The sequence below is a fragment of the Clostridium saccharoperbutylacetonicum N1-4(HMT) genome, from assembly GCF_000340885.1.
GTDB lineage: Bacteria > Bacillota > Clostridia > Clostridiales > Clostridiaceae > Clostridium > Clostridium saccharoperbutylacetonicum.
The window spans coordinates 4,438,304-4,495,974 of the sequence record NC_020291.1; the positions used below are offsets into that span (position 1 = coordinate 4,438,304).

Genomic DNA, 57,671 nt, shown 5'->3' on the forward strand with positions numbered 1-57,671 from the left:
TTTACTATTAATTTAAACTAGTTTTGGAAGCGTAGTTGCTCCATGAGGCATAATACTTATTGTAAGATTTTCAGCTTTATCCTTATAAGCAGTTTCAAGCGCCTCTTCCAAGGTTTTAGTTACAATAACTTTTGTATTTTTTAGCAAAACAGGATCAATTTCTGAAACCAAAATTAGTTTATACTTTTCACCAGTCTCACAGAAAAAGTATCCAACAAATTTTGAAATAGTATAATGTTCTCTAAGGTCTTTTTCCCTATCTAACATATTATCAAAATTCAATATCATATCCTTAATATCTTTAACTTCCCCAATGCCTTCGCTACACTCACTAAGTACTATAATAGTTCCACCATCTACTACTGCTTCTTTTGCATTTATTAAGGTTTTTATGGATTGATAAAGATTTATATCCTTTGGATATCCTCCTGCACTAGCAATAACAATATCCGCTTTCTTTTTTATATTAACTCCATCAATACTATCTACTAATTTTCTTCCGGCTTCATGAGCGGCTATATAATTTCCTGCAACTGCACCAGCTATATCTCCATCTGGTCCCATTACTACATTAAACATAAAGGACGGCTTCAGCATAGCAGCTGCTTGCATCATATCTTCATGTACAGGATTTTCTATAATATTACCTGAGCATACACGATCCCTTGTCCCACTTCCAAGACCTTCATTCAAAGAAAGAGAGTGATTTGCTGATATGGTCTTAAAAGAGGATATGCCAGGAAGTATTGATTTCTTTCCTCCTGACCAGCCCACAAGGAAATGATAAACTATTGCTCCTGTGATAACTACATGATCAGCCTCAACAGCTATTTTATTTACTTTTACAGGCGTTCCATAGCTTGTATCACCTAGATATACAAGATTTTCTTCATCAAAACAATCGTGGTCATATACTTCAAACCTTTTTGACAATTCTTCCCCAAGAAGTATTTCATGCTCTTCCTTTGTTTGCTTTCTGTGAGTACCTTGAGCACATAGAAATATAATATTTTCATCTTTAACTCCACCTAAATTTAGTTCTTCTATAATTTTATATAGAAACTCATGTGGCTTTTGCCAGCTTCTTGTAATATCAGAAATTACTATACAAACTCTTTCATCTTCATGTACTATATCTTTAAGTCTTTTGCTATCAATTGGATTAAGTAATGCTTCAGAAATAATTTCAGCTTCTGTTCTATCTTGCCTTAATACATTGCTTTCAATTACTTCTAGTAGATTTTTTTCTTCGATTAAAGCTTTCATCTCACCTTGACCGTATTTCATATTAATTTCTTTCATTTTATAGCCCCCAATAATTGAATTATTAATCTTTTCAAACATTTATTAATAATTTGGTAATATTTTTGTATATTTTATATATAATACAATATTTAATCCTTGTCAATATTATCATTTTTTTAATTGTAATAAAATCAACCCTTAATTAATCTTAATTTTCCATTAAATCTCATACAATTTATTGGAAGCATATACTCTAAATGGTATAATAATAGAGATATAATTTAATGCAATACTTTGGATTTGGAGTAAAAAGCATGAAAAAAAGTACAAGCAAATTAACAAAAACAAAAATTATATTATACATTTTTATTGTAATTACTTTTTTTAATCCAGCATCTACTAATTTCAAAGTTGGAGAGAATATCAATGTAAAATATTTACCACATTCACATATGGGAATATCATATTCTTATATAAATGAAAGCGTTCCATTTTCATTATTACCACAAATATAATTAAAATAATACTAATTAATTGAATTATGAATAACACTAACATCTTTAACATACAGCGTTCACTTTCATAAGCGTATACAACGATCTTTTAGTTAATAAAATTTTATTTAAAGAGAGGATTTTAATTATGTTACTAAAAAACACCTTTGCACAAACTCCACCAATGGGTTGGAATAGTTATGACTATTATGATACTACAGTTAATGAAGCTCAAGTTAAAGCTAATGCTGAATACATGGCAAAATACTTAAAACCGCATGGATATGAATATATTATTGTAGATATTCAATGGTCTGACCCTAACGCAGGTACTGACAGGAAAAATTGTCAATACATAAATTTCAGCCATTTTAATATAGATGAATATTCTAGGCAGCTCCCAGCTGAAAACAGATTCCCATCTTCAAAAAATGGTGCTGGCTTTAAGCCTCTTGCAGATTATATTCATGATTTAGGCTTAAAATTTGGTATTCACATTATGAGGGGAATTCCAAGATATGCTGCACATATGCCTTTAAAAATTAAAGGTACCAATGTAACTGCAGATAAAATTGCAGATCCGTATTCAATATCTAAATGGAATCCAGATATGTATGGCGTTGATTATCAAAAGCCTGGTGCTCAAGAATATTATAATTCTATTTTTGAATTATATGCTGAATGTGGTGTTGATTTTGTAAAGGTTGATGATATATGCAATACTAATATGTATAGGGAAAATCCTTATTCTGCTGAAAAAGAAATTGAAATGATTCATAAAGCTATATTAAATTCTGGAAGAAATATTGTCTTAAGCCTTTCACCCGGACCTGCTGTAATTGAAAAAGCTTGGCACTTAGAAAAGTATGCAAATATGTGGCGTATTACTGATGACTTTTGGGATAATTGGATTTTACTTAAAAATATGTTTGAACGTTGTGAAGTTTGGCAAAATCATGTATCAACTGGCTGCTATCCTGACTGTGACATGATTCCAATTGGATGGTTAGGTAAAGGTTTTGGTTTAGAACGCTATACTAGCTTTACTATAAATGAACAAATTACATTAATGACTCTATGGTGTATTTTTCGTTCTCCTTTAATGGTTGGAGCTGAATTAACAAAATTAGATTCAGAAACCTTAGAGCTATTAACAAATGATGAAGTACTTTATTTAATAGCAAATTCACATGGTGCAATTCAAATAGAACGTGATGATACACATGCTATATGGTTTAGTAAGGATAATAATGATGACAGTTGTTATATTGCTCTATTTAACTTATCAGAAATAAGTAAAACTATAACAGTTTCTTTAAAAGATATTGGAATTAATTCTCATGCTTTCATACGTGATTTATGGAAACATGAGAATTTGGATTCAGTTGAAAATATAGTTACTGCTAATGTTCCTTCACATGGTGCAGCACTATATAAGCTTAAATTTTGCCAATAAGATATTCCTGCTTTCCATCTCGTAAGAAAACTGGAATAATATCTATTGGTGCATCTACTTCAATGGTTTGACCACCATTATAAAGCTTTCCAGTGTGTGCATCTGTCCAATCAGAACCTTTAGGAAGATAAACCTTCCTAGAGGTTGCTCCTTCATATATTATTGGAGCAACTAATATATCAGCTCCATATAAATACTCATCCTTAATGTCCCAAACAATTTCATCGTTTTGGAATTCAAAGAAAAGTGGTCTCATAATTGGAGCCCCATTTTCATGGGCTTCTTTCATTAATTCTCTAGTATAATCTCTTAAAGTTTCTCTTAAGCTCATATATTTAACTGAAATATCATATACTTCATCTCCAAAGCTCCATACCTCATTATTTCCACCAGTAGACAATGCCTTACTGCCGTCTTTTTTAATTACCTCAGTGCTTGATGCTCGATCCCCATGTAATCTCATTACTGGACAAAAGGCTCCCCATTGAAACCATCTGATTAATAATTCTCTGAATTTAGGATCATCAGGATTTCCTCCAACAAAACCACCAATGTCTGTTGTCCACCAAGGAATTCCTGCAATCCCCATATGCAAGCCTGCAACAATTTGCTTTCTGAAATCTTCATAAGAAGAATGAACATCTCCTGACCATACTAATGCTCCATATCTTTGACTTCCTGACCATGCACAACGAACTAAATTAACAATATTCTCTTGTCCTTCTGCCTGCATTCCTTCATAAAAGGTTTTAGAATAATGTTGCGGATAAATATTACCTATTTGAACATTTGGTCCTAAGGAATATCTATAGTTATCAAAATCATATACATCATATTCTGGTTCTGCTTCATCTAACCAAAATATCTTAATTCCATAATCATAATAGTTCTTTTTACATTTTGACCATACATAATTTCGTGCTTTTGGATTTGTCGCATCAAAAAAAATACTTGCTGGGAACCAATTCATCATAGCAACATTAGCTCCCTTTTCAGCTTTAATTAAGTATCCCTTTTGCTGCATTTCTTCATAATTTTCACTATGTCGATCAATTTGCGGCCATACAGATACCATTAATTCTATACCTAATTCTTTTAATTCCTCTACCATTGCTTTTGGATCTGGGAAAAATTCTTCCTCAAATCTAAAATCTCCTTGTTTAGGCCAGTGGAAAAAATCAATTACAATAACATCTATTGGAAGCTTTCTTTTCTTATATTCTCTTGCTATATTTAATAGCTGCTCCTGATTATAATACCTCAATTTGCATTGCCAGAAGCCTAGACCATATTCCGGCATCATTGGAACTGTACCTACAGCTTTTCCATAAGCCTTTTCTATTTCAGCTGGTGAGTCTCCTGCTGTAATCCAATAATCTAATTGCTTAGTACTTTCTGCAAACCATTCTGTTCTGTTTTTAGCAAAATTTACTCTTCCAATAGCTGGATTATGCCATAGGAAGCCATATCCTTTACTTGAAAATAAAAATGGTACACTAGCTTGAGAGTTACGATGAGCTAATTCTATAGTTGAACCTTTCAAATCAAAAATTTCTTGTTGATATTGTCCCATTCCATATATTTTTTCCTTGGCATCTCCTTCAAACGAAGCGGTTAACTTATAATCTCCTCCAATGATAGGTTTAAAGGCTCTTGCTTGAAGTTTTAAAGCTCCACCACTACTAATTTCTTTCAATAACAATTCACCTTTTTCATTGAAAAAGGAAATCCTTCCCGAAGTTTCCCATCTTGATTGATTAACGATACTTGCAGTTATTTTACCATTTTTTATGGTAGCAGTTTGTGTTTCTTTGTTAATTTCTATTTTAGCTTTAGTATTACTGCTGCTAGGTAATAATGAAAAATCCGTGTCTAGTATTTCGCCCATCATTCGTGATCTGACACGCAGACTGTTTTCTCCCCAAGCTTCAATTTGTAAGGTTTCCCCATTGTTTTCAAAAATCAACTTTCCATCTTCTATAGAATAAAAATCCATTTTTAATTAACCTCCCACCTAAAATCTATTGTTCTTATATATAATTATAGTGTCTTATAAATTCTCATGTTATAATTATATTTGCAGTAAACTATTAATATAATGTCATACAGTTATTAAATGGGGTGAAAATAAATGTTAGGTAATAAGGATTTAAAATCGCCTAATGACTTAAAAGAAAATATTTCACATGGAGATTTTTTATTTAGTCTTGCAGTGCACTTAACTGAACATAAAATCGCACTCGACATAATGTTATATTCTCATTGGCATGAAGAATTAGAAATTTTATATATAATTGAAGGAAGTATGCTGCTGCAAATTGATTTGCAATCATTTATTGTGAATAAAGGCGATATTATTATAATTCCACCAAACTTAATTCACGGAGCCTCACGTTGCAATAACTCTCCTTGTAAATTTTATGCAATAGTCTTTCATCCAAACTTAATTTCCAGCATTATTAATGATACTATTCAGCAAAATTACTTAGATCCTTATTTTATAAAATCAAACAAGAAATTTCTCTATATTAATAAGAGTTCTTGGGAATACGATAAAACATTTCACTACATAACAGCTATAATAGAAGCCTATTATTCAAAAGCTTTTGGCTTTGAACTTCTTATTAAAGCCTATATTCTACAGATGTTTTATAACATAATTCAATTTCATTCAATTGAAAACAATGAATTGAAAAAGGAAGATCTTTTAACAACGGTTCGAATAAAAAAAATTCTTGCTTTTCTAGAAGATAATTATCAAAGTCCCTTTTCTTTATCAGATTGGGCATTAAGTATCTCTCTAAGCAAAGAACAGTTTTGTAGAATTTTCAAGAAACATTTTAATAATACTCCTATTGAATATTTAATTAATTATAGAATCTCAAAAGCAGCTGATTTGCTTATACAATCTGAACTTCCAATTATAGATATTGCCTTTGAAACTGGATTTGAAAGTGCCAATTATTTTACTATAACCTTTAAGAATAAGATGCATACTACCCCTAAAGAATATAGACGTAATAACAAGAAGTTTTTATAATTAGGCATAAAAAAATATTTTATCACAACTATTTCGTGATAAAATATTTTTTATTATATATGTTCTATAAAATATATGCCTAATATCCCTTATTTTTGAGTTCCGATACTATTTCTACATATTTTTCAATTACATCAAAGCCTTTATAATCATCTCTTCTTAGGTCTATAATATCTCCATGAGAAATTCCACGTCTTCCTTTGTTTCTCAAAACTCCTTTAAATTCACCCCATTTTGCAGAATCAATTGCCACTAAGCCATCATTTTCCCCTTCAGTAAGCTTTACAAAAATATAAGGTATTGCAATTACATAATCACTGAAAATATTCTTTACTACTGATGTGTAACTTTGATAATATACTTGTTCAACATCTCTAACCTCTTCATTGAATTTTTTACTATGGTAGGTTGAGAATTGCCTGCTTGCAGTGTAAAAATCAGGATTCTTATCACCTAAGATTTTGTAGTGTTTATCAAAAAACCTTGCAATAGCCTTATAGATCTTATCAGGAATTTTGCAGGCAATATCAACAAACTTACAACCTCTATGTGGTGATGATATCATAGTTAGAGATGCTACATAGTCACCCATATCTAATTTGCTAATCATATAACGAGAATCCAAGCCGCCTTTAGAATGTGCAATAATATTTACCTTTTCACTGCCTGTCTCTTTTATTATATCCATAATTTTATTTTTAATATCTTTTGCATTATACTCGACGGTACCCCAAGCTTCTTGATTTCCATAATAAACTGTTGCTCCATTTCGAATTAATTCTTTAGGTATCCTTCCCCAGTAATTAATGTATTTTAAATCTCTAAAGCCAACACCATGCACTAATACAAGAGGATATTTTGTTTTACATACCACTGAATCAACACGTGCTTCATGATTAATCACTTTATAGCATTCATGGTCATATTCCATTCCTGCAATACGACAAGCATATAACATCACAAAAACATTAATAATAGGAATTAAACTCCAAAAACCTACTATGAGCCTTTTCACAATATTTAATCTTCTTGAAGTACATAAAATTCTTAGCATTCCATTTACAAACAAAGTAAGAATTGCTACTGTAACTACAATACTATCTGCAATCAAAACATATTCAGGCATTCCAAAGCTTTGTATTTTAGTGAATCCAGTTAAATATATTATGGTTTGAATAAACGCTGTATATAAGCCATACAAAACAATACGCCTTCCACCTAACATCACTCTTAATCTTAGGTTAACAATTTGCTTTTTTGTATGTGGCGCTATGTTTACTTTCATCCAAAGATATAAAATGAAAATAATCATCTCCGTTAAAATAATCCATTTGCATATAGAATTATCTTGTCCAAATTGAGTACGCTCACTAAAAAAATACCCTAACAAAACAATATGTGGTGCAAAAATAAAATATAAAAACATGAACCCTTTATGTAATAAATTTAACTTTTTACTTATATCTAACCCTATGACGCTAATTACTATTAGCGTTAATGCAAAAGTTATTGTAGTGACCATCATACTTATCCCTCTCTTTAGTTGCTATTCTTAATAAACACATTTTCAATCAATTAAATAACAAAATACTTAATTATTTTTTATAATCTTCTCTATTTTACCATATTTTATATTACTACCACATAGTTTGCAAAGAAAAAAGTGCCTACTCCCAAACGATAAGCACTTTTTCTAAGATTTAGACCTTCCAATTAAATCTAAACATAATTTTATTTATAAACTTCAACAACATTAAATCCATTGTCTCTTATTTCCTTATTTGTTATATGTTTGTCAAGATGCATACAGTAAATCTTATTTCTATATTCAGGCTGTAATATGCTACAAAGTTTTTTTAATGATAAGTGATTATTTCCTTGATAATCTAACCCACAGATATCTTGATAGATCCTGTCAATTTCTCCACTCATAATTCTATTAACAACACTGACACTTATATTATTCGCATCACCACTGTAGTAAAATGATTTATCATTCAATCCCATTATGAATCCATATGCTGGAATTGTATCAACATGAGAAACTGGTAAAAATTCTATGCTGAACTTCCCGAGCTTCATGTCATCAACATCTATTATTTCAAATATTTCAACTCCATTAAGTTTATACATTTCAGAACTTACACCTATGCTAGTTAAAAAGCTTTCAATCAATTCCTTATTAGGGAAGAAAATAGTTGGTATTTGTTTCAAAATATAATATGAATAGAATATTACTTCTCCAAGGCTTCCAACATGGTCAGGATGTGTATGAGTTATAATAATATATAAATTTTCAACCCCATCTAATAAATTTAGTTCTTGCAATCTATGAAAAACAGTTCCTCCACAATCAATAAGAAGCAAGCTACTACTTTGCTTTACAAAAGCACTTGTATTTCCCATCTCTGTATTAAAGGCACTGCCACTACCAATAAAGTTAAGCATTTCTTCCTCCTATACGCATACAATTTATCTATTAACTATAAAATTAAAGAATTTCTATATCATAATTTTTAATATTTCTTTTATTCTCAAGTTGCATAGCTTCCCATAATCCTTCTACTAAATTTTCTCCTTCATACTCTTTACGATTTTTCAGTTTATCTTCATATTTAAGAGCACTTTTCCTTAATTCCATAATTATATATTTTTTATTTATATTAAATGGGGATTCTTTTGATTTCTCCATTTTCAACTGATAACTTAATACTAAAAATACTGCATATACACCTATCCCTGATTTCCATGTTAACCAATCCAATAATGTTTTTTCTAACAATAAATCTATTCTTTCATTTGGTTCATCTATATAATATTTATATATTTCTGCCATTGCATTATCTAAGTCCAACATAGAATCTCCTGGCCTATATGGATTAAATCCAAAAGAATATACCCCTCTTCCTACTAAGAAATCATCTAGTTCATTTCTTTTTATTGCAAGTAATAAACTTTTCCTATTAATATCATATTCCATTTTTATCTCCCATATTGTTTTAGTAATGCTTTTGTAATCAAATATAAATAACTAAAAACTTCATTTTCTGTTCCTGTTTTAGTAATAACTAAATCTTGCCTTTCATTTACATCATAGAAATACCAAATATCATTTTCTTGATAGCATCATTTAGAATATGGTATATTTGTCTTTCTTCCAATCACAATATTTAATCTTTCTAAATTTATACCGCCATCTTTAATTTTACTTAAATATTCTGCATATGTCATCTTACCATTCTCAAATATTTTCTATTAAAACAATATCCTCTAAAGTCTTTATTGGAACTGGCTCTTTGATTTGTCTTGCACTACATCTGTCATTAATTCTCAATCTTTCATCAATTTTTCTGCTTCTCCTATAACACAATAGGTTTAAATTCTTCTATTTATAATCATAAATTGCCCAGTACTTCTCACCTTCACTTACTGGCATCCATTTTTGAAAAGTATCATTAAGGACACGTTCAAAGCCTAAGCTAATTAAATCATAGGATCTCGGTCCTGTTTCTAGCAAAACCCTATTTTTATCTTCTTCACGAATAAGAAAACTATCATTATTATACTTGAAACATAACGTTTTTTTATATACCCTTGAGCATTCTTCTCTTAAAACATCTCTTGAATAAGTTCCCATAAATTCAATAAACCCTTCCACAGGAATTTCACTTAATAATCCAATTTTACCATTACTTCTAAAACAACATTTATACTCTATTCCTTTATATATTGCATATTGTCCATTTTCACTCATTTATTTCACCTTCCACCATCTCTTATTATATCTAATAGCAATAAGTCTTTCATTATTACTTTCTCTTGCTACTTCATAAATTGCTGATCCATCGTCTACAGTGCAGTATTGAGCATTTCCCAAATTATCTTTGATTGTCATTAACTCCATCTTTCCAATCCCACCTTCAACGTCTTTAGTTACTCCAGTTCCTAAATATGGGTCACTATTCAGAAATGTATTATTTTCATTAAGTCCTAAAACATTTTGGGCCGCTTTTACATCCTTTAATGTTGTTCCTCCATAACTTCTTGTAACTAATGCTTCTGTATCTTGTGACGTATATCTCATTACATACATTTTGTCAGCTGTATCAAATGGATTATCTCCATAATTTAATCCTAGCTTATTATAATAGTCATCAAAAGTATAGCAATCCTGCATATCTTGTGCTCTTGTAACACAATTTCCTACTGTATCACTAAATTTACCATTTTCAATACAATTTAGATATGTTTTTTCTGGTATTACTTTAGACATTAAAGTTGCATTCGTCGGATTATCAACAGAATTGTTCACTGCATATATTCGTTTAATGTCTGTCTCAGATAATTCACTCATCGGAGTGTGGGTCAATTTGATATATTCATCCATCATCATATTTTCATTCTTCATTGCTTTAGAAAAAGTCTCTTCAAAAAGAATCAAATCTTTATTTTTTCGTATATTTTCTATTGAAGTATCTGATTTTATATCCTCTACAATAGGATGACTTTCTGATATTTCAGAATACTTACTACTCTCAGTGCCATCTTTAACATTCTCTGATTCTATATCTTTCACAACCTCTTTGTCAACTTTAGGCACCTCAGTTTCCCTTGCAGTATCTACAACATTCCCTATTACTGGTGTTTCAACTTCAACATTATTCCCAAGCTTTAAAGTTTCAACCTCGTCTTTTACCGGAGCTTCTACTTCTATTTCTTTATTATTTATATCAATTTCTGATTTATCTATATTTTTTATATGATCTACTTCAATTTCCTTATTAATATCCTTTAATTCTAAATCAGCACTGCTTATTTCTTCATTTTTAATATTTTCTAGATTAGTATCTATTTCCGCTTTTATTTTACCTGTTTTTGATGCATTAGCTCCTTCTTCTAAACTTGTCTCTAATCCCACTTCTGAGCCAACCTTAGTAATTCCAGAAATTTTTCCTTTGACAAATCCAAGGCCCGCCCTAACTCCATCTACTGTCATTGCAGTGTTTATTGCACTTTGACTCCACTTTTGTGCATCTTCCAATTTCATATCTGGATTTGTGAAAAAGTCCCATGCATTCTTTGGGTCTAGAGTATTTTTTACATCATTTATTATTCCCGGCACTATTCCCTTTGCTATATCCCAAGACATATTCATGGCATTTTCCATATCTTTTTGGTTTGCTTCTAGTGCTTTCTTATATGTAGCTTCATTATCCATTCCATTGATGCCTAAAGCTTTTTCTACTTGAATTTCCATGAAGTCTGAATTTACATCGTTATTATATTTAAGCAAATCATGAAGGCTTAAAATTCCTTTTCCCATATTAATTACATCAACTGTTAATGCCTCTTGTCTTACAAGTTTCATTTTTAGCTTGTCATATAGCAGCTTATTATTCTCTTTTAAATATTGCCCAGTTTCACTATTTTCTAAATAATCATTTAGTTTATTCATATCTTTAAGCGGATCATCAATAAAGCCTTCTGCTAAATCAATGCCCGCTACTAGCTTGTTATAATTTTCTTCACCGAGGTTACTTTTTAAATACTCATCTGCGCCTATATCACCATATAAACTTTTTAAATTTTTGATAGTATCCTCTGCTTGTCCTAGTATATCTAATTTAAGCCCATCCTTAATATTATCCTTTAATAAATTTAATATATCCTTATTTATATTTGCCTGCTTCTGCTTTTCTTTTTCATCTGCTTCTATTTCTTTTATTAGATCATTAAATTTATCTTTACCTAAAACTCTGCATAAATATATCAATGTCTCCTTAGTTTCATCTGATAATTCTCCAGAATTTTCTTTAAGCATTTTTTCTAAATTATTTTTATCTATTTCCCCATTTGCAGTAATAACTGAACTTTTCTCGAAGGTTTTATAGTCAGTTATTCCCGATAATTTAGAAAACTCACCACAAACTTTATTTTCAAGTTCGTTCACTCCATTATAATATTTATTAAAGGCTTCTTCAAATTCTGTAAGACTTGTAGTCTGATCACTTATTGATTTTTCTATGCCTGATATATCTCCACCTATATCAAAGGATGTAAATTCCAAGTTACTTATAATATCAGAAATAGTATCCATATTCTTGAGAATATCTTTATAATCTTTATCCACACAATTAGATATATTTCTGTTTATCTGAGCAGTGTCACCATAAAAGGATATCAGTCCTGTATCTGGCCCTGTAACACCATTACCAATTCCACATCTATCTATATAGTTAATAAAATTTTCACAGTCTTTTTTCAAACTTACTGCCGTTGCTTTTTCAACATAAGTTAAAACTTCCTTCATAAATTTCACTTCTGTTTCAAGCAATGTATACTTTTCTTCCCTCGTTTTATGCGCTGCTTCAAATTTATCTCTAGCTGCTCCTGACCATCCTCCTTGATATAATTCATTTAGTGCACCCTTAACTATGGCTTTTTGTTCAGCCAATATACTCATTACATGATCATGTCCACTAATTGTACCCGTTAGTTTCCCTAAATCTACTTTAAAATCCATAACTTACTCCCATGTGTTTTCCCTATTTTGATTTAAGTCAAAATGTATTTTGAAAAAATCAAATTTCATACTTATTCTCTCTATTACTATTTATTAATCATCATGATGATGGTGGTGTTTCTCTCTCTCTTCTAAATGATATCTTATATCTTCTCTTCTCATGGAAGATAATTCTTCTTGTAATTCTGTTATCTTATTACTACATTTAACTTTTAACTCATCAAGTTCATCTGTTACAGTAATATTTAGCTTTTTTTCCTTTGTCATCAATTCATCTTCATTAGCACAATAAAATGTTGAAAGCCCATTTGAAGCCAAATTAACTAATTCAGATGATACTCTCTCATTTATGTTATCTGTAAATTTTAAAATACACTCTATTTTCTCTATTTGCGATATATCATGAGAGCATTTTCGTATATCTGAGCATCTACACCCCATTTATTTCGTTCCTTTCTTCAAGACATTATTGATCCTTCTAACTGTCCATATTTTCATATACCTTATTTCCCTTAACTATTTATTATTGTTAATTTGAAGCATCATTTATTATTGCTCTAGTTGAATTAATCATTTTATTAACATCTTCAGAGCTATTTATTAAAGCTGCTGCTTCAGACCCCACTTCCCCAAATATCGATCCACCTATAAGTTGTCCAATTAATTTATCCTCTTCAAACATTGTAAACATAGTATTATTTAAATCTTCTATTTCATTTTCCAAATCAGTTATTCTCTCTTTAAACTGTTCTTCAACAATTCTTTCAGTAAGAATAAAGGCATCACCACTAATCCCTATCCAATTTTCCTTCATTTCATTGTTAAGGTTTGTGTAATACTCCAAGGCTTGACTTAATTCAGTTTTACACTGTGTTAATGTCGCTATAACTTTTTCAAATGCCTCTGGATTTACTTTTATTTCTTCTGTCATATTGTTCTCATCCCCATTTTCATTTTTCGTTAAATATAGTAAAACACCGTAAATTAATTAAAATTTACGGCATAACTATTATAGCATACTTTCCCAATTATTCAAATTATCAGCATATTATCTCTTTATATTTGCTTTTTTGACACTTTATTACTTCAAATAATAAAAACAATCTGATAGATTTGAATAAAGAGAAAGCTCCATCAAACAATACAAAAAGGAATGTAGTAGATTTTTTACACAAATCTAACTACATCCCCTTCTATTCTCAATATTTCAAATTATAATATTCCTCATATAAAGAAATCAAGAATTCTTCAACTTGTCCTTCATCAGGCTCATTAGGTAAAGTTGTTTTCACTGATGCTTCTTTAAAATCAAACTCATAAAGTTCTACCAATTTAAACAAATCATCATAACTATATTTACCTTTTCTAATATCCATTAACAAAGCATGTTCTTTCTCCCTATAAGTATTAATTTCATGAGTATTTAATATTTCAGTTCCCATAACCAGAAGTCTTATTAAATGCATAGCATGTTTTAAGAGCTTACCCTCATCTTTTTTTCTATTCCTATGATTAAGCTTATCATAATCATGAACAATATTATTCATTTCTGAGTATATGCTAACAAAATCTCTTAATGGATATTTATCCATTTTAATATCCATTAACATCTCTGTTTCCATTTCTTGCTTATTAGATTTATCAATATATAATTTTATGCTTCCTTCTGGAAACTCTGTATAGTTAGATGAAAAATGCTTCATTTGATTATTTATTGTATTAAGAATATGTTTTTCTTTTTCTTCTCGAGGATACTCATCCCTTGCTAATGCATTTTGAAGTCTTCTTAATTGTGCAGTGGCATAGTTACCAAAAGTGTGTATTACTCTTTTTGATAAAAACATATTTCTATTTTTACGCAATACTTCACCATATTTATTCATATAGATAATATGCTCATCCCGTGTACCTAATAACTCAAGAATATTAGGATTACCTTTTAAGGCTAATGAAACAAATTTCTTAAGTCCATATATAACTGTATCTGTTTCTTTATCTTCAAATTGTTCAAAGCTTTGAAATCCAAACATATTTTCTTTTCTTTCAATTGTAATTCCTCTTAAGTCTATATCGCTACTATCTATATTAGTTCCATATCCTATTGATCCTGAAAGGGTTAAATAAATTAAGTTCTCTCCCAAATTTACACTTGAATTTATGAATTTATATTCTTCTCTATTTAAAATTTCTTTTTTCATTTTATATCACCTCAGCAAACTCTAAGAGTCTTATGAAAAAATTCATTTAAAGCCTCAGAATCCCTTTCCTTTCATTTTTAATGCCTTTTGCATAATTATAACAATCAACAAAGCTTTTCTAACTTTGAAATTCAATACAGTTGAAAGCTGAAGAGCTATCAAATTGGCTATTTGCAACATTTATCCTCTGAAAATATGTATATGCTTCTTCTATATTTAATTTAACTGAATACTTATTTTCTATTATTTCTTTGAGTTTATAAATATGATAATCTGATATTGATATATCAAAGTCACCCCAAAGTTCTTCTCCTTTTTTTAAATCAATCCTATCCAAAATATATACTCTCACATACCACCGACTTCTCGAATCATAATACCCTCTTCTTACTAAATCATCTCCATTCCTACTATTGTAAAATGCTTTATTATTATTTAAAATCTGTTTTAACTTTTTATATGTAAACCTCTCTTTGTAAAATAATAGTCCATCATGCTGCAACCAGTCATCATATCTATAAATTTTACCACACAAATTATTTCTTCCTAAATATAGGAATATCTTCTCTACTATTTCTCTTATAACACTAATAGGAACCTTTTCACCATTCATATTCAGTCTTAAAATATTTCCATCAAAAGGTGCGAACTTTTTTTCAACATTTTTCAAAATATCAATTTTCATTTAGAACCTTCCTAATACATCTAAATAATTATTTTCAGGAGCAAGCTATGCTCCTATTAATTATTTCCAATAATAAAATTTTTTCCACATTCTAAAATAACCATTATTATATTCTTTTTTATAATAATTACTTAAATTATTTATACTACCACGTAATTTAAGACATATCTCTATTTCTCTTTGTAATTCAATTATATGTTCCTTCAAAGTTTTTCTAGAAACATAATCGCGAAACGTCCAAGTTTCATATACTTTTCTATATGACTTTCCACTACGAATATCACTATATCTGCGCACTTTCTTATTTGCAGACCTTTTGCACCACTTTAAATTTTTACTACCATATCCATCCTTACAAATGGGTGTCTTTTTGTAGCTTCTTGACATTAATATCACCTCCACTACAAGGCGTCATCTCTCCAAATCATATTTTCTCACCTCCTAATAATTTATTTTTGTAACTTTCTATATAATCTCAGATTAAATTTGATGTTCAAAACTCAAAATCTATACAATATAAATAATTGTAATTTTATTACCCTTGAGCCTTAAAATTATAAATTGGTTTAATTATTTCAATTATCTCAACAGTTTCAGAAATATTTTGAAGGATTTCTTCTTTAGGCTTGTACACCATTGGAGCTTCATCAAGAGTTGCTTCTGTAACTGAAGTCGTATAAATCCCTTCCATTGAAGCCTTAAATTCCTCTAAATCCACTTTTTCTTTAGCTTTAGTCCTACTCATAATACGTCCTGCCCCATGGGGTGCTGAATAATTCCAATCTGGATTTCCTTTTCCTATGGCAATTATACTTCCATCTCTCATATTAAGTGGAATTAATACTTTTTCCCCTTCATAAGCTGAAATACTTCCTTTTCTAATAATATTGTCCTTGAAATTTATGTAATTATGAGTAGTAGAAAATGACTCATATTCTTCAAAGCCTTTTCCAAAAAGTTTCTTTAAAATTATATCTGCCATAGTGTTTCTATTTAAAACAGCATATTCTTGACAGATATTCATATCATGTAAGTATTCTTTCCTGTAGTCTCCATCTAAAAAACATAAGCCTTTTGGATAACTTGGCATTAAATCATCATATAATGCTTCTAAAGCTTTTAAAGCTTTTTGAATTTCTTTTCTACGCCCATCAGCTTTATACTCACTAATTATTTTTTCTCTTTTAATATAATAATCACCTTTACCACTGCATAAATCTATAGCCAAGTTTTGATAAAGATTAGCCACTTGCAAGCCTAAATTTCTGCTTCCTGAATGAATTACAAGATACTTAGTTCCATCAGCACTTTCATTTATTTCAATAAAATGATTTCCACCACCTAAAGTGCCAATACTTTTTTCAATTCTTTTAGTATCTCTTAAACTTCTATAGCATTTTAAATTTTGCAATTCTGGAAATCTAACAACTCTTCCTTGGTGAACCTTCATTCCTGATGGAACATATTTATGGATAATATCATCCAACTTTTCTAAATCAACATCTATTTTTCCTAAATTAATAGTTAACATCCCACATCCAATATCAACTCCTACAATATTAGGAATTACCTTATCTCCTAAATCAGCTGTAAATCCAATTACACAGCTTGCCCCTTTATGAGTATCTGGCATTATTCTTACCTTACAGCCTTCTACAAATGGCTGATCACATAATTCTTCTAATTGTTCAATTGCTTCGTTTTCTATATTATCTGTAAATACTTTTGCTGTATTATATTTTCCTTTAACTTCTAACATAAACATTACTCCTCTAAAATTAAGGGGAGAAAAACTATTTAAGTATTTAGTGCTCTACCAACTGAGCTACTTATAATTTTTGATAATTATAAGACCGGGCTCGAACCGGTGACATCTATCGTTAACATCGAAGTAACTTAAATATACACTTCCCCCATATTATCTATATGATTGATTTTAATTCTTCTTTAAAATAATAATCCTCTATTATATCTTTTATATTGCTTAGGCCATTTTCTACATTTGGTATAAATTCTAATATCTTTTCATTCCAGCCAGCAATTACATTGACCTTTTCTCCTTTAAACTGTTGAGTCCCATATCCTACAAGATCAATTGCATGAACCCACACATTTGAATTAACTTTAGCTCTATACTCATCAATTAAATCTTGACATAACCGATCATAGCCTCTATTTATTTCATTATCCGATAAAATTATTATTCTATCTACATATACTCTATTATCTAACAAATATCGTATTGGTAATGAAATATCAGTACCTCCCCAAGTTTGTTTTATTGATTTAGCATTAGATATTATTCCATTTCCAGCTGCAAGTGGTGTTATTTTAAATTTTGTATCAAAAGTGCTTGTTATAGATTCGTCACAAATACTATTTGCAATCGCCATTAGTAAAGTTCCTATTTCACCACATGTCATATCACTTTTTTTACTTACGTTATAACTCATAGAACCCGACACATCGGTGGATATAAAGGTTTTCCCCTTTAACTTATCAACATTTCTTGTTGAATGCCTAATTGCATTTTCCAATACATCATAGATCTTTGAGGTTCCTAATCCTTCATTTGATAACACCTTATAAGCTGAATAATATCTAAAAGGTAATTGCTTACTCTTTTTAACTCTATTTTCATTTTCTAAAACTTCATATACCATATTTATATTATCTGGCTCTGCTTTAATAATATTTCTCAAATTACGAAGAATAGCCATATAACCAAGTTTATTGCTTTCAATTAGCTTCCCCCAGGTCTCCTTGTTGTTACCTTCACTTGAAAGCACTGCTTCCCATGTAAATGGTGTTGTTAATTTATCTTCAAGTAGTCTTTTAAACATACTGCTTTGCTCAAGACTATTTGGTTTTGGATGCACCAAATTGACTATATCTTTGAGTTTAATTTGTTTCTCTCTATTATATTTTGCAAATGAAAACTCATCAAATCTTAAGAAACAATCAGAAAGCCCCTTTTTTAAAGAGTTTGGAATTGGCTTACCATATACATTTAAATAGTAACTTAAAATTTCTGCTATATCATCTACTCTTTCAACTATTTCATTTAAAACTCTTCTAACATACTTCTTTCCCTGCACATCATTAGCAAGCTCCCCAGCTATAACCTGAGAGATACTTCTTAAATGAAATTCTTTTCTAGCATATATAGCTAAGTTAGCTATGAACTTTGGATCTATCTTAATAATCTGTCTTAAGTCTTTAACTATCTCTAAAGAATTATCTCCATAAAACTTTCCTTCACTAAAGAAACTTGTTAAAACTTCAGTTATTAGCTTTTCCTTTAATTCCATTTTAAAAGCTACATGGCCTAATTTATTTAATGTTTTATGCTTAACAGTATTAAACTTTGACATTTTAATTTGCTCCTTCCAATAATGAAGTTAGATTTTTTTGATGACTTATGGAGTTGCACCATATAGGCCATATTATCAACAATTTATTAATCAATCTATTTATTGTAATATGCCTAAATACTCTTATCATCACGTTAATTTGTTTTAATTAATAAGTTTTGCAAACTATACCGCTTTGTGGTATTTATATAACAGAGATAAAATCAAAAAGTGTTTAATACTTCTATTTCAGCTTAACTACAAAGTAACACTTTTCTGCACTTCTCTTAAAACTAACCTATATAATGGAGTAAATTTATCTGAGTAGTTTTCGGCACTATATTAAACTATCACATTATCTTCAACCTTCCTTCTGAATTGAATTTACTTTAGAAATTAATTTATGATTACTAAAGTATCTATTATGTATTTTTCATTTGATTTTTGTGTTTAATTTCAAAGCCTAATTATCACTTATAAACATTATTATACTTTGCTATACGAAGTAACTCAGATATGCACTGCCATATTAACTTGTCCTCTTGACTACAATACTTATTATATTATTTCTATAATTTTCTTAAAGACAAAAACTTTGCATCTTTAGAATTATAATCCATTAGTACCAATTAGGTATTTTACATATATTTATTGTAATAAAAAAAATCCATATAAACTTAGGATGATGAATTCAATTCATCCCCTTTGAGTTTACACAGATTATTCTTATAATTATTGTGTAAATAACATAGGATTAGTTATCTTTTAACAATTAGCCTTTATAATATGTTACTTAAATTTTTGTGTTTTAGGTACAAATGTCATTTCAAGTTTTTCCCTTGATACCAAAGTTATCTTTAAATCTCCAATTTCTTTTTCTTGAGTCGTTGTTAAGACTCTACCATCAAAGCATTTATCAAAAAATTCTTCAAATTGTTTTGTTTCAACATTTGGTTCACATACATCAAATATTGCAGATGCATATTTTTTCAAATCATTAATTTCACCTTTAGTATACTTAATTTCAGAAAATGATCCTTTTTTAGTTTCTTCTCCACCACCAAAATCAATGGAAACTTCTAATAGTGGTCCATTTTCCTTTTGAGATTTTGCTGTAATCATATTTTTATCTACATGTTCAATGTATAAGTATCTGTCATCTTCTTCAGTCCTTTTTGCTCCAGCATATTTACTATTGATTTCTAGTTTCTTTCCTTCGAATTTATTAATTTTAGAACCAGAGCCTACTGCCTCATTAAAATAATTTTTAAATTCTTCACCAGTGAAGGTATAATAATTTCCGTTAATTCTACTATCAGTCGGTTGTTTAGCTTTTGCCTTTGCTCCACATCCAGCTAACAAACTTAAAGCCATGCATGCAGCAATAAAAATTTTAAATTTCTTCTTCATTCTAATTCCCCCTAAAATTTAATTCCTAAAATTTACCCCTTATTGTTTTTTACACAACTGTATTATTTTATCATATTTTAGCATATGTTGTAAAATAGAAAAAAGCTAGAAAGTTTAATTTAAACTTCTAACTCTATTTTTTATTATATATATTATTATGATAACTTATTTATATAAGTTCTAATTAGGAGTGTATATTTCATTTCAAGAAATCCTAAAGGGATTTCTCCATTTATTTATAATTAGACTATATAATTAATTTGCCTTATCTATATTTTCTATATTTTCAATTTCTTTAGTTCCTTCAAGCCTAAGTGCTCTTTTAATCTTATCAATAATAATCTCTCTTACGCTATCAGGTGACTTTACTCTAACATATGGCCCTAAAGATATTATTTTTCTTAGAACCTCATCTTCTTCAAAAGTATAATAATATATATCTATTTCATATTTATTTTCTGAAATACTCCTTGAATTTCTTTCAAAGGAAGAAAAACTCATAAAGCACCTTTCCATAGCTCCCCTAATATCTTCAAGTTCAATTGTAATTGGAATTTCACAGTATTTCTTTTCTTTTAGTTTCTTAAGTACCTCTTCCCTTCTTATTTTCGAATTAACCTTTTGTTCTATTTCTACTTTCTCTAAAGTATGTAAATTAACCATTATTGGCCGCTGCTCTTCTAAAGAATAAAGAGAGGCTCTAAATTTATCATCTTTTAATGAATACTCAATTCTAATTGGAAGTGCTAGTTGATTCTTATATTCATTGCCATTTTTATCTACATTAGAATATAAAATAGGCCTTTCCTCAATTATCCCTTCTAAAATAGTATAAAAATTTTTACTTATTTTTTCTAAATCAACTTCAAAATCATTTTTACCCTTGTTTGTAAACTCTATTACTTTATTACTTCCTGTTTTTATTTCTATTAGTGCTTTTTGTAATTTTTCTAAAGTTTCATTTCCAAGTAAAGCTTGTACTACTGGCTCTTCTAGCATTCCATTAAGCCAAGATTTCTCTAGTTTTGAAAACCTAACTTTAAGAGGCATCCTATCTTCATTATTTAAAATACTATAATATTTTCCATCTCTTTCTTCTAAGAAATTGAAATTATCTTTTTTATCATATTGATTTAAAAGCATTCCCTCAAAAGTTTTGAAGTCTTTCCCTATTACTTTTTCATCATATTCTTCTTTTTCAATAATCTTTATAATTTCATCTTTATAAAGTCCATTATTAGCTAAATTTAGAATTCTAAATACTAAATGAAAATATTTATTTTTATATTCATGAAATAACTCCATAATTATTCAACATATCCTCCCAGTCATTCTTGATTTTCTTATGAAGATATTTAGGAGAAATAACCCTTAAATAGCCACCATATTTTCTAATCCACGGAATCATTTCCCAAGGATCATTTACTATCTTTTTAAAGGAATATATTTTATCATTTATTTCCTCAAAAGTACACTCACCAAGTTCACCTTTTATCTTATCGATTATGTAATATTCCTTTGGAGAATTAATCTGAACCTCAAATTCCACTTCTTCATATTGCCCATCAATGTTATGAGGTACACTAGAAAAACTCTTTTCCATAGCAATTTTATACTTTTCTTCATATTTATCATAATTAAATCGTGTTTTTAAAACTTCAACATCGTCTTTTCTATCAAGTCTTGCACTAATACATTTCCCATTACTAGTAAACGAGAAAACATAAAACCTTCCACATTCAATATCATATCTAAGCTTAAAAGGTCTGAGTACTTCATTATTACCATTCTTTACACGTGCGACTTTATCATCAGTCTTAAGTTTTATTTCATTTCTATTTTCAATAGCTTTCATAACTTTTAAAATTAATTCTTCCTCAATTACAGGATGAAAATGCAGGTTTTTATATTGAAAGCAATTATTATCCGTTGGAATTATATTTCGTTCAAACTCCATATAATCTTTTAGTGTGTCATAAAAATAATGTCCACTTACATTAGGAAATATAATATTTTTATATAAATCTACTATATTATAAAGTTTTAAAATTTCATTATTATTGAGTTCTTTTAATATATCCTCTGAAAGATAATATTCTTTAATTCTTCCATTTTTCTTAACTGAAACAATTTCCATAGAATTTACTAATTCATTAAGCTTTCGTTCTATAGTTTTACTACTAATATTTTCATAATCTATTAATTCTTTGCTTATCATTTCATTTTCAATATCTGAAAAGTTCATTGGTTCACTTTTATAGTTTAAAATTAAAAGCAAGTAATAATACAAAGTAATATCAGAACGAGTAAAGCTCTTGCTTAAATATGTATTAACCAAAAAGTTTTTTGTATTTGAAATGTCATCATAACTCAAACTCAAAAGTTTGTTTTTACCATCTTTATCTATCTTAATAAAATCATTTTCAATATATTGTTTAATTCGTCGCATCTCATAGCTGACTTTTCTTGAACTCCCATGTTTCTTATTTTCTAAATCACCTTTTGAAAAACAGCCATATAAAAAAACATCTCTAAGTATTGACCGTATTAAATCATAATGCTTAATAAAATCTGGAAAAATATAAATCCCCACCCTTATTTAAACCCACAAATGGATTTCTTTTCTAAATTCACTATTATTATCATAGCATAGCAATTAATATAATGGGATAAAAACTTGCAAAAAATATCTAATCCATAATTATAATGAATAAGTTGAAATTGTTAATTGAGAACCTTGGCTTCTCCAAAATATTGATATAAAGGCAATTAAATGGTAAAATATATAATACGAAAATAATAGTTCTTACAAAAAACGAAACTTATCTTAATATAAATAAATTATTAATGATGTAATGATAAAAATTCAAGTTAGATAGGAATGTTGGTATGAATAAACAACTGATAATATTAGGAACAATTGGTTTGATTACTATAGTTGGCGCTGGTGCTGGCGGTGCAATATTTGCCGCTAATAACGACTTTAATACTAATACTGTTTCTAAAAGTGTTGAAGCCTCAAAAGAACCTAAACAAGAAAAAGTTAACATAAATGGCTGGAAATCAGAGAGTGGAAGTTGGTATTTTTATAAAGATAACGAAAAGCAAAAAAATTGGATACAAGACAAGAATTCTTGGTATTACTTAGGTGCTGATGGTAAAATGAGAGTTGGATGGATTAAAGATAATGGTGTTTGGTATTACCTAAATACAGATGGAACTATGGCTACTAATACAACAGTAGATAATTGCTATATTAATGAAAAAGGAACTATAGAAGAAACTCCTGCTAATTCTCAAAATTCTGCTAAAACTGATGATTCTTCAAATACAACTAAATCCAAATATGCAGTAACAACCTTTGAACAAGCAAAACAAATTGTATTACGTGAAGATGGTGCATATATAAAGAAACTTGCTGATCATGGCACCCATATACAGCTTACTCCATTTAATGATCAAGATCATATTGCTGACGGCTCTAGTTATGGCTTCCCTACTGAGGAATTTTTCACATTACTTATTGATGAATACTCTAATAGTACTGGAGAAATGGAATTTGAATCAGGGGAATACTTAGTTGGAAAGGAAAGTGGCAATGTATATATACTTCCTCATCAAGGATGCTTTTCAGCTTACCAAATTAAAAATAATAAGGTTGCTAAAGAATTTAGGTGGCCAGGTAAAGATGAGGACCCTCATCACAGTTGGCGTTAATGAGCATAAGTAATATTAGATAAATAAAAGCTTAACCAAATTTTAAATCTGGTTAAGCTTTTATTAATAATGTTGATTTCCTTTGGAAATCTTTAAGTGTTGAACAATTCTTTTTCAATATATATAGGTTCGATATCATAAACTACTAAAGTATCACTTAATATATCATGTAAACCTCTTTTTTTCGAATCTACTCCAATCATAATATAACCAATAAACAATATTAATCCACTTAAATATCTACCAATACTTTCACGATAAATTAAAGTAAATAAAGATGGCTTTTCACCTGTATCTTTACATACCTTAAGTTTAAATAATTTTTTTCCTAAAGTTCCCCCACAATAATATGTCATTAAAACAAAATACGCTAGTCCACATAAATAAATAACAATGTCCAATATAGAAAATTTGAATAAGAATTGTTTTATCAAAAATGCATCTGGATCTGTCATAGATATTATAAATCTAGGTACTGTTATAACAAGTAATGCTATTCCCACAATAATACAGTCAATTATATATGCTGAAAGTCTTACAAAAAAGCCTGCATATTGTAGGTTTTCTTTATTCTGTTTTAGCATAATACATAATTCCTCCATTACCTTCTTTTTCTAAGTAATCAGAAATAACTTGTGCATCTGATTTAGGCTTTAAATTCTCTGCTTTTGCAAACAGAGATGAAAGTATGTTTTCCTTGTTCTCTGGTGTAAATATTTCAACACTTTGACCTACAGTATCTATCACATTTTTTTGCATATTTTCGTAAGTATCGATATTATCAATCAAGCCCAAATCCAAAGCTTGTTTAGCTGAATATATACGACCATCTGCAATAGGTTTAACCTTATTTATGTCCATTTTTCTTCCTTCTGCAACAACCCCTGCAAATTGTTCATAAGCTTCATTAACTAAGCCTTGTAAAATATTACGCTGCTCATCTGTCATTTCCACTCCTGAAGCTCCAATTGCTTTATTAGGTCCGCTTGTTATATCTATTTCTTTAATTCCTAATTTATCATATAAACCTTTTACATTAGTTAATGATGTAATTACTCCAATGGAACCTGTCCAAGTATTTCTGTTAGCATAAATCTTATCAGATGCCATAGCTATATAAAATCCTCCTGAACACGCTTGAGATGCCATATAAGTCCATATAGTTCGTCCTGTTTTTTCTTTATATTCTTTTAACTTTAAATAAAGTTCATCACTTTCATAAACACCCCCACCAGGACTGTTAACATATAAAATAATTCCTTTATTATTTTTCGACTTAATCATATCATCAATATATTTTAATGTACGCTTATGATTATATGACTCTGTATTTTGAAAAATGCTATTAGAATTTGATCCACTCTTAATTGTACCTTCTACTTTAACCACTCCAACAAAATCCTTACTTGGTAATGCAATTTTATTAGAATTTAACATCTCGCCAAAAGTACTTTTTGTATCCTTATTTTTATTATCTATTTTGTTAGAGACTGCATTTGTAATAACACTTGCTGCACCAACAAATACAAAACATAAAGCAGCAGCTATCAAGCCTATAATTTGTTTTTTGTTCATTAACCAATTCCTCCAATTTTTACTTATATTTCTTAATTATACAACAAAAAAATTTATGGCGATATTAAATTTATCTTAATTTTTATCTATTATTTGTATTTACGCTATCTAAATTATCAATGTTAAATGTTCATTGTTCAATTTTCAGTTAATAGCTAAATCTCTTCAGTATTTCTTGAATTTAAATTCATAATCTTAATTAGAATTTGTATATAAAAAGAGTATCTTCAAATTGAAGATACTCTTTACGCTTTAAACCCATTGACAACAATAGAAGCCAATGGTATAATAACAAATTATAACTATATATTTTTATCATAACATATTATAAAACAAAAGTCAACACTTTTTTTTTTGAAGGGAGTCTTAAAATTGAATGAAATTATTAATTTATTTGAAAACACTTCTCTAGAAAAGCAGGTATTTAATGAAATAATTCAATGTAATGAAATCACACGCGATTATAGTTTGAAACTAACTGAAGACGACGTTAAGGAAATTATGAAAACGAGGACTATTGCTCTAGAGAAAAGTGGCCGAATAGAATTTAATGGTCAAATTATAACTAAAATTATTACAGCATTTTCTGATTCACCATATATATCGCAGCATAACTATAGTGATACAATAAATGAACTTGTTGAAATTTTTTATAATTATAAGAATGAAACTTTAGATTATATAGGAGATGACGAACTCATAGAAATCATGAAGGATTATTTTGATGATTATTGCCAAGGCTCTTTAGAACTTTTAGAAGGAAAAGTATTATATAAGATTGCTGACAATATACGAAATGGTGTAAAAGATTATACTAATCTTGATAGTGAAAAGGATTGATGAATTGTGGAAAATTGCAATAGCATTGAAAAATATAGCTTCTTCGTAGAGCATAATTTTAGTGAAGATCATTTTTTTAAGGATGTTTTAGTAACTTGTTATAAGGAAAAACTTCTAGATGATACTACTTTAAACAGGCTTTCTTATGAAAGGCTTGAACTATTAAAGATACAATTAAAATATTACACTAAAGATGAAAGCAGCTCTGTTATGGTAGAAGTGGCAGAAAACTTGCTTGAGGGCATTGATTATACATTAGGCTTTTATTTAAAAACCTTTAATTCCATTGAGCTAATAATAGATGAATTAAAAAATAATAGCTTATCACAAATGTTAGAAACTGGTCGAGACTTAATAAAAGTCACTATGAAAGAAAGTAAAAAACTTTTGGAATACATTATAAATAATAAACTTAAAATAAATAATTATTCTTATAATGACACTATAGATGATGGGCTTCCACCCTTTTTTAAGGAGTATGATTACTTTTTTACCCCACATATAGGCTCATGCTCAGGCTCAATAGATTATCAACTTTACATGGATAATTGGAATTATAAAGGCATTGAGTATATAAGAAATTATTTAAAAATCTTAAATTTAGAAAATGAATTTTGCAATAAATTTGATATTTATGAAATCAATGAATTGCTTTATGGATATGATAAAAGATGTGACTTACTTTTGATAAATGTATTCGAATTAATACTTATTAATTCTCTGGGCTTGATTATATGCAACAAATCTTTAAATAGCTTAAATATAACTAATTCTGACAGAGAAGTTTTAATAAGTAAATTGATGAATTTATCACTTGAAAAGTTACAAGACAAATTATTGGAAGGTGCAGCTAAGTGTTGTGAAACTTTAACTATTGAAAATAATGAATTGATTAATTATATTAAAAAGTCTACAACTAAGTTAACAGAATGGTTATATGAAAGTATTAAATTGGATAAATTAGAAACGGTATTTATATCTTTTAAGGAAAATATAAATGAAGAAATTATAGAATATGAAGACGGAGAAAAGCTAAGTAACACTGCATTTAAAAATATAACTGAAAAAATAAGAGAATGCTCTTCTGTGCAAGATAAGATTACATTGATAAAATATAATATTAAAAGCTTGGAAGATTTAATAGATATGCTAAATGCAGAATGTTTATTCGATGATGAGTTTATGCACTTATTTAAAAACTTATCAAAAACTTACATTATTCTCTTAGCAAAGCATATTTCAGATTTTAGCTTTAATAATGACTACGAAAAAGATTGGTACTATGAATTTAAAAAATATATTTTAAGTTTAAGTGAAGAAGATCAAAAGAACATTGAAATAATTAAAGAAAAAATTAATATTACTTAATAATCAGCTATTAATGTGCAAAATACTAGTGCTAATCACAATTAAAATCAGCACTAGTATTTTTAGCTTATAAATTATTTTTATGCTTGATTCAATGTAAAAACTTCATTAAGTTTCAAATCTAGTAAAGCATTATCTTATTATTAATAATGAATATCAAATATCGGTTTCAATTCAAAAAAACTTTTCTGTTTTATTAAATTAATTCATTCTTTTGCAAAAATTCTATAGCAACATCTTTAGGATCTTTATTTAATTCATCTACTTCATAATTTAATTCACTCATTACATCATCATTAAGTAAGTCTCCTACTTCTTCTACTAATGGTTTTATTTCAGGATATTTTTCTAATGTTTCAGCTTTCACCACAGGAATAGCATAATATGGTGGAAAAAAGTGTTTATCATCTTTTAAAACCTTCAAATCATATTTCTTCAATAATCCATCTGTCGAAAATGCATCTATTACATCACTTTCTTTATTAATTAAAGCAGCATATCTAGGACTGCCGTCTATTCCGACAGTATCTTTGAAATTAAGATTATATTTCTTAGTTAAACCAATTAATCCATCTTCTCTATTAAGGAACTCAAGCGTTGTTGTTGCAGTTAAATCATTTGAAACTTTTGCAAGATCACTTATAGTTTTTAAATTATATTTTTGAGCAGTATCCTTTGCTACTGCTAGTGTATACGTATTATTAAACCCCATTTGCTTTAACACTTCAATATCATATTTATCCTTATAATCTTTTTTTACTGTATTATAAACCTTTTCTACATCTGATATTGGCTTATATTTTAATACATCTCCATAAGCTGTTCCACTGTAACTCACATACATGTCAACATCACCATTTTTTATAGCAGAAAATATAACTTGAGTTCCACCTAACGCAAATTTTCTATTAACAGTAATGTCTGTCTTTCTTTCTATAAGCTCTGATATTATATTTCCTAAAATCTCTTGTTCTGTAAAGTCTTTACTACCTATTGTAATAACTTTTTTACTAGATACCTTTTGAGATACTCCTGTTACAACAAAAATTCCAACAAGGACACATGCAGTAGCAACTAATATAGATTTTTGCATTTTTCTAGCTTTAACTTTTGATGCTTTACTTTTATTATTACCATTTTGCAAACTAATTGGTGTAACAAGTTTTTCTACCACTCCAAATAATCCATCTACTAATAATGCTAATATACACGCTGGAATTGCTCCTGCTAAAATTTGATAATTATTAACAGTTCTTATACCAGAGAAAACCAAATATCCCAAACCACCACCACCAATAAATGCTGCCATAGTCATAAGGCCTACTGCTGTAACTGCTGAAATTCTTATTCCTGACATTATTACTGGAAGTGCTAAAGGTATTTGAACTTTAACTAAAACTTGAAATTTAGTAAGTCCAATTCCCTTTGCAGCTTCAAGCATTTCTGAATTTATACTATCAATTCCTGTAGTAGTATTTTTTATAATTGGTAGTAATGAATATAATACCACCATTACAATTGCTGGTTTTGTACCTATTCCTAAAAACGGTATTGCAAATCCCAGTAATGCCATACTTGGAATTGCTTGAACAACACTAGCTATACCTAAAATCGGCTTATTCAGTCTTTTCACATAACTTGTAATTATTCCCAATGGGATTCCAATTATTATAGCTATACCAACAGCTATTGCCGTAAGTTTAATATGTTCAACTGATAATGTCATTATCTGATCTTTTGCTGTAAATATATAATTTGAGAATTCATTCATTTTATTTCACCTCTTCCGTATCTAAAAATTGACTACTTAGAGTTGTTACTAAACTACTTTTCGTAATTATTCCTTTTAAAACGCCCTTATCATCAAGCACCGGAACTTGTCCTATTTTATGTTTTTTTACAGTTTCAAGGATGCCTATAATCGAATCATCTGGCTTTACATTTATGAATTTAGTATTCATTATTTCTTCTACGAGAATATTTCTATCAGATTTATTTTGTATTTCCTTGGCTGTAGTAATTCCCAAAAGATAGTTTTCTTTATCTATCACCATTAAACTATCAACTTTTGAACTTCTCATTTTTTCAATGCATCTTAACAATGATGTATTTTTAAAACAAGTAACAGGATGATCAATCATTATATCTTTAGCCCTTATAAATTCTGGTGATGACCATATTCTATTCTTTCCAATAAATTCGTTAACAAAATCATTAATAGGATTTTTAAGAATATTTTCTGGAGTATCATATTGTATAATCTCACCTTTATTCATTATACAAATTTTATCTGCGATTTTTATAGCTTCATCCATATCATGTGTTACAAAAACAATAGTTCTTTTTAATTTACTTTGTAAATCAATTAATTCCTCTTGAAGCTGCACCCTAGTAATTGGATCTAAAGCACTAAAAGGCTCATCCATTAAAATTATTTCTGGGTTTATTGCAAAAGCTCTTGCAACTCCAACTCTCTGTTGCTGTCCTCCACTCAATTCAGTTGGATATCTATCTAAAAATTCATCACTACTTAATCCAACCATTTCCATAAGTTCAATTGTTTTTTTCTCTACATTGGCTTTATCTAATTTTTCAACTTTAGGAATTATTTGAATATTTTCTCTAATAGTCAGATGTGGAAACAATCCTGTTTGTTGTATTACATATCCAATGTTTCTTCTAAGCTTTATTACATCTTTTGAAGCAATATCTTCACCATTAATAAAGATTTTTCCTGATGTTGGATTAATCAACCTATTTATCATTTTTAATGTTGTTGTCTTTCCGCATCCACTTGATCCTATTATAGCAACAAGTTCCCCTTTATTTATCTTTAATGAAATGTCTTTAAGAATTGTTTTATTTTTGAAATCTTTACGTATGTTTATAAATTCTATCACAAATTCCACTTCCTTCCTTTTAGCAACTTTATATCATAACTAAGGTTGTTACTTTTTGCATTCCAAGTAACAACCTTATTATATCAACAAGTTGTTACTATTGTCAAATTACACTCTGTTATTTAAGAATTATTATTTACTTAAACTCATTAATAGCCTCATTTATTTCTAATAAATTATTTTTTTTATGAATTTAAAAGTAACAACTTAAATTAAAAATATTACATAATATATATTAGTTTAGAAATATTCACTTAAAATTAAAACAGGTAAAATATCAATCATTTGAGTTATACAAATAATTAATATTTTACCTGTCACAAAATATATTAACAATTTATGGATACAAAAATTTAGTTACTTTTTCATAACAACCTTCATTTCCGATAAAATAAAAAATGTCATTTTCACGTAAAACGGCATATGGTCCCGGGGACATTTCTAAGCATCCATTTCTCTTAATACATATTATTGTAGCTAGGGTATTATGCCAAAAATTAATTTCCGCTACATTTTTATCTATATACGGTGTTTTTTTTGTTATAAGTATTTCGAAAGGTATAAATGGATTTATTGCTTTAAACCTATCTGTTCTCTCTAATAAATCTAAAATTCTATCTCTTAACAAATCATTTTCTTCTTTTTGATGTTCTAATTTGTCAAGTATATCATTCCTTAAATCAGTAACAGTCTTTACGTCATTGTGCTGTCTGATAAATTTTATAGCTTTCTCTGTTGATTTTATTATTACTCCACTGCCTTTATTTGCATCTACTATATCCATATCCGCGAGGATTGCTATAGCTCTTCTCGCTGTTTCTGCAGAGACTCCATATTGACTAGCAAGCACAGATCGTGCATATATTTTTTCACCAACACGATAATATCCAGTTGCTATTTTAGAAGCAATATCTGCAGCAATTTGCTGATAAACAGGACTTACTATTTTTATTCTTTTTTCCATTTTTTCTATCCTCTTATTAAAATTTAATTTAAATATCTTTAAAATTATTTTAAATACTTTCAACTGGTATTCTATCACATTTCTTTTGTTTTTGCTATAAAACTTCATATCATATACACTTCGAATAAAAAACAATAATATCCATATTGCCGAACGTAATAAGATTAATATGTTGTGGCTGTCGCATCAGTGATTATCTAAAGAACTTTATTTTTAACATTAGAAAAGAAGATTCACCTAACTTTTCTGTAAATCTGATTTTCTAACAATCATTATTTTGTATTCTACTTATTCAAAAATCGTTCAACTATGTCTAATTATTTTTATCAATATCTAAAATAGTTTGTAATAGGACATTTGCCCCTTTCCAGCAGTTTTCGAGAGGAGTAAATTCTTTTTCACAATGACTGTGTCCATCTTTACTAGGAACAAAAATCATTGTTGTTGGGATAACATCTGTTATAAATTGAGCATCATGTCCTGGACCACTGTAAATTCTCCTAGATGAATATCCGAATTCCTTTGCATTCTTTTCAACATAATCAATAAATTCTGGATAATAGTGAACTGTCTTACGTGACCATGCTTCTTTATAACTTGCTTCACATTTTTCAACAACCTTTGGAATAGCTTTAATTATTTCAAGCACTTGATTAATTACTTCTGGATCTTGGTGTCTAGCGTCTAAAGTAAATTTCACCATATCAGGAATTACAGTGTGAATATTAGGATGTGCTGAAATCTTTCCTGTTGTATATACTAGCTTACTATCAAGTTTATCCAGCTCATCGTGAAGATATTGAATTGTTTTTACTGCTGCATACAAAGCATCTTTTCTATATTTCATAGGCGTTGTTCCTGCATGATCAGCTTGACCTACAAAAGTAAATTCATAGTTGATCATACCGCAAACCCCTTCAACAACACCGATATCAATTTTTTCATCTTCTAAAACTGGTCCTTGTTCTATATGAAGTTCTAATAATGCCATATATTTTTCAGGCGTCATTCTATTAGAAGCTTCTCCCATATATCCACTTGCTTCTAAAGCTTCTTTAAAGGTAACACCTTCTGTATCTGTAGATGCAAGCATTACATCCTTATCAAATTTACCTGTAATAACTCCTGATGACATCATTGCAGGTTCAAAACGTGCACCTTCTTCATTTGTCCATATAACAACTGTTATTGGATGCTTATGAGGAATTTTTTCTGTGACTATGGTTTCTGCTGCTTCGAGTGCAGTTAGTACACCAAGAATCCCATCATAATTCCCTCCTTGTTTAACAGAATCAGCATGAGATCCCATCATAATAGCTGGTAAACCATCTTCTCCAGGAAGTGTTGCATAAATATTTGCCATATCATCTGTTTTTATTTCCATTCCAAGTGCTTTACATCGTCTGCAAAATTCTTCTCTTGCTTCTAATGCTGCTGGTGACAATGACAATCTTGTTATTCCGCCTCTTCCAGTGTCTCCAAATTTACTAAAAGTTTTAATTTTGTCATCCATTCTATCAATGTTACAAGTAACCATACTAATATCCTCCTTTAAATTCTTATATTCTATATAATTTAATCCTTATAATAAACCTTTATATTATAATCTATCCTGCAGAAATTTCATAAATTCACAGGAATAGCCATCTATACAAGCCATACTTGATGTTTTATATACTAATTTTATTATTTTTTCATTACTCTCTGGGCTGGCGAAATTGCCTTAGCTGGGCAAACAGTGCCACATAACTGACACCCAACACATTTATTTGCTATAAGCATAGGTTTGTTTGTTTTTTCATCCATCTTTATTGCTTGATGTCCACCATCAAAGCAGGATAAATAGCATCTTCCACACCCTAAGCATTTATCTCTATCAAATTTAGGATAACAAATACCATCTCTTTCAAGTTCATCAGCAGCTACAATATTAGGCAAGGCTTTTCCAACCACTTCGCTTACCCTTTTATAACCTTGTGAACTTAAATATAGTTTCATTCCTTCAATTAAATCCTCAATAATCCTATAACCATATTGCATAACTGATGTAGTTATTTGTAAATTTTCACAGCCTAAAGCTAAGAATTCTGCCGCATCTGCCCAAGTTTCAATTCCTCCCATACCACTTATAGGTGCATCCTTTAGTTCCTTACAAACCTTCATATCTCTTATAAAACGTAAGGCTATTGGTTTTACAGCTTTTCCTGAATATCCTCCAACACTTGATTTTCCTTCTACATTTGGTGCAGATTGAAAATTTTCGAGATCTATATTCATAATGCTCTTTATTGTATTTATTGCAGCAATCCCTGTTGCACCCGCTTCCATTGCAGCCTTAGCTGGTATTTCCATATTACCAATATTCGGAGTCATCTTTGCAAGTATAGGTAAGTGTGTTCCTTTTCTTGTTGCTTTAGTATATAAATCAACTAATTCAGGATTTTGTCCGACATCAGAGCCTAAACCTTCCCCTGTCATATGTGGACATGAGAAATTACATTCTATAATATCTGCACCTGCTTCTGTCATAAGCTTAGCAAGTTTTGTCCATTCTTCTTCATTTTGTCCCATAATTGATGCAACAATGATTTTAGTCGGATAATCCGCCTTAAGTTGTTTTAGGAATTTTATATTTTCTTCTAGGGTATGATCTGAAATTTGCTCTATATTTTTAAAACCTACAAAAGGTAAGTTTTCTTTAGTTAAAGCTGTAAATCTTGGAGAAACCTCCTTTGGTACAAACATTCCTATTGTCTTAAAAGCTACTCCTGCCCAGCCCATATCAAATGCCTTAGCCACCATCTCATAATTGCTTCCAACCACAGAGGAAGAAAGGAAAAATGGGTTTTCTGTATGAACTCCGCAAAAATCTATAGATAAATCAACATCATCCTCTTTAATTTTAGGTTCAGCTGCAATTGCTTTCATAATTTTATCAATAGGTACCGGTTCATTAATTTTTCCCTTTAAACATGCCTTTATACATGCCTTATCTGCACAAGTTTCACAAGGAAGTGGATGTGGCAGTTTATTTACTGCCCCAGCCTTATTTTCAAATCTTAAAGAACGAATAATATTATCCGCTTCAAGGGTGTAGGGACAAGCTTTTCTGCAAGGAGCTTCATTACATAGTAAGCATCCTGACACATATTCATTAATAGAAATATCTTTATTAAATAAACTACTCATTTCCATTCATCCTTTCTAGCCCTAGATTTCATCAGTCTTTCAAACTTCAAAAATTCTATGCCTTTCAATCTATCTTATTATTTTTGATAGTTATTTTCGTCCTACTCTCTTTACAAATTGCCCAATACCTGGCTTTCCAACAAAATTCCCATCCTCATATACCAAATTGCCTCTTACAAAAGTCTTTACTGGATATCCGTGAAGTTTTTTCCCTTCCCAAATAGTGTGATCATAATCTGAATGCATGTTTTCTACTGAAATTGTGAACTCTTTATTAGGATCATAAATTACAATATCTGCATCCTTCCCAACTGCTAAAGAACCTTTATCCTCGCATCCAAATATTTTTGCTGGATTAAAGGCACATAATTCAACTGCACGATTAAAGGATATTTTTCCGTCATTAGCAGCTGAAAGCATATAAGGATATAAATTTTCTATACCAGCACAACCATTTGGAATCTTTGTAAAATCATCCTTTCCCCAGTCCTTTTCATAACTTTGGAATGGACAGTGGTCAGTAGCTACAGTATCTATTGCTCCAGACTCTATTGCCTTCCAAAGAGCATCTTGGCTTTCTTGACCTTTCATTGGCGGAGAACATACGAAATTTCTTCCATCCTCTCTCTTATATACCTCACAAGTAAATTCTAAATATTGAGGGCATGTTTCTATATAAATCTCATGACCATCGTTTTTTGCAGTTATTGCCGCCTCTAGGCCTTCCTTATCTGCCATATGAACAATATACAAAGGTGCTTCCATAGATTTAGCCCAGTGAATAGCTCTTTTATCAGCTTCTGCCTCCACAAATTCTGGTCTGCTTAAATAGTGATACCACGCTGAAGTTTTACCTTCTTTTAAGAATTGTTCGATATTTAAATCAATAACATCTGGATTTTCAGCATGAATATTAGTCATGGCACCTGTTTCTTTTGCCTTTAACAATATTTTCACTAAGGTTCCATCATCAACCATCATGCCTTCTTTTTTATATACTAAGAAACATTTAAAGCTTGTAATACCATAATTTACAGCTGCTTCAAATTCATCTAAAATGGCGCCATCATTTAAATCTGTTATACAGCAGTGAAATGCATAATCAACGCAAGCTTCTGGATCACACATTTCTTTTCTGCCTTCAATAGTTTCAATTATGCCTTTTCCTTTTCTTTGCATTGGATAATCAAAAACTGTTGTAACACCACCACAAGCTGCTGCTCTTGTGCCTGCAAGGTAGCTATCTGCTGAAACTGTTCCTCCAAAAGGCATTGCTAAATGTGTATGTGCATCAATAGCACCTGGCAAAACTAACTTTCCAGCTGCATCTACAACTTTTGCACCTTCTTCTGAAAAGCCTGTTCCAATTGCTACGATTTTTCCATTCTTTACAGCAATATCTGCTTTGTAAGATTCCACTGGTGTTACAATAGTTCCATTTTTAATAATCAAATCCATAAGTATTCTCCTCCTTTTATATTTGGTGCTTTGGATGCAACTAACTAGCACCCAAAGCTAAAATTTAATATTATTTTACAGCTTCGTCCCAATATTTTGATGTAAAGGTTGTATCATCAACTACTGGATCTTTAGCTAAATCTTTATTGTATTTCTTTAAGAAATCACCTGTTTGCTTAATTGCCTTCATATCAATTTGTCCAATTTTTGATGTATCAAAGCCTTGTGGTGCTACAAGCTTAGCAACTTCTTTCGCCATATAAACTTGGTGGTCTAAAGATACTGATTTATCAACATCATAAACAGTCTTTCCTGCAGCTTCTGGATCTTTAACTGCGTCCTTCCAGCCTTTAATTGAAGCTTTCAAGAAACGAACCACTAAATCTTTGTTTTTAGCTGCCCAATCAGAATTAACAAATAAACAATCTTCCATCATTGCAACATTTTCATCATTCATATCAATAATATTTAAATCTTCTTTTTTCATACCGCCTTCAAATAATAAACCTAATTCGTTATAAGTCATAGCTGACGCTGCATCAATAGAACCTTCTTTTACTTGATCCATTGTAAAATCTTGTTGTACAAGCTTTAAGTCTTTTTCTTTATCTAAGTTATATTTTGATAATAAAGCAAGTAATTCATACTCATTACCACCAAACCAATTACCGACTTTTTTACCTGCTAAATCCTTTGGTGAATTAATACCTTTTTCTTTTTTAGAAACTAAAAGCATACCTGATTTTTGAAATACTTGTGAAACCTCTTGTAAATTGTATCCTTGCGCTTGATAGGTCATTAAACTAGATACCCAAGTAACTCCTATATCTGCTACCCCGTTATATACATTTTGTTCCGGGATAATATCGCTTCCACCAGGAAGAATTTGAAGATCAATACCTTCATCTTTGTAATATCCCTTTTGTTGTGCCACATAGTAACCCATAAATTGTGATTGAGGCAGCCATTTTAATTGAAGTTTAACTTTTTGAAGTGACCCATCACTCTTTTTTGAAGTATCACTTGAGTCTGCTGCTGGTTTATCCTTGGTATCCGATGTACTTGACGAATTAGCCCCACATCCTATAAACAGTGCCGTCATCGTCATTATAATCACAAATAAAGCTAATAATCTTTTTTTCATAATAAATTCCTCCATGTCTTTAATATTTTATTTTTTTCATGTATTTAGTATTTTTATATTTATACATGTTTCATATTTTTTATATTTTTTATTTTTGTTCATGTTTTATTTTTTTTATATTTATGTAGGTTTTAATTTTTTTATTGTGAAAATTTTAAATTTTTTTATTGTGCATATCTTTAATATCTTTATCTTTGTGAAGCATGCCACTTTATAGCTCTGCGTTCTACCAATATAATAATTGAATAAAGAATGATCCCAACGACAGATGCCATAACAATATAGGTCCATCCCATGGCCATCATACCTTTTCTCAAATTATCTTTCACTCCAAAACCAATCCCTGAAGTAGATGAAGCGAAATATTCACTTATCATAGCCCCCATTATGGCCGCAGCAACATTAATTTTCAGTGCTGTAAATATACTTGGAAGACAATTCGGCAAACGAAGCTTAAAAAATATGACTTTTTTAGAAGCTGCATAAGATTCTAATAAATCTTTTGCAAAAGGTTTTAGATCATTTAAACCGCGATATGCATTAATTGCCATGGCTGCCATGCATACAACTGTTACTACTCCCACCTTTTGAGCAAAGCCACTAGTAAACCAACGATTCATAATTGGAGATAGTGCTACAATTGGAATTGCGTTAAAGGCTGATATTACTGTTAATCCTGTATAACCCCATTTAGGAAATTGAGTAGCTATTAAAGCAACAATAAATCCAATCAAACAACCTAAAGCCATTCCTACTAATGCACCTGCCACTGTAACTGCCGTATCATATATTGCTTTAGAAAAATTATTTTCAAGAGTTTTTACTATTTGTGAAGGTATTGGTAACTGAAAGGGTTTAAAACCTAATAAACTATGAATAAATCCTAATTCCCAAACCACTATTATAAGTATTCCAAAACTCAAGGGCCATAGAATGTTTTTCATTTTTTCTCCCATATCTTAATCTCCTTTCTTTAATATGAATGCTATAAAAAGAATTGTTAAAATCTTAAAGATTTCTAGATGAAATACCCATTTAATGATCATTGACTATTGATCCATGATCATTACAATACACATTTATATGGTTTGTTTTCTCCAAGGTATTAAAATCTTTTCTGCTAAAATAACAATGAAGTAACTAATGATCCCCATAAAAGCACTTGTAAATACCGAAGCCCAAAACACATCTTTTGTACCTGAATATAATGAATAAAGAAGTTTCACGCCAATTCCACCACTTGAACCCAGCATATCTATCAAAATTGATGCTGTAATAGACATAGGCGCTGCTATCTTCAAACCTGCAAATAAATATGGAAGTGAGTATGGAATCATAAGTTTGCAATAAATACTTTTTTTCTGCGCTGCATAAGAATATAAAAGTTCCTTCTTTTCATTATCAACACTATTTAAGCCACTTAACATATTTATAGACACTGGAAAAAATGTAATATATGCTGCTATCACTATTCTTGAAGCATCCATATCTTTAACTAGCGTAAAGATAATTGGAGCTAAGCCCAATACTGGTACCATTTGCGATATTATTAAATAAGGGAGAGATATTTTTTCAGCAATTTTTGATAAACTCATTACAATTGCTAATAATACCCCTATAATTGTTCCAAGCGTAAACCCCATAACTGCCCTTGAAAATGTAAGGCCCGCAGCTCCCATTAATTCCGAAAAATTTTGTGCAATTGACATCACTACAACATGAGGATATGGCAATTTTGCTGAAGCCATAGGATCTTTAGCTACCTTATCTAGAAAGAAAGCAATTAATTCCCAAACTAGAATAATACCAATAGTCCAGACCAAATTAATCTTATATTTTTCTTTCTTAGTAATCATACCTACACCCCCTCAAAGCTGTTTCTTATCTTGGTTATATAGTCATAGAATTTTGTTGTTTGCTTTGATTCCATATTTCTTGGTCTTGGTATATTAATATCAATTACTGCTGAAACACGTCCTGGATGTGGAGAAAGCACTACTACTTTATCTGATAAAAATACTGCTTCAGAAATATTATGAGTTACAAAGATTACAGTCTTTTTTGTCTTTGTCCATATATTTAATAAATCCTCATGAAGCTTTTCCCGCGTAAACTCATCTAAAGCCGAAAACGGCTCATCCATAAGTAGTATTTCTGGATTGATTGCTAGTGCTCTTGCAATTCCTACTCTTTGCTGCATGCCTCCACTAAGTTCATAAGGATAATGCTTTCCAAAGTTTGTGAGTCCAACTAAATCAAGCATTTCAGTAACTTTTTCGGTACGTTTAGATTTTGGCATCCCTAAAAGCTCCATAGGCATACATACATTTCTTCTCACTGTTCTCCAATCATATAAAACTGGATTTTGAAATACTATCCCGTATTTTTTTTGTAGTCTTATATCTCTTGGAGTTTGACCTCTTACTATAATTTTTCCACTTGATGGTTGAAGCAAATCTGCTATAATTCTAAGCAAAGTAGTTTTGCCACATCCTGAAGGTCCAAGCAGTGAAATAAATTCTCCCTCTTTAATTTCTAAATTTACATCTTTAAGTGCTGTTACTGGTTCTCCTCCATTTTTATCTTGATAAATCATACTTAAATCTTCTATTTTGATTTCTATGTTTTCTTCCATTGACTTTGGAAGTTCGACTTCTTTTAATATTGTATTCATTTATTTTAACCTCCTTTTATCCTGGAACATTTCACATCTATGAATAAAAGCAATGGCTTTTTTCATAAAAAAATAGCGCAAAACTTTTTAGGTCTTGCGCCATTGCAATTAATTCCATAACTTACTATATATATTTAACAAATCACCTTTATTAACCTCTTTTATAGTATTCGATGGGCTTCCACTGCTCATTGCATCTTCTGCCATTTTCTCTACTACCTTATCAAATTCCTCTTTATTAATTCCATATTCCTTTAAGGTAGGAATTTCACAAATACTGCATAGCTCAGTAAGTTTTTCTAAAAAAGCTTCTGCAGCTTCTTTGTCATTTTTTTCATCAGCTGCTGCACCAATTGCTCTCCCTATAGCTCCAAAACGTTCATAAGTTCCATCCAAAACATAAGATAAACATTCCTTTATAAGCATAGCATTTGAAATTCCATGAGCTACATGAAATAATGCTCCAATCGGTCTGCTCATTCCATGTACTATTGTTACCGAGGAATTATTTATACACACTCCTGCTTCATAAGCTGCTATTGCCATTTCCTCTCTTGCCTCTTTGTCTTCACCATCCGCATAAGCCAGAGGTAAATATTTAAATATCCTCTTTATTGCAGACAATGCAAAGGTGTCTGTTAGCGGGCTTGCTTTTTTTGAAGTATAAGCTTCCACTGCATGAGTAAGTGCATCCATACCTGTTGCAGCAGTTACAGTCTTTGGCGCTGTACTAGTAAAGCTTGGGTCAATAATAGCTAAATCAGGCAGCAATGCTTCCCCCTTTAGAAGCATTTTTATATTTCTTTTTGAATCTGTAATTACTGTAAATTTTGTAGCTTCAGATCCTGTACCTGCCGTAGTTGGTATTAACACCATTGGTGGGAAATCGCCTTCAATAACTTTTCCCATATAGTCACATATTTCACCTTCTAATTTTGTCATTGCTGCAATTGCTTTACAACTATCTAGTGGACTACCTCCGCCTATAGCTATTAAAAAATCACAATTTGATGCTTTATATGCCTTTACTCCACTTTCAATCATAAGCTCTGTTGGTTCGCCTGTAATATCATTAAATACTTCAAAAGCAATTTCCCATTTAGTTAGATAATCTGTAAGAATTTTAACGGTACCTGCCTTTGTAACATTTTTTCCTGAAATCACAAAAGCTTTTTTACCAAAAGTCTTTATTACATTTTCACTTGCTTCTAATGCATTATCTCCAAAAATTGTTTTCCCTGGTAAACTAAATTCATAAGCCATCTAATTCACCTCATTTAAATATATTCTTTATCAACAATACTTAGTACTTCATCAAGCTTAGTAAGTTCTTCTTCTAATTGTTCTTTTGTAATAATTAATGGTGGTGCTACTAATATCATATTTTCATGAGAATAAGTCATAAACTTTCTTTCTTTTAGTAGTCCTATAATTTTCCCCATTATTCCTTCTGGATCTTTACCATACAGTACTAGTGGTTCTTTAGTTTCCTTATCCTTTACTAGTTCAACTGCTGAAAATAGTCCAATATATCTTACATCACCAACACTTGGGTGAGAAGCTTTCATAGCTTCTAATTTTTCTCCAAGAACTTTTCCAACTTTATTAACATTTTCTAAAATATTAGCTTCTTCATAGTAATTTACTGTAGCAACTCCTGCTGCACAAGCTAAAGGATGCCCACTATAAGTTAACCCACAAGATAATAAATTATCCTCAAAATATTCTGCTATTTCCTTTGATACAACAACCCCTCCAAGTTGAACATAACCACAGGTAACACCTTTTGCAAATGTTACTATATCTGGTTTTACATCAAAATTCTCAAATGCGAACATCTTTCCAGTTCTTCCCCAGCCTGTCATTACTTCATCACAAATCATTAATATATTGAATTCATCACATAAAGCTCTGACTCCTGGAAGATATCCTTTTGGTGGTATAATAACACCATTTGATCCAGTTATTGTTTCAAGGACAATTGCTGCTACACTGTCTGGTCCTTCATAAATAATTTGTTCTCTAAGCTTTGCCAAATAATATTTTGTTGCAGATTCTTCTGATTCAAATTTTATTGGTTCCCTATAAATGTATGGATCAAAGAATTTCACAAAACCAGGAATTCCTGGTTCCAATGCGTATCGTCTAGGTTCCCCTGTTAAGTTTCCTGAACCAAAGGATGATCCATGATAGCTTCTGTAACGACTAAAAACTTTTGATTTTCCTGTAAACATCCTTGCAATTTTTATAGCATTTTCGTTTGATTCTGCTCCTGCATTTGTAAAAAATACTTTTCCCATATTATCTGGCATTAATTCCACTATTTTTTTTGCAAGCTTTGCTCTAGGTTCAGCCCCATAAGATGGCCCTACAAAACAATACTTATCCACCTGCTCTTTAATTGCATCTCCTATTGCTTTATTTCCAAAACCAAGATTCATATTTACAAGCTGAGAAGACATATCTGAATAACAATTTCCTTCATAATCCCAAAAATAAATACCATCAGCTTTTTCTATTGGAATAGGATTTATATTTCTTTGTTTGCTCCAAGATTGTAAACTATATTTTTTTAATGTACTCTTAATTTCCTCACCATTCATTTTTAACACTCCCTTACTTTCTGCATATAAAAAAACAGAACTTATTCAAATGAACAAGCTCCGTTGCTGTTACCTTTATAAATTCGTTTTATTCTTTAACTTGTACTTATTATATAATGGTCTTTACTGTGTTTCAATAACTAAATGACTAATCCTTTTTGTGCAGCTGCACAGTTAATTCAGTTATGAGCTAAGAGTTATAAGTTAAGAGTTATTGATGCAGCTATAAAAGGTCTTTAATATAGAATCCTAAATAAAACCTTAGTTTTTCTTCTAGATCAAGCGGGTTGTATCCAGTAATCTTCTCTATCTTTTTTAATTGATTATTAACTGTATTTCTATGAATATATTGTTTTTCAGCTACAAGACTTTGGCTTCCATTGTTTTTTAAATACATATACAAAAAGTCAGTTAAGTCTGTATTATTTTCTTCATCATACTTTTCCAGTTTTCCTATAGTATCTTCATAATATTCTTTTAATACCTGTTTATCTTTTGAATTAAGAAGTAATTTATAAATATCAAGCTTTTTATAATCTCTTACTTTCTTACCTTTTTTCTTTGCCATCTTCATAGCCGTTAGTGCTTTATTAAAATTCTCATCTTGAACTCTAATATCATTTAAATTTTCGCTAATACCTATGTGTATCTTCCATAAATCATCATCCCAATTTTTCAAAAAAGTATTTACAAAATTATCTATATCATAATCACTATAATCTACTAAAACTAAAATACAACAATCATTATAAGCAAAAGAAATATATAATTGATGAATACTTCTAGCAATTTTTTCTGAGTACATTTTTATTTTTTTCATATTATATTCTTTATCTTTATTTTGACTGTTTTCAAAAGCTATAGCAATAAAGCAAAAACGACTGTCTCTTAGATAACCATATCTCTCCATTTGAGAAATCAAAGTATCTAAATCTCCAACTTTAAAAATTATATTTTTGATTGTACTTGCAATACTGGCTTCTGTCTCTTCACTTTTCATAATACGATAACATATATCCCTTGTTACATCTACCATTCTTGTTTCCCATGGAATAGTATAAAGTGGCATATTCACAGAATCACAATATTCTATTACTTTTTGAGGAATTCCTTTTGTATATGGTCCAATATTAACTACAAATGCACTAGTCCCAACACTACACAGCTTTTTTGCATATTCTAATAACCAATTATCATTATTATTTAAAATACCAGATGTAAATACAACTTCATTTCCGTGAAGAAATTGGCTCACTTCATCATTTTCTATAATATGAACCCATTCAACAAGGTTGTTTAAGCCTTTTTGTCCTGCAAGCAATTTCATTTGATATAAAACAGCCCCATTTCCAAATAATTTCCCTACAGTAACTGACATGCTATTTCGCCCCCTAGTTATGCTTAGGCATAATTTTTAATAATCATTATATCATAAAAATTCTAAATTTATCATTCATCTTTGATAATCTTTCTATAATTTCTTGTATTCTAAAAAGAGCAAATTACCTTGTATATTTCTGGTAATCTGCTCTTAACGTTCCAATTAACATATATTCTTTTTCTAAAAATTACTTAACGATTTTTAATTTATCTTTTATGTCAAAAACTTCTTCTATACTAAAGACCCATCCAACCTGAAAGTACCATCATTTGAACTTCTGATGTTCCTTCATAGATTTCAGTTATTTTTGCATCACGCATCATTCTTTCAATTGGATAATCACTTGTATAACCATAACCACCAAATAATTGTAAGCATCTATTAGTTACATCTGTTGCATTTCTAGCAGAAACTAATTTTGCCATAGCAGCTAAATGTGTGAATTTTTCATGTTCATCTTTTGCACAAGCAGCTTGATATACTAAAAGTTTTGCAGCTTCTGTGTTTGCACGCATTTCAGCAAGTTGAAATTGTGTATTTTGGAATTTTGAAATAGGTTTTCCAAATTGAATACGTTCTTTAACATACTTTACAGTTTCTTCTATTGCACCTTCAGCAATACCAAGAGCTTGTGCAGCAATACCAACACGTCCTCCATCAAGAGTTGCCATAGCAATGTTAAAGCCTCTACCTTCTTCTCCTAAAAGATTTTCCTTTGGAACTATACAGTTGTCAAAGAATAATTCACAAGTAGAAGATGCACGGATTCCCATCTTTAATTCATGGCTTCCAACAGAGAAGCCAGGGAAGTCTTTTTCAACTATGAATGCTGAAATACCTTTTGTTCCTTTGCTCTTATCTGTCATTGCAAGGATAATATAAATATCTGCATAACCTGCATTAGTTATGAAAATTTTGCTTCCATTTAATACATAATGATCGCCTTCTAATACTGCTGTTGTCTTTTGCATTGATGCATCAGTTCCAGCTACAGGTTCTGTTAATCCAAAAGCACCTAATTTTTCACCTGAAGCAAGTGGTTTTAAATATTTTTCTTTTTGCTCCTCTGTACCATATGTGTAAATTGGTGTAGCACAAAGACTTGTATGAGCTGAAACTATAACACCTGTTGTAGCACAACACTTTGATAATTCTTCAACACATTGTACATAGCTTAAGGTATCCATTCCTGCTCCGCCGTATTCTTCAGGAAAAGGTATCCCAAGTAACCCCATTTCAGCCATTTTAGCTACATTTTCTTCTGGGAATCTCATACTTTCATCAATATCTTTTGCAATTGGTTTTACCTCATTTTCTGCAAATTCTCTATACATTTCTAGTAATTGTTCATGATTTTCATCTTGTTTAAAGTTCATTTTAATTTCCTACCTTTCTTTTTTCTATTTCCTTTTTAATATTTATGAGATATCGCTTTATTTTTATTGAAACTTACTGACTTAATTATTCTATTGGACAGCATACTTTACCTGGATTCATAATAGAATTAGGATCGAAGACTTTTTTAATGCCTTTCATTAATTCCATATTTATTTCTCCAACACTATCTGCTAAATAGCTCATTTTTCCACTACCAATTCCATGTTCTCCTGAAACAAGTCCACCGCATTTTATTGCTTCTTCGTAAATGATCTTAAAGAATTTTTCAACTCTAACTTTAAAGTCTTCTTCTTCTAAATCATTGCTGCATTGGTAAATATGAAGATTTCCATCCCCTGCATGTCCAAAACTCTTAATTGTTAGTCCACATTCTTCACCTGTTTTATTTACAAAAGTAAGATATGGAGCAATTTTGTTTACTGGAACTACAACGTCACATTCATCTAATAATTTAGTTTCTGCCATAATTGCTTCTAAGAAACTTGAACGTGCAGCCCAAGCATCCTTAATTTTTGCTGGTGTATCAGCTACAAGCACATCAATTGCCCCTGCTTCTAATACAATCTCACTTGCTTCTTCAATAAGATTATTCAATTCATCTTCATTCCCTGCATCTAAGGTTACAAGTAAATAAGCATTTGCAGTAACTCCATCAATTACTTGTGGGAATACGCTCTTACCAATATATCTTTCACTTGATAAAACAATTTCTCTTTCCATAAATTCGATAGCTTGTGGATTCATGTGTTCCATTTTAAATTTAGGAACAGTTGAAATACAATCTTCCAAATTTTCAAATGGAATAATTAAACTTGCTACTACCTTAGGTGCTGGCATAACCTTCAAAGTAAGTTCTGTAATAATTCCAAGAGTACCTTCTGATCCAATCATCAAATTAAGTAAACTATAACCAGAACTTGTCTTTGATACAGTAGCTCCAAAATCTGTAATTTCTCCTGTTGGAAGAACAACCTTCATTGCACGTACATAATCACGTGTTGCACCATATTTAACAGCTCTCATTCCACCTGCATTTGTCGCAACATTTCCACCTAGGCAAGCAAACTTTTCACCTGGATCTGGAGCATATAATAGGCCTTGTTTGATACAATCCTCTGCAAGATCATTTAAGAGAACACCTGCTTCAACTTTAACAACAAAATTTTCCATATCGTATGAAAGTATTTTATTCATTTTTGTAATATCTATTAATACTCCACCTAGAAGTGGTACTGCGCCTCCTACAAGACCTGTTCCAGCTCCTCTTGGAGTTACAGGTATTTTATTTTCATTACATATTTTCACGACTTTTGAAACTTCCTCTGTAGAATGAGCCATAAAAACAACTTGTGGTGCTACTTTTCCATAAATAGGCATTTCATCATGAGAATAATCTTCATTTATATCCTCACCAGTTAAAATATGCCCTGGAGCTGCTTCCTGTAATTTTGAGATTAACTCTTCTGTCAATTTATTATACTGTTCCAAAATAATCATCCTTTCTCACATACAAATTTAAAACCCTAATTCCTTTAAACTAATACGCAACCCTACGTCAATTCGAGGACTCATCCCCAACTGTAAACTGTCTAAAGTGTTCCTATAAAGCATATGATTCCTGCAATAACTACATATGCAATAAAATACTTTAATACACTTCTTAAGATTTTACTTTCTGAACCAGTCTTATCAATTGCACTTGCACCAATTGCAATACTTTGTGGACAAATCATCTTTCCTATACCTGCTCCAAGAGTATTAGCAGCAGCCATCCATGCCCCAGAAAGTCCTAAGTTTTGAGCTGTTTGTGATTGTAGTCCTCCAAACAACACGCTTGTTGATGTACCTGAACCAGTTACAAATCCTCCTATAGCTCCAATTAATGGAGAGATTAAAGGATATGCACCACCTGTAACAACAACTAAAAGACTTGCAATAGCTGAAATCATTCCACTATAACTCATTACCTTAGCCGTTGACATTACTGCACAAATTGTAACAATAGTTTTCCAATTTGCTTTTAAGGTATTAGCAAGAACTTCAAACATCGTTGATATCTTTGCTCCTTGAACTAAGCCTCCAATAATGGCAGCAATAAATATAATTACCCCTGGTGTATTAACCCAACTGAAAGTTAAAGTATTTCCACCTTTACCAGCATAAACAACAACACTGCTTTTGAAGCCTGCAATCAAGTCATGAATTGGTGCACATAGTGTAGACGTAAACATCAACATTAAAAATATTAAAATAAATGGACACCAAGCTTTTATTGCTTTGTCAAAAGATAACCAATTTTCTTCCTTTTCACCATTAACTTCAATACAATGTTCAGGTTGTGGTTTTTTATTAAAGATTTTTGCAGCAATAACTGTACATATCATACAGCAAATTGATCCAACTATATCTGGTAATTCTGGTCCTAATACCATAGCTGTAATATAAGCAGGTACTAAAAATGATAATGCAGCTACTAGTGTAACAGCAAATGACCCTTTCAAGGCTTTTATTCCTCCGCCTACTATACACACCATAATAAATGGACTTATAAAAATTAAAGCTGCTTCAATTATTGCTGTATTTGCAGCCAATTGGTTAGTTGCAATTCCAGTTACTGAAGAAACTGTTACTAAAGGTATACCTACTGATCCGAAAGCCGTTGGTGTACTATTAGCAACCAAACATGCTAAAACTGCAGAAAATGGATTTAATCCAAGTCCAGCTAGCATAGATGCTGGAATGGCAACTGCTGTACCAAATCCAGCCATACCTTCCATAAAGTTTCCAAATCCCCATCCAATAATTAATGTTAAAACTCTTTTGTCTATTGAAACTCCAGCTAGCATTTTTTTAATGAAATCCATAGCACCAGTTCGTAAAATCAAATTATACGTAAACAATGCTGCAATAATAACCAAGCAAATTGGCCATAATGCATTAAGTATTCCTTCCAATACTCCTGTCATCGTATAAGAAACATCCAATTTAAAGAAAAATATAGCTAAAAGCATTGCTAGAACAAGTGCAATAGAGCAAGCTTTATAACCTGGCATTTTTAATCCACTAAGTGCAATAATGAGCCAAATGATAGGTAATATTGACATTAAGAATTTAAAAAATAACATTCTTCTGTCCTCCTTAAATGTTTTTAATGGCATTATTTTTTTAATTTGTATTCCACTTATTAGTACGATTATATTGCTTAAATTGCTGCTAATGCGTATAAGTTCTAATTAATACTGAACATCTCAATTCAAAAAAATTCTAAAAGACAAGTAAGAATTTAGCTTTTCCCCATAATCTTTCGTCACTAATTACAATTGAGAATTTGCCAGTGATAATACAAACATATATACTACATTTTTATATACATTAAACTTGTTTTTACTTTAGTTATTTACTTTCAACTTATGGCTTTCATGAGAGTTTTGAGGTTAAGAGTGAACTTTATTCTGCTTTTGCCTTTTTCATTTCTTCAATCATGATTGGAAGAATTTCAGTTACATTTCCAACTATGCTTAAATTTGCAATTTCAAAAATTGGTGCTTCTTCATCTTTATTAATTGCTACAATATAATTAGAGCCTGTCATTCCAGATGTATGTTGTGTTGCTCCAGATATACCACATGCAATATAAAGCTTTGGTGCAACTATTTTGCCTGATTGTCCAACTTGATGTGCACGAGAAATCCAACCATTTTCAATTGCTGGTCTTGTTGCACCAACTACACCACCAACCACTTGTGCTAATTCTTCAACAAGTTTGAAATTCTCAGCATTTCCCATTCCGCGTCCACCAGAAACAATAACTTCTGCCTCTTCTAAGTTAACAGATTCAGAAATTTCTTTTATAGTGTCAACTATCTTTGCTTTGATTGTATCTGCTGAAATTTCAACTTTCTTTTCTGTAACAGTTGCATTTGATGTGTTTTCTGGTTTTGCAAAACTACCATTTCTAACAGTAACTATGGCTGTTCCATCTACTTCAATATGTTCTAAAACTGTTCCACCATAAACTGGCCTAGTATATATAACTTTTCCATCAGTTTTATTAATTCCTGTAACATCACTTACACACCCTAAATTTAAACGCCCTGCAACTCTTGGTGCAAGATCTTTAGCAAGTTGAGTATTAGCTAATAAGACAACCTCTGGATTTTCTTCCTTAACAATTTCTGATAATACTTCTGTCAAAGTGTCACAATCTCTAGCTGCATCTATAAAAGTTACTGGAATTCCTAAAGCTGCTACTGTGTCTGCAATTGTTTTATTTCCAACTACTATAGCTGTTCCTTCTGCATCTAATGCTTTTGCTGCAGTAATAAGTTCAAGGCTTCCGCCTATTACTTTTTCTCCATCTGTTTCAATGAATAATAATCCCTTCATACTTTTGTTTACCTCCTTAATTAAATTGCCTTATCCTTTTTCATTTGCTCCATAGCAGCATTTACTGCAAGCAGAGCATCTTTCTCTTGAATTTTAATTCCGCCCTCTTTCTTAGGAGGTTCAACATATTCAATGCAGTGAACTTTTTTAGGATTTATCTCTCCAATTTCGGCTGCAGAATAAGTTGGTATTACCGCCTTACGACTTGCCATCTTACTTTTAATAGTAGGATAACGTGGATCATAATCAGGCTTACTTACTGTTACTACTGCGGGACATTGTAAAGAGACCACATTGTAACCATCATCAGTTTCCTGATGAATTTCCATAGCCTCACCTTTTAAATCGATTACAGTTGCACTACTTATATATCCTAATCCTAATTTTTCAGCAAGCATAGCTCCAACTTGTCCAGTAATTTCATCTGTCGACTCTTTTCCGCATAAAATTAAATCAAATTTTTCTCCCTTATCTTTTTCAATTTTATGAATAGCATCTGCCAAAACATGAGCTGTTCCCATGGCATCTAATTCTGCATATTGGTCATCTTTTACAAAAAATGCTTCTTTAGCTCCAACAGCAAGACAGTTTTTTAATGTGTTTGTTGTATCCTCTGCTCCAACTGTCAACACACTAACGTTTCCTCCATTAGCCTCCATAAAGCGAACTGCTAATTCTAATGCATAGGTATCAAACGCATTAGCTACTAAGCTTACACCTTTCAAATTAGGCTTTTTCACTTCTCTATCCAAATGTATTTCAATAGAATCATCTGGAACTTGTTTTACACATAATAAAATCTGCATAATTTCCCTCTCCTTTATTCTTCAAGCTGTTTTTGTAGGAATATGAAAACAAATAACAAATCTAATAGCATAATTGTGAATTTAAGAGTTCGAAAATACTATTTTATATTATTATTTTGTTGAATTTTCATAAATCCGCTCTTTTATTGGTCTTACCAATTCACAAGTAAATTTTACCACTAGTACCCATATATTTCAACTACTAATAAAATTTTTTTTATTACATATATCTAAAGTTATGATGTTTTTTATTTAATGGTCAATTATCAATACTTAATTATTAAGATAATTGCAATATGTTTTGCCAAAAGAAAAGTACCTGAGGTACTCAATTGCCTTTGCTAATTGATGACATTTATGAATAAGTAATGCTGAATAATCAAGGTTAGAGCTCAAAGAGAAAGTTCGAAGAACAAAATACAAGATTTGGATTATCACTTTTTGTCAGCAATTTTTTTAATTTTCTATATTTTCTGAAACTCCATACTTTCCTACCCGTGCTATAAAAATAAGAGCCTATTTAGACTCTTAAAAATTTTACTTAATATTATTTTAATTCATATTATTAATTAATTTTATATATTTATTTTCATTTTTTGTCCATACTCTAAATAAGCATATTATATAGCCAATTACAATTATAACACGCTTGAAAGAATTTTAAGTACTATTAGTGAAACAGGTATAAATAAGTCTGGCACTAAAGATATAACATTTCCCCAAACAAGATTTCTATTCCTTGTCAAATCAATTATTCTCACATAAGAAGCCCCAGCACATAATATACAACTTACTATTATTGCACTATTTAAATATTCTTTTCCTCCCCATAAACTCATTATTGCAATGATTCCCATGCCAAGTTCACTAAAACCTAACTCCTTTTGGAAGCCATTTGACTCCCAGCCAATATATTTTGCTATCTTTTCTGACATCAATGCATGTCCAACAAATGCTAAGATTCCTAAACCACCTACCCCAACTACAACTTCCCATAAAAGTATTTTACTTAAAAAATCAGCTATAGTAACAGCTTTAGAAATAAGTGATGCATCAATTACTCCTATACTAATACCTAATAGTGTAAAAAAAATAAATGGCATTTTACATCCTCCTCAATTATTAAATAGATTTAATATCTCGAGAAGAATTATAAAGTCTATTGTTACTATAGAGTCAATACACTTTTTATTGGAATTTGAATTTCAGTAATAAAATCTTCAGGATTTCTAGTTATTGAAATATCTATATAATAAACTTCTACAGGATCTCCTATTATAGTAAGTTTATTGTTATTTGCGTACTCAATTAATTGCTCATATGTTTTTGGCTTATTAAAATGTGCTCCTAAATGCATTTTACTTAAATAGTATCCTTCTGGAATCACTTTATAGTTGTACTCTATATCACATGGATCTTTAATTTCCATACAAAGCTGAATATCACAGGGCATTCCCAATATTCTTTCCCCATGATATATAGCCATTGGATTTCCTATGGTAGAATTCTTCTTAATTTCAAGTATCTGTTCAAAATCATTAAATAATTTAGCAAAACCATTTTCATTTAATTCTATTGTCCTTTTCAAATAAATAACATCTCTTTTGGGAATTCTTTTTATTTCAATACAAGAAAAATCAGCATTATCTAACATATTTATATTATTAATATATAATTCAAAGCTTTTATCTGCATATAATAGCTCATTAATTTGTTCCTTAAGCTCATACCTTTTTTGCTCAAATATATTCTTTATTCCTACCATATCATTTTTTTGTAAAAATACCCCTATTTCATTTAAAGACAACCCGAGTGCTGCCATTTTTTGAATTATCATCACAATAACAATTTGCTCGACACCATAGAACCTATAACTACTCTCCTTATCTATAAATTTAGGTTTTAATAAACCTATCTTATCATAATAGCGTAGGGCTTGTATTGAAATAGAGCATATTTTTGAAAACTTACCTATAGAAAATAATTCTTCTTCCAAATAAATCACCTCCTAGCATTTAATATTAAGGTAATTATGATACTTCAAGTTTTTTATTATATATAGTAAATTGATTTTTCCCCTTTTCCTTTGATTCATATAATGCAACGTCAGATTTTTCAATCAAAGCTTCTAAAGTTTTTCCATCACTTGGATAAAAGGCAATCCCTATACTAGCCGAAACTCGAACCTCAATGTTATTACCAATATACTTTGCATTAAGATTTTCGCATAAAAGCTTTATTTTTTCTTTTATTAAAGGAATAGAAAGGCTCGGATTAAACACACAAAATTCATCGCCTCCGAATCTTGAAACAATAGCATCCTGTTCATTAAAAACATCAATTATTTTATTTGCTGTATCTTTTATTACTTCATCACCTGTCATATGTCCCAAATTATCATTTACAGCTTTAAAATTATCCAAATCTATAAAAATTAATGTACATGTACTTTCCTTGTGCTCTTTAATATAATTTTTAACTTTATCATAAAAGGTTGTCTTATTATACAATTCCGTCAATTGATCATATTCTGATTTTAGTTTTAAAAGTGAAAATTCTTTAACAATATGATCAATATCACTAATCTTACCAATTACTCTTACAATTTTACCATTTCTCTGAATATAATTCAGTTTCATTTCACACCATAAATATTCACCATTCTTTTTCATTAATCTAATTTGTTTAATAATAGATTGCTTATTAAAAGCTTTCATATCATCAAAAATTTTATTTAATAGTGTTTTATCTTCTGGATGTATTTTAAATTCATTAAAGAAATTTTTATTATACTTTTGAATATTTAAGTTCCATCCAAATTTCTCTTCAAATTTTGAGGAACTTAACATCTTTTTCTCTGTAAGGTCAAAGTCAAAAATAATGTCATTTAATTGTTCTACAACAATATTATACCTCTCCCTTTCTAAACTTAGATCCTTAAGATATTTTCCCTGCTCCTTGGCTTTTACAACAAAACAATAAAATGCATCTAAAAGAGAAAGTAAAACTATTCCCCCAATGACTAGCAATATTGTGCCATACTTTGCATAAAAATAATTGCAAAAGTTTAAAAATTTATCTAAAGGCGATAATTCACTTGCATTACTTATAACTTCAGCAAAAACATTAATCCTAAGCATAAAATTAAATATTAATGCTAAACTTAAAATATAAATTATCTTTTTTATATTATTAAACATAATTTTCACCTCTTAATTGTTAATTGAATATTATTATCAATTACACTGCATAATACATTTTATATAATATTTTAAATAAAATCAATAAGATTTCTAAACTAAACACTAATGACAATATATTAATTTTGCGCTTAACACAGCTATTTTCTGAAATATAACTAAAATAATATGATATAATTATATTATTGCTATTTCAATTATTAATTTCATTCATCAATTAATCGAAAGGAGGACTGCATATTTTTACTTATGTATTAATATTATTAACTGGTATTTTAACTTCAGCTATAATAAGCAGATTTATCCCATCCTTATCAATACCAATTATTCAAATTGCAATGGGAGCCTTAATTGCAATTTTTCATTCAGAATTTAACCTTCAGCTTGACCCCCATACTTTTTTAGTTATGTTCATTGCACCATTACTTTTTCGTGATGGGAAAAATGCTGATAAAATATCATTGTGGAAACAGCGAAAAAATATCCTTCTAATGTCAGTCGCTTTAGTTGTTATTACAGTTATTTTAGTTGGATTTCTTATAAATAAGTTGATTCCTTCTATATCATTACCATCAGCTTTTGCTCTTGCAGCAGCATTGTCACCTACCGATTATGTTGCAGTTAATGCACTTTCAAAGAAAATTTCTCTTCCAAAGAGAATTCTTGATATCATAGAAGGTGAAGGCCTTATGAATGATGCTTCCGGACTTGTTTCCTTTAAATTTGCCTTGGCTGCTGCTTTAACTGGAACCTTTTCAGTATTTAATGCAACTACAAGTTTTTTATTAATGTCTGTAGGCGGACTAATTGTTGGGTTTGTTTTAGAACATATTTTAATTAGGTTCGAACTTTGGGTTAGAAATCTCGGTATGGAAGATGTTACTGTTGAAATATTACTTCAGATTTTAACGCCATTTGTAATATATCTTATCTCCGAAGAAGTATTTCATGTTTCAGGTATATTAGCTGTTGTTATTGCAGGAATGGTATATTCATTATCCTTAAAAAGATTCAGATTTGAAAATGCTGAGTTCAATGTAGTATCAGAAAATACTTGGTCAGTTTTGGCATATGTTCTTAATGGGCTAATATTTATAATAGTTGGCTTACAATTGCCCGACATAATTAAAACTGCATATTATGAAGTAACAATCGATAATTTTAGAGCTTTAGAAAATGTTTTAATAATAACTTTTGCTTTACTTCTAATCAGATATTTATGGGTACTATTTATGTATATTAGCGATAATGAGTGTAAAAACGAGAAATATAGTAAAATATTTCACGCTGCTCTTTTAACTTCTCTTTCGGGAGTAAGAGGAGCTGTAACCTTAGCTACAGTCCTTTCAATTCCCTTGTTTCTTGAAAATGGTGAACCATTTCCTGAAAGAACACTAATTTTATTTTTATCCGTTGGAGTAATTTTAACAACCCTTCTAGTAACAACTTTTATACTACCTCTTTTTGCAAAGAAAAATGTATCTGAGGAAGCAGATTATTTAGAAACCTTAAATAAAGCTCAAATAAAGGTATGGAATAATACAATAGATAAACTAAAATTAGAAATTGAAAATAATAAATATATTTCTTTAACCATAGTTGAATATAAACGCCGTATCCACCAATTAAAACGTGGAAATTCCTATTATAAAAATTGGAGCATAGGTGATAAAGAAGAAAAAAAGTGGATGCTTGTATGTTTTAAAAAAGAAATTGAAAATACAGAAACTCTATTGCAGCAAGAGAAAATATCTGAAACAACAGCGCATGCTTATGAAGAAGCTATAAGAAATAAAATCAAACTACTCTCTTCTGTTGAAGGTTTTTCATTAAAATTTAAGCACGCTTACACACATTTTGCTCATATGATTTCTAATATAAAGAGATTTAAATTTATTTTGAAGGGATTAGAGCATAATAAGGAAATTGAGAATAATAAGGCTAATATAGAAATGAAAGAGCTTTATTCAACTAATGCAAAATATCTAATTAACTACATCAAGTCAATTATCACTCCTGAGAATGAAGTTACTTTGAAAAAAATAATTTTATATTACCAAGGAATGTGCTGGCTTGGAAGCAAATCTATCTTAGAAAAATATAATAAATATGAGAAAAAGAAAGCTGACATTAAAGCAATGCAATTAGAAAGAATTATTATACAATCTCTATTTGAAAATGGGGATATAAACTGGCATATAGCCTCTGAACTCAGAAAAAATTTAAATTATATTGAAAGCGATATTTTAAGATAATTATAGACTTAAAAGCCTAACTTATCCATTTAAGATAATCTTAGGCTTTTAATGCCTTGATAAAAAATACGTATAAAAAACAGTAATATTTTCATTCATTATTATCGATTTATGGCATTTAACTCTTATTTCTGAACAACTTAGTAATAATTTATATAATGCCTTTTCACAATTCTCCCCTAAATATATAACTTTATTTTTATTCTCTTGATATTCAACTAATATAGTCGAGAATTCCTTGCTAACGACATTACTTGCTTAAAATATCAATATTTTATGTAAAATTTGCGCAATATTTGTATTACGATTTATTTTGCCAAATACTTGGAAATAAATTATAATCTATAAATGTGTGTTAGATAATTTCTGTATAAAAAGAGGTACTATATGAATAAATATACTTTATTACGATTAAGATGTAATATACTTATTAGAAAATTTATTTTAAATTCACTTTTAAGTGTTTTAAGACCTAGTAACAAGTTAGTTATTATAATTTCTCAAAATTTGGACAAGCATATTGTTGCGTATCATAAAAGGATACATAACATTTATGCTTCGAAATTCCATTTGAATCTGGTGAATTAGTGTTAATTTTATTTGTTATATCTATACTATTGGCTTAATTATGTAATTTAATATATAATTTAAAAATCCTAATATCATCTAAAAAGATAATATTAGGACTTGCATAATTACATATAATTCTATAAGGCTATCCAAATCAAACATTGATATCTATCTATTCTAACTAAACAGTTATTTAAAATTGTTTTAGTCTGCATACTTCCTTCCTCTGATTTTTCACTCCTTATATTTATTCACCTTCATATGCGGCTTTTAAGATTTCTAAATCAAATTTTTTCATTTTCAAAAAAGCTTCAGTCACTCTTTTCATTTTTTCCCTATCAGCAGATTTCATCATTTCCTTCATTATTGTTGGAACAACTTGCCAAGATACTCCAAATTTATCTTTTACCCAACCACATTCCTCGGCTTCTGGGATGGCAGAAAGCTTACTCCAGAAATAATCAATTTCCTGCTGATTCTCACAATTTATTATAATTGAAAATGCTTCATTAAAAGTAAAATCTACATCAAAACCATGATCCATAGCACAAAAATTAATATCTTCAAGTTTAAAAGCAGCATAATTTATCTTTGCCTTTGATGACTTTGCTTCTCCTTCTTTATATCTGCTTATAGTTTCAATTTCAGAATTTTCAAATATTTCAGTATAGTATCTCATTGCTTCTTCTGCCTTCCCACATGATTCTTTTGAAAACAAAAAGCAAGGTGTGATCTTTTGAGTAGTTTTTTCATTCTCTTTAAGCATAAGCTGCCAAGATAAACCATACATATCTTGAATCCAACCATACCATTTGCAAAAAGGATATTCTCCAAGTGGC

General features: G+C 30.0%; 49 protein-coding genes (1 of these 49 cut by a window edge). 7 read left to right on the plus strand and 42 right to left on the minus strand.

What is annotated here, in order from left to right; translation table 11 throughout:
* Positions 1–12: 12 nt before the first annotated feature.
* Complete coding sequence (locus tag CSPA_RS19925) at positions 13–1,302, minus strand: lactate racemase domain-containing protein (protein WP_015394167.1); 1,290 nt, start codon at positions 1,300–1,302, stop codon at positions 13–15.
* 257 nt (positions 1,303–1,559) lie between these two features.
* On the opposite strand from CSPA_RS19925, the gene CSPA_RS19930 reads away from it, so the two are divergent.
* Positions 1,560–1,760, plus strand: a complete 201-nt coding sequence (locus tag CSPA_RS19930; RefSeq protein ID WP_015394168.1) for a hypothetical protein — start codon at positions 1,560–1,562, stop codon at positions 1,758–1,760.
* A gap of 127 nt (positions 1,761–1,887) precedes the next feature.
* Positions 1,888–3,195, plus strand: coding sequence for a glycoside hydrolase family 27 protein (locus tag CSPA_RS19935; protein WP_015394170.1), 1,308 nt, complete (start codon positions 1,888–1,890; stop codon positions 3,193–3,195).
* On the opposite strand, the gene CSPA_RS19940 is transcribed toward CSPA_RS19935, so the two are convergent.
* Positions 3,179–5,191, minus strand: a complete 2,013-nt coding sequence (locus CSPA_RS19940) for a glycoside hydrolase family 31 protein (protein WP_015394169.1) — start codon at positions 5,189–5,191, stop codon at positions 3,179–3,181. The two genes, CSPA_RS19935 and CSPA_RS19940, sit on opposite strands and share 17 nt — an antisense overlap.
* 135 nt (positions 5,192–5,326) lie before the next feature.
* Here CSPA_RS19940 and CSPA_RS19945 point away from each other — a divergent pair, with 135 nt between their 5' ends.
* Positions 5,327–6,235 carry an AraC family transcriptional regulator gene (locus CSPA_RS19945; RefSeq protein ID WP_015394171.1) on the plus strand — a complete coding sequence of 303 codons (909 nt, stop codon included), beginning with the start codon at positions 5,327–5,329 and terminating at the stop codon, positions 6,233–6,235.
* 79 nt (positions 6,236–6,314) lie between these two features.
* Here CSPA_RS19945 and CSPA_RS19950 read toward each other — a convergent pair whose 3' ends face one another.
* The 16 genes from CSPA_RS19950 to CSPA_RS20020 form a co-directional block, all read right to left on the minus strand.
* Entirely contained in the window at positions 6,315–7,760 is a 1,446-nt protein-coding gene (locus CSPA_RS19950) for an alpha/beta hydrolase (protein ID WP_017810445.1), read from the minus strand.
* Between the two features lie 206 nt (positions 7,761–7,966).
* On the minus strand, positions 7,967–8,683 hold the full coding sequence (locus CSPA_RS19955; protein WP_015394173.1) for an MBL fold metallo-hydrolase: 717 nt from the start codon (positions 8,681–8,683) through the stop codon (positions 7,967–7,969).
* Positions 8,684–8,726: 43 nt separating this feature from the next.
* Complete coding sequence (locus CSPA_RS19960; protein WP_015394174.1) at positions 8,727–9,215, minus strand: hypothetical protein; 489 nt, start codon at positions 9,213–9,215, stop codon at positions 8,727–8,729.
* A gap of 261 nt (positions 9,216–9,476) precedes the next feature.
* On the minus strand, positions 9,477–9,605 hold the full coding sequence (locus CSPA_RS30820; protein ID WP_278046210.1) for a hypothetical protein: 129 nt from the start codon (positions 9,603–9,605) through the stop codon (positions 9,477–9,479).
* A 15-nt stretch (positions 9,606–9,620) separates the two neighbouring features.
* Positions 9,621–9,989, minus strand: coding sequence for a hypothetical protein (locus tag CSPA_RS19965; RefSeq protein WP_015394176.1), 369 nt, complete (start codon positions 9,987–9,989; stop codon positions 9,621–9,623).
* Positions 9,990–12,758, minus strand: a complete 2,769-nt coding sequence (locus CSPA_RS19970; RefSeq protein ID WP_015394177.1) for a hypothetical protein — start codon at positions 12,756–12,758, stop codon at positions 9,990–9,992.
* Positions 12,759–12,851: 93 nt separating this feature from the next.
* Positions 12,852–13,199 carry a hypothetical protein gene (locus tag CSPA_RS19975; RefSeq protein WP_015394178.1) on the minus strand — a complete coding sequence of 116 codons (348 nt, stop codon included), beginning with the start codon at positions 13,197–13,199 and terminating at the stop codon, positions 12,852–12,854.
* An 88-nt stretch (positions 13,200–13,287) separates the two neighbouring features.
* Positions 13,288–13,689 carry a WXG100 family type VII secretion target gene (locus CSPA_RS19980; protein ID WP_015394179.1) on the minus strand — a complete coding sequence of 134 codons (402 nt, stop codon included), beginning with the start codon at positions 13,687–13,689 and terminating at the stop codon, positions 13,288–13,290.
* A gap of 268 nt (positions 13,690–13,957) precedes the next feature.
* Positions 13,958–14,956: a nucleotidyltransferase domain-containing protein gene (locus CSPA_RS19985; protein WP_015394180.1), complete on the minus strand. Its 999-nt coding sequence runs from the start codon at positions 14,954–14,956 to the stop codon at positions 13,958–13,960.
* A gap of 118 nt (positions 14,957–15,074) precedes the next feature.
* The gene (locus CSPA_RS19990; RefSeq protein WP_015394181.1) at positions 15,075–15,641 is read right to left on the minus strand and encodes a hypothetical protein; all 567 of its coding nucleotides are present in this window, start codon (positions 15,639–15,641) and stop codon (positions 15,075–15,077) included.
* Positions 15,642–15,701: 60 nt separating this feature from the next.
* Positions 15,702–16,028, minus strand: a complete 327-nt coding sequence (locus CSPA_RS19995) for a hypothetical protein (RefSeq protein ID WP_015394182.1) — start codon at positions 16,026–16,028, stop codon at positions 15,702–15,704.
* Between the two features lie 148 nt (positions 16,029–16,176).
* Positions 16,177–17,400: an RtcB family protein gene (locus tag CSPA_RS20000; RefSeq protein ID WP_015394183.1), complete on the minus strand. Its 1,224-nt coding sequence runs from the start codon at positions 17,398–17,400 to the stop codon at positions 16,177–16,179.
* Positions 17,401–17,563: 163 nt separating this feature from the next.
* On the minus strand, positions 17,564–19,015 hold the full coding sequence (locus CSPA_RS20005; protein ID WP_015394184.1) for a TROVE domain-containing protein: 1,452 nt from the start codon (positions 19,013–19,015) through the stop codon (positions 17,564–17,566).
* Between the two features lie 768 nt (positions 19,016–19,783).
* The gene (locus CSPA_RS20010; protein ID WP_015394185.1) at positions 19,784–20,404 is read right to left on the minus strand and encodes a lipoprotein; all 621 of its coding nucleotides are present in this window, start codon (positions 20,402–20,404) and stop codon (positions 19,784–19,786) included.
* A gap of 255 nt (positions 20,405–20,659) precedes the next feature.
* Entirely contained in the window at positions 20,660–21,709 is a 1,050-nt protein-coding gene (locus tag CSPA_RS20015) for a WYL domain-containing protein (RefSeq protein ID WP_015394186.1), read from the minus strand.
* A complete protein-coding gene (locus tag CSPA_RS20020) occupies positions 21,693–22,997 on the minus strand; it encodes a helix-turn-helix transcriptional regulator (protein ID WP_015394187.1) in 1,305 nt (434 codons plus the stop codon). Before CSPA_RS20020 ends, CSPA_RS20015 begins: the two co-directional genes overlap by 17 nt.
* 296 nt (positions 22,998–23,293) lie before the next feature.
* Here CSPA_RS20020 and CSPA_RS20025 point away from each other — a divergent pair, with 296 nt between their 5' ends.
* A complete protein-coding gene (locus tag CSPA_RS20025; protein WP_015394188.1) occupies positions 23,294–24,121 on the plus strand; it encodes a hypothetical protein in 828 nt (275 codons plus the stop codon).
* A gap of 92 nt (positions 24,122–24,213) precedes the next feature.
* Here CSPA_RS20025 and CSPA_RS20030 read toward each other — a convergent pair whose 3' ends face one another.
* Both CSPA_RS20030 and sppA read right to left on the minus strand, forming a co-directional pair.
* Complete coding sequence (locus tag CSPA_RS20030; RefSeq protein ID WP_015394189.1) at positions 24,214–24,705, minus strand: RDD family protein; 492 nt, start codon at positions 24,703–24,705, stop codon at positions 24,214–24,216.
* A complete protein-coding gene (gene sppA / locus CSPA_RS20035; protein WP_015394190.1) occupies positions 24,689–25,696 on the minus strand; it encodes a signal peptide peptidase SppA in 1,008 nt (335 codons plus the stop codon). Before sppA ends, CSPA_RS20030 begins: the two co-directional genes overlap by 17 nt.
* A 372-nt stretch (positions 25,697–26,068) precedes the next feature.
* Here sppA and CSPA_RS20040 point away from each other — a divergent pair, with 372 nt between their 5' ends.
* Both CSPA_RS20040 and CSPA_RS20045 read left to right on the plus strand, forming a co-directional pair.
* Positions 26,069–26,536, plus strand: a complete 468-nt coding sequence (locus CSPA_RS20040) for a DUF6323 family protein (protein WP_015394191.1) — start codon at positions 26,069–26,071, stop codon at positions 26,534–26,536.
* 6 nt (positions 26,537–26,542) lie between these two features.
* The gene (locus CSPA_RS20045) at positions 26,543–27,904 is read left to right on the plus strand and encodes a DUF6179 domain-containing protein (RefSeq protein WP_015394192.1); all 1,362 of its coding nucleotides are present in this window, start codon (positions 26,543–26,545) and stop codon (positions 27,902–27,904) included.
* A gap of 196 nt (positions 27,905–28,100) precedes the next feature.
* Here CSPA_RS20045 and CSPA_RS20050 read toward each other — a convergent pair whose 3' ends face one another.
* The 21 genes from CSPA_RS20050 to CSPA_RS20150 form a co-directional block, all read right to left on the minus strand.
* Positions 28,101–29,675 (minus strand): ABC transporter permease/substrate-binding protein, encoded by a 1,575-nt coding sequence (locus CSPA_RS20050; protein WP_015394193.1) that lies wholly within the window; start codon positions 29,673–29,675, stop codon positions 28,101–28,103.
* Between the two features lies 1 nt (position 29,676).
* Positions 29,677–30,804, minus strand: coding sequence for an ABC transporter ATP-binding protein (locus CSPA_RS20055; RefSeq protein WP_017810443.1), 1,128 nt, complete (start codon positions 30,802–30,804; stop codon positions 29,677–29,679).
* A gap of 337 nt (positions 30,805–31,141) precedes the next feature.
* Positions 31,142–31,768: a GntR family transcriptional regulator gene (locus CSPA_RS20060; protein WP_015394195.1), complete on the minus strand. Its 627-nt coding sequence runs from the start codon at positions 31,766–31,768 to the stop codon at positions 31,142–31,144.
* Between the two features lie 313 nt (positions 31,769–32,081).
* Positions 32,082–33,305 (minus strand): Zn-dependent hydrolase, encoded by a 1,224-nt coding sequence (locus CSPA_RS20065; RefSeq protein ID WP_015394196.1) that lies wholly within the window; start codon positions 33,303–33,305, stop codon positions 32,082–32,084.
* A gap of 149 nt (positions 33,306–33,454) precedes the next feature.
* On the minus strand, positions 33,455–34,957 hold the full coding sequence (gene preA, locus CSPA_RS20070; RefSeq protein ID WP_015394197.1) for an NAD-dependent dihydropyrimidine dehydrogenase subunit PreA: 1,503 nt from the start codon (positions 34,955–34,957) through the stop codon (positions 33,455–33,457).
* A 90-nt stretch (positions 34,958–35,047) separates the two neighbouring features.
* Entirely contained in the window at positions 35,048–36,451 is a 1,404-nt protein-coding gene (hydA, locus tag CSPA_RS20075; protein WP_278245671.1) for a dihydropyrimidinase, read from the minus strand.
* A 34-nt stretch (positions 36,452–36,485) separates the two neighbouring features.
* The gene (locus tag CSPA_RS20080) at positions 36,486–37,559 is read right to left on the minus strand and encodes an ABC transporter substrate-binding protein (RefSeq protein WP_015394199.1); all 1,074 of its coding nucleotides are present in this window, start codon (positions 37,557–37,559) and stop codon (positions 36,486–36,488) included.
* Positions 37,560–37,747: 188 nt separating this feature from the next.
* Positions 37,748–38,515, minus strand: coding sequence for an ABC transporter permease (locus CSPA_RS20085; protein ID WP_015394200.1), 768 nt, complete (start codon positions 38,513–38,515; stop codon positions 37,748–37,750).
* A 123-nt stretch (positions 38,516–38,638) separates the two neighbouring features.
* Entirely contained in the window at positions 38,639–39,415 is a 777-nt protein-coding gene (locus tag CSPA_RS20090) for an ABC transporter permease (RefSeq protein WP_015394201.1), read from the minus strand.
* A gap of 2 nt (positions 39,416–39,417) precedes the next feature.
* Positions 39,418–40,233 (minus strand): ABC transporter ATP-binding protein, encoded by an 816-nt coding sequence (locus CSPA_RS20095; protein WP_015394202.1) that lies wholly within the window; start codon positions 40,231–40,233, stop codon positions 39,418–39,420.
* A gap of 108 nt (positions 40,234–40,341) precedes the next feature.
* Positions 40,342–41,496, minus strand: a complete 1,155-nt coding sequence (locus CSPA_RS20100; protein WP_015394203.1) for an iron-containing alcohol dehydrogenase — start codon at positions 41,494–41,496, stop codon at positions 40,342–40,344.
* A gap of 14 nt (positions 41,497–41,510) precedes the next feature.
* The gene (locus tag CSPA_RS20105) at positions 41,511–42,836 is read right to left on the minus strand and encodes an aminotransferase class III-fold pyridoxal phosphate-dependent enzyme (RefSeq protein WP_015394204.1); all 1,326 of its coding nucleotides are present in this window, start codon (positions 42,834–42,836) and stop codon (positions 41,511–41,513) included.
* 223 nt (positions 42,837–43,059) lie between these two features.
* The gene (locus tag CSPA_RS20110) at positions 43,060–44,214 is read right to left on the minus strand and encodes a PucR family transcriptional regulator (protein ID WP_015394205.1); all 1,155 of its coding nucleotides are present in this window, start codon (positions 44,212–44,214) and stop codon (positions 43,060–43,062) included.
* Between the two features lie 239 nt (positions 44,215–44,453).
* Positions 44,454–45,593: an acyl-CoA dehydrogenase gene (locus CSPA_RS20115; RefSeq protein ID WP_015394206.1), complete on the minus strand. Its 1,140-nt coding sequence runs from the start codon at positions 45,591–45,593 to the stop codon at positions 44,454–44,456.
* An 85-nt stretch (positions 45,594–45,678) separates the two neighbouring features.
* Complete coding sequence (locus CSPA_RS20120) at positions 45,679–47,103, minus strand: FAD-binding oxidoreductase (protein ID WP_017810442.1); 1,425 nt, start codon at positions 47,101–47,103, stop codon at positions 45,679–45,681.
* A gap of 101 nt (positions 47,104–47,204) precedes the next feature.
* Positions 47,205–48,740, minus strand: a complete 1,536-nt coding sequence (locus CSPA_RS20125) for an L-lactate permease (RefSeq protein WP_015394208.1) — start codon at positions 48,738–48,740, stop codon at positions 47,205–47,207.
* A 322-nt stretch (positions 48,741–49,062) separates the two neighbouring features.
* A complete protein-coding gene (locus CSPA_RS20130) occupies positions 49,063–50,001 on the minus strand; it encodes an electron transfer flavoprotein subunit alpha/FixB family protein (protein ID WP_015394209.1) in 939 nt (312 codons plus the stop codon).
* Positions 50,002–50,021: 20 nt separating this feature from the next.
* On the minus strand, positions 50,022–50,807 hold the full coding sequence (locus tag CSPA_RS20135; RefSeq protein WP_015394210.1) for an electron transfer flavoprotein subunit beta/FixA family protein: 786 nt from the start codon (positions 50,805–50,807) through the stop codon (positions 50,022–50,024).
* A 638-nt stretch (positions 50,808–51,445) separates the two neighbouring features.
* On the minus strand, positions 51,446–51,910 hold the full coding sequence (locus tag CSPA_RS20140; protein WP_015394211.1) for a DUF6790 family protein: 465 nt from the start codon (positions 51,908–51,910) through the stop codon (positions 51,446–51,448).
* 65 nt (positions 51,911–51,975) lie between these two features.
* Positions 51,976–52,803, minus strand: coding sequence for a MerR family transcriptional regulator (locus CSPA_RS20145; protein ID WP_015394212.1), 828 nt, complete (start codon positions 52,801–52,803; stop codon positions 51,976–51,978).
* A gap of 34 nt (positions 52,804–52,837) precedes the next feature.
* Complete coding sequence (locus CSPA_RS20150; protein ID WP_015394213.1) at positions 52,838–54,007, minus strand: sensor domain-containing diguanylate cyclase; 1,170 nt, start codon at positions 54,005–54,007, stop codon at positions 52,838–52,840.
* Positions 54,008–54,279: 272 nt separating this feature from the next.
* On the opposite strand from CSPA_RS20150, the gene CSPA_RS20155 reads away from it, so the two are divergent.
* A complete protein-coding gene (locus tag CSPA_RS20155) occupies positions 54,280–56,262 on the plus strand; it encodes a Na+/H+ antiporter (RefSeq protein ID WP_423219814.1) in 1,983 nt (660 codons plus the stop codon).
* A gap of 817 nt (positions 56,263–57,079) precedes the next feature.
* Here CSPA_RS20155 and CSPA_RS20160 read toward each other — a convergent pair.
* Positions 57,080–57,671 carry the 3' portion of a VOC family protein gene (locus tag CSPA_RS20160; RefSeq protein WP_015394216.1) on the minus strand. The gene runs 293 nt beyond the window's last position, so 592 of the gene's 885 nt are visible here — the last part of the coding sequence; the start codon falls outside the window, past its right edge — the gene reads right to left on this strand; its stop codon occupies positions 57,080–57,082.

Coding starts and splice junctions, on each gene's coding strand:
- CSPA_RS19925 (WP_015394167.1), bottom strand. CDS start 1,302: ATGAAAGAAATTAATATGAAATACGGTCAAGGTGAGATGAAAGCTTTA.
- CSPA_RS19930 (WP_015394168.1), top strand. CDS start 1,560: ATGAAAAAAAGTACAAGCAAATTAACAAAAACAAAAATTATATTATAC.
- CSPA_RS19935 (WP_015394170.1), top strand. CDS start 1,888: ATGTTACTAAAAAACACCTTTGCACAAACTCCACCAATGGGTTGGAAT.
- CSPA_RS19940 (WP_015394169.1), bottom strand. CDS start 5,191: ATGGATTTTTATTCTATAGAAGATGGAAAGTTGATTTTTGAAAACAAT.
- CSPA_RS19945 (WP_015394171.1), top strand. CDS start 5,327: ATGTTAGGTAATAAGGATTTAAAATCGCCTAATGACTTAAAAGAAAAT.
- CSPA_RS19950 (WP_017810445.1), bottom strand. CDS start 7,760: ATGATGGTCACTACAATAACTTTTGCATTAACGCTAATAGTAATTAGC.
- CSPA_RS19955 (WP_015394173.1), bottom strand. CDS start 8,683: ATGCTTAACTTTATTGGTAGTGGCAGTGCCTTTAATACAGAGATGGGA.
- CSPA_RS19960 (WP_015394174.1), bottom strand. CDS start 9,215: ATGGAATATGATATTAATAGGAAAAGTTTATTACTTGCAATAAAAAGA.
- CSPA_RS19965 (WP_015394176.1), bottom strand. CDS start 9,989: ATGAGTGAAAATGGACAATATGCAATATATAAAGGAATAGAGTATAAA.
- CSPA_RS19970 (WP_015394177.1), bottom strand. CDS start 12,758: ATGGATTTTAAAGTAGATTTAGGGAAACTAACGGGTACAATTAGTGGA.
- CSPA_RS19975 (WP_015394178.1), bottom strand. CDS start 13,199: ATGGGGTGTAGATGCTCAGATATACGAAAATGCTCTCATGATATATCG.
- CSPA_RS19980 (WP_015394179.1), bottom strand. CDS start 13,689: ATGACAGAAGAAATAAAAGTAAATCCAGAGGCATTTGAAAAAGTTATA.
- CSPA_RS19985 (WP_015394180.1), bottom strand. CDS start 14,956: ATGAAAAAAGAAATTTTAAATAGAGAAGAATATAAATTCATAAATTCA.
- CSPA_RS19990 (WP_015394181.1), bottom strand. CDS start 15,641: ATGAAAATTGATATTTTGAAAAATGTTGAAAAAAAGTTCGCACCTTTT.
- CSPA_RS19995 (WP_015394182.1), bottom strand. CDS start 16,028: ATGTCAAGAAGCTACAAAAAGACACCCATTTGTAAGGATGGATATGGT.
- CSPA_RS20000 (WP_015394183.1), bottom strand. CDS start 17,400: ATGTTAGAAGTTAAAGGAAAATATAATACAGCAAAAGTATTTACAGAT.
- CSPA_RS20005 (WP_015394184.1), bottom strand. CDS start 19,015: ATGTCAAAGTTTAATACTGTTAAGCATAAAACATTAAATAAATTAGGC.
- CSPA_RS20010 (WP_015394185.1), bottom strand. CDS start 20,404: ATGAAGAAGAAATTTAAAATTTTTATTGCTGCATGCATGGCTTTAAGT.
- CSPA_RS20015 (WP_015394186.1), bottom strand. CDS start 21,709: ATGGAGTTATTTCATGAATATAAAAATAAATATTTTCATTTAGTATTT.
- CSPA_RS20025 (WP_015394188.1), top strand. CDS start 23,294: ATGAATAAACAACTGATAATATTAGGAACAATTGGTTTGATTACTATA.
- CSPA_RS20030 (WP_015394189.1), bottom strand. CDS start 24,705: ATGCTAAAACAGAATAAAGAAAACCTACAATATGCAGGCTTTTTTGTA.
- sppA (WP_015394190.1), bottom strand. CDS start 25,696: ATGAACAAAAAACAAATTATAGGCTTGATAGCTGCTGCTTTATGTTTT.
- CSPA_RS20050 (WP_015394193.1), bottom strand. CDS start 29,675: ATGAATGAATTCTCAAATTATATATTTACAGCAAAAGATCAGATAATG.
- CSPA_RS20060 (WP_015394195.1), bottom strand. CDS start 31,768: ATGGAAAAAAGAATAAAAATAGTAAGTCCTGTTTATCAGCAAATTGCT.
- CSPA_RS20065 (WP_015394196.1), bottom strand. CDS start 33,305: ATGGTTACTTGTAACATTGATAGAATGGATGACAAAATTAAAACTTTT.
- preA (WP_015394197.1), bottom strand. CDS start 34,957: ATGAGTAGTTTATTTAATAAAGATATTTCTATTAATGAATATGTGTCA.
- CSPA_RS20080 (WP_015394199.1), bottom strand. CDS start 37,559: ATGAAAAAAAGATTATTAGCTTTATTTGTGATTATAATGACGATGACG.
- CSPA_RS20085 (WP_015394200.1), bottom strand. CDS start 38,515: ATGGGAGAAAAAATGAAAAACATTCTATGGCCCTTGAGTTTTGGAATA.
- CSPA_RS20090 (WP_015394201.1), bottom strand. CDS start 39,415: ATGATTACTAAGAAAGAAAAATATAAGATTAATTTGGTCTGGACTATT.
- CSPA_RS20095 (WP_015394202.1), bottom strand. CDS start 40,233: ATGAATACAATATTAAAAGAAGTCGAACTTCCAAAGTCAATGGAAGAA.
- CSPA_RS20100 (WP_015394203.1), bottom strand. CDS start 41,496: ATGGCTTATGAATTTAGTTTACCAGGGAAAACAATTTTTGGAGATAAT.
- CSPA_RS20105 (WP_015394204.1), bottom strand. CDS start 42,836: ATGAATGGTGAGGAAATTAAGAGTACATTAAAAAAATATAGTTTACAA.
- CSPA_RS20110 (WP_015394205.1), bottom strand. CDS start 44,214: ATGTCAGTTACTGTAGGGAAATTATTTGGAAATGGGGCTGTTTTATAT.
- CSPA_RS20115 (WP_015394206.1), bottom strand. CDS start 45,593: ATGAACTTTAAACAAGATGAAAATCATGAACAATTACTAGAAATGTAT.
- CSPA_RS20125 (WP_015394208.1), bottom strand. CDS start 48,740: ATGTTATTTTTTAAATTCTTAATGTCAATATTACCTATCATTTGGCTC.
- CSPA_RS20130 (WP_015394209.1), bottom strand. CDS start 50,001: ATGAAGGGATTATTATTCATTGAAACAGATGGAGAAAAAGTAATAGGC.
- CSPA_RS20135 (WP_015394210.1), bottom strand. CDS start 50,807: ATGCAGATTTTATTATGTGTAAAACAAGTTCCAGATGATTCTATTGAA.
- CSPA_RS20140 (WP_015394211.1), bottom strand. CDS start 51,910: ATGCCATTTATTTTTTTTACACTATTAGGTATTAGTATAGGAGTAATT.
- CSPA_RS20150 (WP_015394213.1), bottom strand. CDS start 54,007: ATGTTTAATAATATAAAAAAGATAATTTATATTTTAAGTTTAGCATTA.